General features: G+C 65.7%; 53 protein-coding genes, 1 tRNA gene and 2 pseudogenes (2 of these 56 running past the window's edge). 37 read left to right on the forward strand and 19 right to left on the reverse strand.

The genetic code is table 11. The features are described from left to right. Positions 1-237, reverse strand: partial view of a lytic murein transglycosylase B gene (gene mltB, locus ACLB1G_RS22220; RefSeq protein ID WP_491629427.1) — the beginning only. 927 nt of this gene lie to the left of the window's left edge; the window shows 237 of its 1,164 coding nt (coding positions 1-237); its start codon is at positions 235-237; its stop codon lies beyond the left edge, outside the window. 209 nt (positions 238-446) lie between these two features. On the opposite strand from mltB, the gene ACLB1G_RS22225 reads away from it, so the two are divergent. Continuing rightward, positions 447-1,373 (forward strand): histone deacetylase family protein, encoded by a 927-nt coding sequence (locus ACLB1G_RS22225; RefSeq protein ID WP_491629428.1) that lies wholly within the window; start codon positions 447-449, stop codon positions 1,371-1,373. Here ACLB1G_RS22225 and ACLB1G_RS22230 read toward each other — a convergent pair. Then, a complete protein-coding gene (locus tag ACLB1G_RS22230; protein WP_491629429.1) occupies positions 1,351-3,354 on the reverse strand; it encodes an alpha/beta hydrolase family protein in 2,004 nt (667 codons plus the stop codon). The two genes, ACLB1G_RS22225 and ACLB1G_RS22230, sit on opposite strands and share 23 nt — an antisense overlap. Before the next feature lie 58 nt (positions 3,355-3,412). Continuing rightward, a complete protein-coding gene (locus tag ACLB1G_RS22235; protein WP_491629430.1) occupies positions 3,413-5,398 on the reverse strand; it encodes an OPT family oligopeptide transporter in 1,986 nt (661 codons plus the stop codon). A 140-nt stretch (positions 5,399-5,538) separates the two neighbouring features. Between ACLB1G_RS22235 and ylqF the strand changes: the two genes are divergently transcribed. After that, positions 5,539-6,462 carry a ribosome biogenesis GTPase YlqF gene (gene ylqF, locus ACLB1G_RS22240; RefSeq protein WP_491629571.1) on the forward strand — a complete coding sequence of 308 codons (924 nt, stop codon included), beginning with the start codon at positions 5,539-5,541 and terminating at the stop codon, positions 6,460-6,462. 15 nt (positions 6,463-6,477) lie between these two features. Here the strand turns inward: ylqF and ACLB1G_RS22245 are convergent, their stop codons facing one another. Further along, the gene (locus ACLB1G_RS22245) at positions 6,478-7,281 is read right to left on the reverse strand and encodes a DODA-type extradiol aromatic ring-opening family dioxygenase (RefSeq protein ID WP_491629431.1); all 804 of its coding nucleotides are present in this window, start codon (positions 7,279-7,281) and stop codon (positions 6,478-6,480) included. A gap of 115 nt (positions 7,282-7,396) precedes the next feature. Here ACLB1G_RS22245 and ACLB1G_RS22250 point away from each other — a divergent pair, with 115 nt between their 5' ends. From ACLB1G_RS22250 to ACLB1G_RS22290, 9 genes are all read left to right on the forward strand, one after another. Beyond that, positions 7,397-8,464, forward strand: a complete 1,068-nt coding sequence (locus ACLB1G_RS22250; protein ID WP_491629432.1) for a TonB-dependent receptor — start codon at positions 7,397-7,399, stop codon at positions 8,462-8,464. Positions 8,465-8,479: 15 nt separating this feature from the next. Next, the gene (locus tag ACLB1G_RS22255) at positions 8,480-9,373 is read left to right on the forward strand and encodes a TonB-dependent receptor domain-containing protein (RefSeq protein ID WP_491629433.1); all 894 of its coding nucleotides are present in this window, start codon (positions 8,480-8,482) and stop codon (positions 9,371-9,373) included. Then, positions 9,373-10,251 (forward strand): cobalamin-binding protein, encoded by an 879-nt coding sequence (locus ACLB1G_RS22260; RefSeq protein ID WP_491629434.1) that lies wholly within the window; start codon positions 9,373-9,375, stop codon positions 10,249-10,251. The genes ACLB1G_RS22255 and ACLB1G_RS22260 overlap by 1 nt, the downstream gene beginning before the upstream one ends. Before the next feature lie 80 nt (positions 10,252-10,331). Further along, positions 10,332-10,985 (forward strand): thiol:disulfide interchange protein DsbA/DsbL, encoded by a 654-nt coding sequence (locus tag ACLB1G_RS22265; RefSeq protein ID WP_491629435.1) that lies wholly within the window; start codon positions 10,332-10,334, stop codon positions 10,983-10,985. Position 10,986: 1 nt separating this feature from the next. Continuing rightward, a complete protein-coding gene (locus ACLB1G_RS22270) occupies positions 10,987-11,313 on the forward strand; it encodes a hypothetical protein (protein WP_491629436.1) in 327 nt (108 codons plus the stop codon). Positions 11,314-11,359: 46 nt separating this feature from the next. Continuing rightward, entirely contained in the window at positions 11,360-12,106 is a 747-nt protein-coding gene (locus tag ACLB1G_RS22275) for an SDR family oxidoreductase (RefSeq protein WP_491629437.1), read from the forward strand. Between the two features lie 111 nt (positions 12,107-12,217). Beyond that, positions 12,218-12,736, forward strand: a complete 519-nt coding sequence (locus tag ACLB1G_RS22280) for an ester cyclase (protein WP_491629438.1) — start codon at positions 12,218-12,220, stop codon at positions 12,734-12,736. 81 nt (positions 12,737-12,817) lie between these two features. Next, complete coding sequence (locus tag ACLB1G_RS22285; protein WP_491629439.1) at positions 12,818-13,366, forward strand: hypothetical protein; 549 nt, start codon at positions 12,818-12,820, stop codon at positions 13,364-13,366. Positions 13,367-13,375: 9 nt separating this feature from the next. Then, positions 13,376-13,600 carry a helix-turn-helix domain-containing protein gene (locus ACLB1G_RS22290; protein WP_491629440.1) on the forward strand — a complete coding sequence of 75 codons (225 nt, stop codon included), beginning with the start codon at positions 13,376-13,378 and terminating at the stop codon, positions 13,598-13,600. A gap of 25 nt (positions 13,601-13,625) precedes the next feature. Here ACLB1G_RS22290 and ACLB1G_RS22295 read toward each other — a convergent pair whose 3' ends face one another. The 6 genes from ACLB1G_RS22295 to ACLB1G_RS22320 form a co-directional block, all read right to left on the reverse strand. Continuing rightward, entirely contained in the window at positions 13,626-14,504 is an 879-nt protein-coding gene (locus ACLB1G_RS22295; protein ID WP_491629441.1) for an HlyD family secretion protein, read from the reverse strand. 20 nt (positions 14,505-14,524) lie between these two features. Further along, entirely contained in the window at positions 14,525-14,725 is a 201-nt protein-coding gene (locus ACLB1G_RS22300; RefSeq protein ID WP_491629442.1) for a DUF1656 domain-containing protein, read from the reverse strand. Further along, positions 14,715-16,877, reverse strand: a complete 2,163-nt coding sequence (locus ACLB1G_RS22305; protein ID WP_491629443.1) for an FUSC family protein — start codon at positions 16,875-16,877, stop codon at positions 14,715-14,717. The genes ACLB1G_RS22300 and ACLB1G_RS22305 overlap by 11 nt, the downstream gene beginning before the upstream one ends. A 7-nt stretch (positions 16,878-16,884) precedes the next feature. Beyond that, on the reverse strand, positions 16,885-17,388 hold the full coding sequence (locus ACLB1G_RS22310; RefSeq protein WP_491629444.1) for a MarR family winged helix-turn-helix transcriptional regulator: 504 nt from the start codon (positions 17,386-17,388) through the stop codon (positions 16,885-16,887). 14 nt (positions 17,389-17,402) lie between these two features. Further along, positions 17,403-18,872, reverse strand: coding sequence for an efflux transporter outer membrane subunit (locus ACLB1G_RS22315; RefSeq protein ID WP_491629445.1), 1,470 nt, complete (start codon positions 18,870-18,872; stop codon positions 17,403-17,405). Positions 18,873-19,037: 165 nt separating this feature from the next. After that, entirely contained in the window at positions 19,038-19,343 is a 306-nt protein-coding gene (locus tag ACLB1G_RS22320; RefSeq protein WP_491629446.1) for a DUF4148 domain-containing protein, read from the reverse strand. Positions 19,344-19,521: 178 nt separating this feature from the next. Here ACLB1G_RS22320 and ACLB1G_RS22325 point away from each other — a divergent pair, with 178 nt between their 5' ends. Next, positions 19,522-20,013, forward strand: coding sequence for a hypothetical protein (locus ACLB1G_RS22325; protein ID WP_491629447.1), 492 nt, complete (start codon positions 19,522-19,524; stop codon positions 20,011-20,013). 8 nt (positions 20,014-20,021) lie between these two features. On the opposite strand, the gene ACLB1G_RS22330 is transcribed toward ACLB1G_RS22325, so the two are convergent. The 3 genes from ACLB1G_RS22330 to ACLB1G_RS22340 form a co-directional block, all read right to left on the reverse strand. Then, positions 20,022-20,918 (reverse strand): LysR family transcriptional regulator, encoded by an 897-nt coding sequence (locus ACLB1G_RS22330; RefSeq protein WP_491629448.1) that lies wholly within the window; start codon positions 20,916-20,918, stop codon positions 20,022-20,024. A 150-nt stretch (positions 20,919-21,068) separates the two neighbouring features. Continuing rightward, entirely contained in the window at positions 21,069-21,647 is a 579-nt protein-coding gene (sodB, locus tag ACLB1G_RS22335) for a superoxide dismutase [Fe] (RefSeq protein WP_491629449.1), read from the reverse strand. 157 nt (positions 21,648-21,804) lie between these two features. Continuing rightward, entirely contained in the window at positions 21,805-22,815 is a 1,011-nt protein-coding gene (locus ACLB1G_RS22340; RefSeq protein WP_491629450.1) for a LacI family DNA-binding transcriptional regulator, read from the reverse strand. A 167-nt stretch (positions 22,816-22,982) separates the two neighbouring features. Here ACLB1G_RS22340 and glk point away from each other — a divergent pair, with 167 nt between their 5' ends. Continuing rightward, positions 22,983-23,978 carry a glucokinase gene (glk, locus tag ACLB1G_RS22345; RefSeq protein WP_491629451.1) on the forward strand — a complete coding sequence of 332 codons (996 nt, stop codon included), beginning with the start codon at positions 22,983-22,985 and terminating at the stop codon, positions 23,976-23,978. A gap of 42 nt (positions 23,979-24,020) precedes the next feature. Here glk and xseA read toward each other — a convergent pair whose 3' ends face one another. Continuing rightward, positions 24,021-25,367, reverse strand: a complete 1,347-nt coding sequence (gene xseA / locus ACLB1G_RS22350; protein ID WP_491629452.1) for an exodeoxyribonuclease VII large subunit — start codon at positions 25,365-25,367, stop codon at positions 24,021-24,023. 310 nt (positions 25,368-25,677) lie between these two features. Between xseA and ACLB1G_RS22355 the strand changes: the two genes are divergently transcribed. The 20 genes from ACLB1G_RS22355 to ACLB1G_RS22450 all read left to right on the forward strand — a co-directional run bounded on the left by ACLB1G_RS22355 (position 25,678) and on the right by ACLB1G_RS22450 (position 47,690). Beyond that, the gene (locus ACLB1G_RS22355; RefSeq protein ID WP_491629453.1) at positions 25,678-25,965 is read left to right on the forward strand and encodes a hypothetical protein; all 288 of its coding nucleotides are present in this window, start codon (positions 25,678-25,680) and stop codon (positions 25,963-25,965) included. A 351-nt stretch (positions 25,966-26,316) separates the two neighbouring features. Then, a complete protein-coding gene (locus tag ACLB1G_RS22360; protein WP_491629454.1) occupies positions 26,317-26,922 on the forward strand; it encodes a MotA/TolQ/ExbB proton channel family protein in 606 nt (201 codons plus the stop codon). Positions 26,923-26,931: 9 nt separating this feature from the next. After that, a complete protein-coding gene (locus tag ACLB1G_RS22365; RefSeq protein ID WP_491629455.1) occupies positions 26,932-27,369 on the forward strand; it encodes an ExbD/TolR family protein in 438 nt (145 codons plus the stop codon). After that, positions 27,366-28,469 carry a tetraacyldisaccharide 4'-kinase gene (gene lpxK, locus ACLB1G_RS22370; protein ID WP_491629456.1) on the forward strand — a complete coding sequence of 368 codons (1,104 nt, stop codon included), beginning with the start codon at positions 27,366-27,368 and terminating at the stop codon, positions 28,467-28,469. The genes ACLB1G_RS22365 and lpxK overlap by 4 nt, the downstream gene beginning before the upstream one ends. Continuing rightward, on the forward strand, positions 28,450-28,638 hold the full coding sequence (locus ACLB1G_RS22375; protein WP_491629457.1) for a Trm112 family protein: 189 nt from the start codon (positions 28,450-28,452) through the stop codon (positions 28,636-28,638). The genes lpxK and ACLB1G_RS22375 overlap by 20 nt, the downstream gene beginning before the upstream one ends. Positions 28,639-28,640: 2 nt before the next feature. Beyond that, positions 28,641-29,387 carry a 3-deoxy-manno-octulosonate cytidylyltransferase gene (gene kdsB / locus ACLB1G_RS22380; protein ID WP_491629458.1) on the forward strand — a complete coding sequence of 249 codons (747 nt, stop codon included), beginning with the start codon at positions 28,641-28,643 and terminating at the stop codon, positions 29,385-29,387. A 220-nt stretch (positions 29,388-29,607) separates the two neighbouring features. Beyond that, positions 29,608-30,264 (forward strand): adenylate kinase, encoded by a 657-nt coding sequence (gene adk, locus ACLB1G_RS22385; protein ID WP_491629459.1) that lies wholly within the window; start codon positions 29,608-29,610, stop codon positions 30,262-30,264. 137 nt (positions 30,265-30,401) lie between these two features. Continuing rightward, a complete protein-coding gene (locus ACLB1G_RS22390; protein WP_491629460.1) occupies positions 30,402-32,723 on the forward strand; it encodes a sodium-translocating pyrophosphatase in 2,322 nt (773 codons plus the stop codon). Between the two features lie 74 nt (positions 32,724-32,797). After that, on the forward strand, positions 32,798-33,319 hold the full coding sequence (locus tag ACLB1G_RS22395) for a hypothetical protein (RefSeq protein WP_491629461.1): 522 nt from the start codon (positions 32,798-32,800) through the stop codon (positions 33,317-33,319). A gap of 89 nt (positions 33,320-33,408) precedes the next feature. Then, on the forward strand, positions 33,409-34,167 hold the full coding sequence (locus ACLB1G_RS22400) for an SDR family NAD(P)-dependent oxidoreductase (RefSeq protein ID WP_491629462.1): 759 nt from the start codon (positions 33,409-33,411) through the stop codon (positions 34,165-34,167). A 99-nt stretch (positions 34,168-34,266) separates the two neighbouring features. Beyond that, positions 34,267-36,186: an ATP-binding cassette domain-containing protein gene (locus ACLB1G_RS22405; protein WP_491629463.1), complete on the forward strand. Its 1,920-nt coding sequence runs from the start codon at positions 34,267-34,269 to the stop codon at positions 36,184-36,186. A 72-nt stretch (positions 36,187-36,258) separates the two neighbouring features. Next, a complete protein-coding gene (gene ggt / locus ACLB1G_RS22410; protein WP_491629464.1) occupies positions 36,259-38,046 on the forward strand; it encodes a gamma-glutamyltransferase in 1,788 nt (595 codons plus the stop codon). A gap of 38 nt (positions 38,047-38,084) precedes the next feature. After that, on the forward strand, positions 38,085-39,260 hold the full coding sequence (locus tag ACLB1G_RS22415; protein WP_491629465.1) for a patatin-like phospholipase family protein: 1,176 nt from the start codon (positions 38,085-38,087) through the stop codon (positions 39,258-39,260). Positions 39,261-39,350: 90 nt separating this feature from the next. Then, the gene (locus ACLB1G_RS22420) at positions 39,351-40,079 is read left to right on the forward strand and encodes a response regulator (protein ID WP_491629466.1); all 729 of its coding nucleotides are present in this window, start codon (positions 39,351-39,353) and stop codon (positions 40,077-40,079) included. 27 nt (positions 40,080-40,106) lie between these two features. Next, positions 40,107-41,726 carry an AMP-binding protein gene (locus ACLB1G_RS22425; protein WP_491629467.1) on the forward strand — a complete coding sequence of 540 codons (1,620 nt, stop codon included), beginning with the start codon at positions 40,107-40,109 and terminating at the stop codon, positions 41,724-41,726. Next, positions 41,723-44,080 carry a bifunctional salicylyl-CoA 5-hydroxylase/oxidoreductase gene (locus ACLB1G_RS22430; protein WP_491629468.1) on the forward strand — a complete coding sequence of 786 codons (2,358 nt, stop codon included), beginning with the start codon at positions 41,723-41,725 and terminating at the stop codon, positions 44,078-44,080. Before ACLB1G_RS22425 ends, ACLB1G_RS22430 begins: the two co-directional genes overlap by 4 nt. 33 nt (positions 44,081-44,113) lie before the next feature. Next, positions 44,114-44,968: an enoyl-CoA hydratase family protein gene (locus ACLB1G_RS22435; protein WP_491629469.1), complete on the forward strand. Its 855-nt coding sequence runs from the start codon at positions 44,114-44,116 to the stop codon at positions 44,966-44,968. A 1-nt stretch (position 44,969) separates the two neighbouring features. Then, positions 44,970-46,142, forward strand: a complete 1,173-nt coding sequence (locus tag ACLB1G_RS22440) for an acyl-CoA dehydrogenase family protein (protein ID WP_491629470.1) — start codon at positions 44,970-44,972, stop codon at positions 46,140-46,142. Continuing rightward, a complete protein-coding gene (locus ACLB1G_RS22445; RefSeq protein ID WP_491629471.1) occupies positions 46,142-46,561 on the forward strand; it encodes a RidA family protein in 420 nt (139 codons plus the stop codon). Before ACLB1G_RS22440 ends, ACLB1G_RS22445 begins: the two co-directional genes overlap by 1 nt. Positions 46,562-46,628: 67 nt before the next feature. Continuing rightward, positions 46,629-47,690, forward strand: a complete 1,062-nt coding sequence (locus ACLB1G_RS22450; RefSeq protein WP_491629472.1) for an acyltransferase family protein — start codon at positions 46,629-46,631, stop codon at positions 47,688-47,690. Between the two features lie 595 nt (positions 47,691-48,285). Here ACLB1G_RS22450 and ACLB1G_RS22455 read toward each other — a convergent pair. Continuing rightward, positions 48,286-49,326: an acyltransferase family protein gene (locus tag ACLB1G_RS22455; protein ID WP_491629473.1), complete on the reverse strand. Its 1,041-nt coding sequence runs from the start codon at positions 49,324-49,326 to the stop codon at positions 48,286-48,288. Positions 49,327-49,527: 201 nt separating this feature from the next. Here ACLB1G_RS22455 and ACLB1G_RS22460 point away from each other — a divergent pair. Continuing rightward, positions 49,528-49,683 (forward strand): annotated as a pseudogene (locus tag ACLB1G_RS22460) (IS3 family transposase); the annotation flags it as partial. Next, positions 49,678-49,809, forward strand: a pseudogene (locus tag ACLB1G_RS22465) (IS3 family transposase); the annotation flags it as partial. The pseudogenes ACLB1G_RS22460 and ACLB1G_RS22465, both read left to right, overlap by 6 nt. 51 nt (positions 49,810-49,860) lie before the next feature. Here ACLB1G_RS22465 and ACLB1G_RS22470 read toward each other — a convergent pair. After that, a complete protein-coding gene (locus ACLB1G_RS22470) occupies positions 49,861-51,057 on the reverse strand; it encodes an acyltransferase family protein (RefSeq protein WP_491629474.1) in 1,197 nt (398 codons plus the stop codon). A gap of 198 nt (positions 51,058-51,255) precedes the next feature. On the opposite strand from ACLB1G_RS22470, the gene ACLB1G_RS22475 reads away from it, so the two are divergent. After that, a complete protein-coding gene (locus tag ACLB1G_RS22475; RefSeq protein ID WP_491629475.1) occupies positions 51,256-52,215 on the forward strand; it encodes a glycosyltransferase family 8 protein in 960 nt (319 codons plus the stop codon). 15 nt (positions 52,216-52,230) lie between these two features. Here ACLB1G_RS22475 and ACLB1G_RS22480 read toward each other — a convergent pair. From ACLB1G_RS22480 to ACLB1G_RS22490, 3 genes are all read right to left on the reverse strand, one after another. After that, positions 52,231-52,305, reverse strand: a tRNA-Arg gene (locus ACLB1G_RS22480). A gap of 44 nt (positions 52,306-52,349) precedes the next feature. Then, positions 52,350-53,795, reverse strand: a complete 1,446-nt coding sequence (locus ACLB1G_RS22485; protein ID WP_491629572.1) for a UbiA family prenyltransferase — start codon at positions 53,793-53,795, stop codon at positions 52,350-52,352. 13 nt (positions 53,796-53,808) lie between these two features. Then, positions 53,809-55,296 carry a hypothetical protein gene (locus tag ACLB1G_RS22490; protein WP_491629476.1) on the reverse strand — a complete coding sequence of 496 codons (1,488 nt, stop codon included), beginning with the start codon at positions 55,294-55,296 and terminating at the stop codon, positions 53,809-53,811. 502 nt (positions 55,297-55,798) lie between these two features. On the opposite strand from ACLB1G_RS22490, the gene epsL reads away from it, so the two are divergent. Continuing rightward, positions 55,799-56,687, forward strand: the 5' portion of a protein-coding gene (epsL, locus tag ACLB1G_RS22495; RefSeq protein ID WP_491629477.1) for an XrtB/PEP-CTERM-associated polysaccharide biosynthesis outer membrane protein EpsL. It continues 356 nt past the right edge of the window; the window shows 889 of its 1,245 coding nt (coding positions 1-889); it begins with the start codon at positions 55,799-55,801; its stop codon lies beyond the right edge, outside the window.

Raw genomic sequence — 56,687 nt, forward strand, 5'->3', positions numbered from 1 at the left:
CACCTCCTTCCATTCGCCGAAGTTGACGAATTCACCCACGTAGTCGACGCTGGGCGCCGGCTTCTTCTTGGGCTCGGCCTTTTTTTTCTTGGCCTTGCCGGCGCCCGGCAGGGTGTAGCCATACGGGTCCACCTTCTGGGCCGCCTGCGCGGGGAAGGCGGCCAGCAGCAGGGCGCCCAGGCCAAGGGCGGCGGCGCGGCGCGCGGTGGGGGAGAATAGTTGCAGCAAAGAAGTCATCGGCAAATCATCAGCAAGTAGTCAGCACAAGGCGGGCGGGGCGGGATGTAGCGCAGGCTGGAGGCAGCCTGTCTGGATTGTAATCCAGGATCCATTGATTCCAAGCACTATTCATCCTGGACGGTGCGGCGCAGGCGGCGCCGCAACCGGGGCGGGCGCGCCCGTGGTAGATTAGCGCCTACCCGGCATTTATACCAGAACCACACCCCATGACCACCGCCATATACAGCCATCCCGATTGCGAACGCCACGACATGGGCGACTGGCATCCGGAATCGCCGGCCCGGCTGCGCGCCATCGCCGACCAGCTGATCGGCTCCCACATCAGCGACTTGCTGGAGCACCGCGAGGCGCCGCTGGTGGCGTTGTCCGACCTGGAGCGCAACCACAGCCGCAACGCCATCGGCATCGTGCGCGACAACGTGCCGGCCGAGGGCGAGACCTATCCCATCGACGGCGATACCTCGCTCAACGCCTGGAGCTGGAGGGCGGCCCAGCGCGCCGCCGGCGCGGCCGTGGCGGCCACCGACGCCGTGCTGGACGGCGAGATCGCCAACGCCTTCTGCGCCATCCGCCCGCCCGGCCACCATGCGCGGCCGGTGGAACCGATGGGCTTCTGCCTGTTCAACAACGTGGCGGTGGCGGCCAAGCATGCGCTGGACGTGCGCGGGCTGGAGCGGGTGGCGGTGGTGGATTTCGACGTCCACCACGGCAATGGCACCGAGGAAGCCCTGCGCGGCGAGCCGCGCGCGCTGATGGTGAGCTTTTTCCAGCATCCCTTCTATCCCTACTCGGAGCCGCCGCCGATCACGGCCAACAGCGTGAACGTGCCGGTGCCGGCCCACACCCGGGGCGACGCGGTGCGCCAGCTGGTGACGGAGCAATGGCTGCCGGCGCTGCACGCCTTCCGTCCGCAGATGATCTTCATCTCGGCCGGCTTCGACGCCCACCGCGAGGACGACATCGGCGGCATGGGCCTGGTGGAAGCCGACTATGCCTGGATCACGGAGCAGATCATGGCGGTGGCCCGCCTGTACGCCCAGGGCCGCATCGTCAGCTGCCTGGAGGGCGGCTACAACCTGTCCGCCCTGGGCCGCAGCGTGGTGGCCCACGTCAAGGCGCTGGCGGAGCTGTAGGCTTCAGGTTACGGTCCAGGAAGGCTTCGACCCGGGTCCAGAAGTCGATGTTGTTGTCATCGTGGCGCCAGCCGTGGCCCTCGTTGTTGTAAATGATGGCGGTGACGGCGGGATTGGCGGCCTTGACGGCGTCGCGCAGGCGGGTTGCGTGTTCCAGCGGAACGCGGCGGTCCTCGGCGCCGTGCGCCATCAGCAGCGGCTGGCGGATCTCGGCCGCGCGCAGCAGCGGCGAGGTGCGCCGGAACTGGGCGGCGTCGCGTTCCGGATCGCCGATCAGGGTGCGGGCGCCGTAGTTCAGGTATTCCTCCGGCGCATCCGAGCCCACCACCGTGAATTTCAGGCCGATGTCGGTCACCCCGGCCCACTCCACGCCGCAGCGGAACAGTTCCGGATTGTTGATCAGTCCCATCAGGGTGGCGTAGCCGCCATAGCTGGCGCCCATGATGGCGACGCGCCTGGGATCGGCCCAGCCCTGGGCGATGGCCCAGCGCGCGGCGTCGGCCAGGTCGTCCTGCATGGCCAGGCCCCATTGCTTCCAGCCGGCCCGGAAGTGCTCGGCGCCAAAGCCGGTGCCGCCGCGGAATTCGGGCTGGATCACCAGGTAGCCGCGCGAGGCCAGGAACTGGGCTTCGGCCTCCCATTCCCAGGAGCCGCCGCGCAGCCAGGGGCCGCCGTGTACCAGCACCACGGCCGGCAGCGGCCCGGCCGGCGCGTCGGCCGGACGGGTGAGGTAAGCCGGTATCTGGCGTCCGTCACGCGCCTGGTAGCGCAGGAACTCGCGCTTGCCCATGGCGGCCGGCTGGATGGCCGGGTGGCTGCCGCCCAGCCCCACCAGCTTGCCGCTGGCGCGGTAGTACAGGATGTACTGCAGCGGCTGGCGGTCGGAAGACGATTCCACCAGCAGCACCGGGGCATCCTTGCAGTTGGCGGGGCAGTGGATCAGGTTGTTGGTGCCGGGCAGCAGGGCGTCCAGCCTGGACTGTATCTCCTTCATGCTGGGATAGAACCAGGCCGTGGTGCGGGCGTCCGTGACCAGGTGCAGGCCCAGCACCCGCTCGCTGCCGTAGTCGATCACCGGGCTGCCCTGGAAGTCGAAGCCGGGAATGTCCACATAGGGTTCGGCTTCCATGCGCATGGTCTTGAGGTTGTAGCGGAACAGGGCGCTGCGGCCCTGGTAGGAAGCGCTGACGAACAGCTGCTCGGCGCCGTCGAAGAACAGCGGCGCGTAGCGGCGGTCCAGGTAGCAGTCGGAGTTGGCGATTTCCTGCCAGCTGTCTGCCTCCGGCGCGCGGTAGGACACGATGCAGCGGCCCTTGCGCTCGATGGTGACGATGCGCGGCACGTCGCTGGCGTCGGTCAGCCAGTCCAGGCTGGCCGGCGGCTGCGCGCCTTCCATGGCGGGGCGCAGGGTGCGGGTGCGCGTGTCCAGGCGGTACAAACGGCTGTGCTCGGGCGCCAGGTCGACCGCGTTCCAGCCGAATTTCTGCACCAGGATATCGTCCGAGCCGTCATGCGTGGGCGAGTAATAGGCGTAGTCGGAAGTCAGGATGCGGCTGCCGATCAGGCTGCCCGTGCTTTGCTGGCGGTGCCGCCAGTTGCCGGAGATGAGGTGGACCACGTTGGCGCCGTCGCGGTCGGCGGCAAATTCGTCCAGGTTGCCTTCGAATTCGTTGCGCAGGTCCTTGATGGTGAAGCCGATGCGCTGCTCGTTGACCCAGTGGACCGCGCTGAAGCGCTCCAGTTCGCCCGCGGTGGTGATCACGGTGGCTTGCTCCGGCGCCGCCGTGCTGCGCACCACCAGGCCCTGTTTGCCGTCCGCCGTGCGTATCACCATGGCCACGTAGCCGCCCTTGGGGGACAGTTCCACCATGCTGGTGGCGGGACTGAGGAAGAAGCTCTGGACCGGGGGCGGCGCGGCGGTGGCCGGGGATGCCGCCAGCGCGGCGGCCAGCAGCAGGGACTTGAACACAGGGTGTTGCATGCCAGCTCCCATCATTACCGAAAAGGCAATGATAGAGCCGGCTTATCTATTTGTCCATTCAGGCCGCGACCTGTTGCGCGCTGCGCGCCGACCAGCGGTACAAGCCGCCGACGATGGCGGCGCCGATCGCCAGCGCCACCAGCATGCCCTGGCCTTCGCTCAGGCCGTTGGCGATGGCCAGCGGCTCGCCGTTGCCGGAAGCGACGATCAAGCCGGCGATGGCGACGTTGAACAGGCTCTCGCCGACGATGAAGCCGGACATCACCAGCACGCCCAGGCGCTTGGCGGTCTCGCCGCCGGCCTTGCGCTCGACCGCGCGCTCGAACAGCCAGCCGGTAACGGCGCCCACCACCACCGGCGCCGTGACGGCGCTGGGCAGGTAGATGGCCAGGCCCACGCCCAGCGGCGGCAGGCTGTATTTACCGTTGCTGGCTTTCTTCAGCACGAAGTTGACCAGCACCAGGCCCAGGCCGATCAGGGCGCCGTAGCCCAGGTAGTTCCACGGCAGGTTGCCGCCGATGACGCCCTTGGCCAGGGTCGAGATCAGGCCGGCCTGGGGCGCGGCCAGCGGCTGGTCGGAAATGGCGTCCAGGTTGGGAGCGCCGGCGAAGCCGTTGGCGTGGTTCAGCAGTTCCAGCACCGGCGGCACCACGCAGGAACCGGCCACCACGCCGACCAGCAGGCCAACCTGCTGCTTCCACGGGGTGGCGTCCACCAGCTGGCCGGTCTTCAGGTCCTGCAGGTTGTCGTTGCCGATCACGGCCACGGCCAGCACCACGGTGGTGACGAACAGCGAGAACGCCACCAGCGCGTGCGCCACGTCCGGTCCCATCACGTGGCGGCCCACCGCGCCCACGCTCAGGGCGGCGCCCAGGATGGTCAGGATGGCGATGCCGGACACCGGCGAATTGGAGGAGCCGATCAGGCCCGCCATGTAGCCGCACACGGCGGCGGCGAACATGCCGGCGATCAGGATATAGCCGATGCCGACCGCCACCAGCGGCACGCTCAGGCCGGCCAGGATGCCGCCCTGCAGGAAGCTGGCCAGCAGCCAGCCGGCCGGCACCATGGAAATGATGGTCACCAGGCCGACAATGAAGATGGGCAGGTCCTGCTCGGTGCGGTCCAGCACCGCGCCCTGCTGTTTGGCGCGGCGCGCCGTTTCCATGGCCGACTTCAGGCCGCCGATCACAGGCTGGGCCAGGCCGGCCAGGGTCACCAGGGCGGCCGCGCCGATCACGCCGGCGCCCATCATGCGCACGTCCGACTTCCACACCGACAGCGCGTGGTCGGCCACCGACATGCCTTCCGCCGCCGGGGTGAAAGAGGTCATGAGCGGCACCAGCACGCCCCAGGCGATGGCCAGGCCGGCCAGCATGGCGATGCCGACCGTGATGCCCATCAGGTGGCCGGCGCCGATCAGGGCCAGCGAGCTGGAAGCGCCGATGCCGGTGGCGCCGGCGCCGGTCTTGAAGTACACCGAGACTTCGGCCGCCAGCAGCTTGGCGGCGGCGCCGGCCGCGAACAGGGCCGACGTGACGCTGCCCCAGACCACGGCCAGCAGGCCGGCCTTGCCTTCGGCCGCGCCCTGGCGCGAAGCCATGCCGACCTTGAGAACCTCGGCCGCCGCCACGCCTTCCGGATAGGGCAGGTCGGATTGCGACACCAGGGCGCGCCGCAGCGGCATGGTGTACATCACGCCCAGCACGCCGCCGATGGCGCAGGCGCCGAAGGTGGGCCAGAACGGCACGTGGGTCCACCAGCCTATCATCAGGAGGCCGGGCAGCACGAAGATCACCGAGGCCAGGGTGCCGGCCGCCGAGGCGATGGTCTGGACGATGTTATTTTCCTGGATGGTGGCGTCCTTGAAGGCGCTCAGCAGGGCCATCGAGATCACGGCGGCGGGGATGGAGGTGGCGAAGGTCAGGCCCACCTTCAGACCCAGGTAAACTTGTGCGGCAGTGAAGATCAGGGTGATCAGTATCCCCAGGATCACGCCTCGTAGGGTGATTTCCTTGGGATTGGCGGGTACTGCAATGCTCATGTCAAGCACTCCGGATAGGGGTTGGTTGGGTTGGAAGCGCCCCATGATATCCGACTCGGCTGGGCTCAGGAGGTAAAATAGTGGATTGACTGACCGATTTTGAGAGCATAAGCATGTCTATCCAATGGTACCCGGGCCACATGAACGCCGCCAAGAAGAAGGCGGCCGAGCAGATGGAGAACACCGACCTGGTGATCGAGGTGGTGGACGCGCGCCTGCCCGAGGCCAGCTGCAACCCGATGGTGGAGGAGCTGCGCAAGTTCCGCCAGCGTCCCTGCCTGAAGATCCTGAACAAGACCGACCTGGCCGATCCGGCCGCCACCGCCGCCTGGGCCGCCTATTACAACGCCCAGGAGGGCGTGACGGCCTACGCCATGACCACCAAGAAGCCGGCCGAGGTGGCGCGCATCCTGGACCTGTCCAAGGCGCTGGCGCCGCACCGTGGCGTGCCGACCAAGCCGCTGCGCATCATGATCATGGGCATACCCAACGTCGGCAAGTCGACCCTGATGAACGCGCTCTTGAAAAAGCGCGTGGCCAAGGTGGGCGACGAGCCGGCCGTGACCAAGCAGCAGCAGAAGCTCTACCTGGACAAGAACACGGTGCTGGTGGACACGCCCGGCATGCTGTGGCCCAAGATCGAGCTGCCCAGCGACGGCCTGATGCTGGCCGCCAGCCACGCCATCGGCTCCAACGCGCTGATCGAGGAGGAAGTGGCCGAATTCCTGGCCGGCCTGCTGCTGCAGGACTATCCGCAACTGCTGGTGGCGCGCTACGGCTTCAAGGAGCTGGACAAGATGGATGCGATCGGCGTGGTGGAGGGCGTGGGCCTGAAGCGCGGCTTCCGCCAGAAGGGTGGCGACCTCGATTATGAAAAGGCGGCCCACACCTTCCTGGGCGACTACCGCAGCGGCGCCCTGGGCCGCATCTCGCTGGAGACCCCGGCCAGCCGCCAGCTGCGCCTGGAGCAGCACGCGGCCGACATGGCCGTGAAAGCGGCCGAAAAAGCCGCCAAGGACGCCGAGCGCGCGGCCCGCGCCGCCAACGGCAAGCGCGGTACCTGACCCCGTCTTACCGTCTCAGTTGCCGAAGCGGAAACTGCTGACGGCCAGGGCGCCCATGAAGGCATCCTCGTGGTAGGGCACGGCGGCCGGCTCGTTCTCGGCGGCGCCCAGCGCCACCATCAGCGGCAGCAGGTGTTCCTCGCGCGGATGGGCCATGCGCGCCGCCGGAGCCGATTCCCATTGCAGCAGGCGTTCGCTGCGTTCGGTTGGCGTCAGCGCCATGGTGTCGCGCAGCCAGGCGTCGAAGGCGTGCGAGGCGGCCGCGCCCTGGGCGTTGAAGGCGCGCAGGTTGTGGTAGCTCAGGCCACTGCCGATGATCAGCACGCCGTCGTCCCGCAGCGGCGCCAGCAGCCGGCCCGCCTGCAGGTGGGTGAGCGGGTCCAGCCCGGCCTTGAGCGACAGCTGCACGATGGGCACCTCCGCCTGCGGATAGACCGGATACAGGGCGCTGAAGGTGCCGTGATCGAAGCCGCGCTGCGCATCCAGCACGGAGGTCACGCCGCCATCCGCCAGCAGCTGCTGCACGCGCGCCGCCAGTTCGGGCGAGCCGGGCGCCGGGTACTGCACCTGGTAGGTGTGTGGCGGGAAGCCGCCGTAGTCGTAGATCATGGGCGGCCGCGGCGAGGACGAGAGCAGGAATTCGCGTCCTTCCCAGTGCGCGGTGACGGCCAGGATGGCGCGCGGCGTGGCGCCCAGCTGGCGCGGGATGTCGCGCAGGGCCGCATCCAGCTTGCCGTACAGGTGGCCGACCTGGTCCATCATGAAGGGCCACGGGCCGCCGCCGTGGGACAGGAAATAAGTGGGTAAGGTAGTGTTCATGGATGCCATCTTAGGCCTGCGCAGGCTGGCGATCAATGCCGCAAACATGCATGGACCGTTCCTGATTTGTTAATGATCAGGCGTATAATGCCCGCCATCCTAGGAAAGACCCGCCATGATCATCACCGACCGCCCCTGCTTCATGTCCGCGCCGCTGGCGCTGGCCGTCTCGCTGTGCTGCGCCGCCCCCGCGCTGGCCCAGAGCGTGGAAAGCGCCGTGCTGGCGCCCGTCGTCATCACCGGCTCGCGCTTCGACAGCGACCCCGCCCTGCTGCCTATAGGCGCCACCATCATCACGGCCGACGAGATCCGCCGCGCCGGCCTGTCCGACGTCAATTCCGCCATCCGCAAGATCGGCGGCGTGGCCGGCCGCCAGAGCCTGGACGGCAGCCCGGACTTCACCCTGGACCTGCGCGGCTTCGGCACCAACAGCAGCCAGAATATCGTGATCGTGGTCGATGGCGTGCGCCTGTCGGAAAATGAATTGAGCAACGCGGTGCTGTCCACCATCCCCATCGATAGCGTGGACCACATCGACATCACGCGCGGCGGCAGCAGCGTGCTGTATGGCGACGGCGCCACCGGCGGCGTGATCAACATCGTGACCAAACGCGCTGCCGACAACACGCGTGGCGGCAGCCTGTACGTCGAGGGCGGCCAGTTCCATGAAGGCCAGCTGCGCCTGTCCGGCCACCAGTCCTGGGACGGCTTTGCGGCCGACGCTACCATCGGACACAGCCGCACCGACAACTACCGCGACAACAACGACTTCAAATTGAGCAATTTCAGCGGCGGCCTGCAGTGGTTTTCGCCGCTCGGCCGCCTCGCCCTGCGCTATGAAGGCGCGCGCCAGGACAACGGCTTGCCCGGCGCGCTGACCGCAGCCCAGTTCCAGGCCAACCCGCGCCAGGCTGCCACGCCGCGCGACCACGGCGCGCTGGACAGCGACCGCCTGACCCTGTCCGGCAATACCCGACTGGCCGGATGGGAGCTGGCGGCCGAGCTGTCGCACCGCGAAAAGACCACGGATGCCGTGTATTTCGACTACGGCGGCTCGGTGTCCACCTACACCGTCAAGCAGGACCAGTTCTCGCCGCGCCTGCGCCAGGTGCGCGAGATCGGCGGCGTGCTCAACGAGCTGGTGGCCGGTATCGACCTCGCACACTGGACCCGCAAGGCGTAAGGCACGTATTCGAATGTGGAGGCCGGCCAGCGTTCCAAGGCCGTCTACCTGCGCGACGAGCTGAAATTCGACCCTGCCAACAACGGCCGCCTGGCGGCCGGCGTGCGCCGCGAGCTGTTCGACCAGGATGCGCGCAACACGGCGCCTGCTTCCGCCATCTTCAGCGACAGCCTGGGCCTGAACGCCTGGGACCTGCAGGCCAGCTACACCGTGCTGCCCAGCGTGGACGCCTACGTGAAACTGGGGCAGAGCTACCGGGTCGCCAATGCCGATGAAAACGGCTACACGGCGAGTGGTGCGCCACTGAAGCCGCAAACCTCGCACGACCTGGAACTGGGCGTGAGCCACGCCTATCGCGGCTACACGCTGGCCGCGCGCGTGTTCCGCCACCAGCTGAGCAATGAAATTTTCTTCGATCCCACGCTCAATGGCGGCAACGGCGCCAACACCAACCTGGACCCGACCAAGCGCCAGGGCCTTGAGCTGGATGCGGCAGCCCCGCTGGCCCCGGACTGGAAACTCAGCGCCCATTACCAGCACGTCAACGCCACCTTCCGCGCCGGCCCCAACAGCGGCAAGCAGATCGTGCTGGTGCCGAACAACGTGCTGAGTGCGCGCCTGAGCTGGATACCGGCCCGTGGCCAGACGGCCGACATCGGCGCCCAGTGGGTGGACAGCCAGCGCTACGGCGACGATTTCGCCAACAGCTGTACCGCGCGCATCCCCGGCTACGCCACGCTGGACGCGCGTTACGCCCGCCAGTTCGGCCAGTGGGAATGGGCGCTGGCGGGCAGCAACCTGACGGACAAGCGCTACTACTCGCAAGCCTACACCTGCAAGGGCGGGGTGCAGGGCATCTACCCGAGCGACGGCCGCCAGCTCAAGCTGTCGGCCCGCTACGACTTCTGATGCGGCCCCTGGTCCACGCCGGGGCGGCGCTGCTGGCGCTGGCCTGCTCCACGGCGCAGGCCATCACGGTGCGCGACGACGCCGGCAACGCCGTCACCCTGGCGCAGCCGGCCCGGCGCGTGATCTCGACCGCGCCCCACGTCACCGAACTCCTGTTCGCGGCCGGCGGCGGCGACAAGGTGGTGGGCGCCGTCAACTACAGCGACTATCCGGAGGCGGCCAGGCGCATCCCGGTGGTCGGCAGCAACCAGCTGATCGACATGGAACGCATCGCCGCACTGCGGCCCGACCTGCTGGTGGTGTGGAAAAGCGGGAATACGGCGCGCCAGCTGGAGCAGCTGAGCAGCCTGGGCGTGCCGATTTTTTACAGCGAGCCGCACAAGCTGGACGAGGTGGCCACCAGCCTGACCCGTTTGGGCCAGCTGCTGGGCACCGAGGCCGCGGCGCAGACAGCGGCCGCCGATTACCGCGCCAGGATCGCGGCGCTGGCGGCCCGCTACGCGGCGCGGCCGCCGGTGCGGGTGTTCTACCAGATATGGGAAAAACCCATCTTCACCCTCAACGGAGAGCACATCATCAGCGACGTCATCCGCCTGTGCGGCGGGCAGAACGTGTTTGCCGGGCTCAAGGTGCTGGCGCCCACGGTCGGGGTGGAAGCGGTGCTGCAGGAGAGTCCGGAAGCCATCCTGGGCGGCCGCCAGCACGACGGCCAGCAGGGCATCGCCATCTGGAAGCCCTACGGCGCGCTGCTGGCGGTCCAGCGCGGCAACCTGTACACGCTGGACGGCGACCTGCTGAGCCGCGCCACGCCCCGCATCGCCGACGGCGCCGCCGACCTGTGCGGCAAGCTGGAACAGGCGCGCGCCAAGCGTCCTTAAAACCGGCTTAATGTAAGGCGCGGCGTCCGAAAAAGTGGTAATCTCGCGGCGTTTGCCACCTACACTGATGAAGGATAGTTATGCGTTTCATGCGTTTGTTCCTGGCCTCGTTCGCCTTCGTGGCGGCTTCCGTCGGCGCCCAGGCCGCCGAACTGCAAAACGGTGTCGATTACATCACGCTGGACGGCGTGGCCCGTCCGGACACCGGCAAGAAGGTCGAGGTGGTGGAAGTGTTCATGTACCACTGCCCGCACTGCTACGCGCTGGAAGGCGGCCTGAATGAGTGGGTCAAGAAAAACGCCGACAAGATCGTGTTCCGCCGCATGCACCTGGGCGACGATCCGCAATCGCACGCCTTCACCACGCTGGAAACCATGAACGCGCTCACGCCCGAGCTGCACGCCAAGATCCTGCGCGCCATCCACGTCGACCGCAACCGGCTGAACACCGACGCCAGCCTGCAGGAATTCCTGTTCAAGAATGGCGTGGACAAGGCCAAGTACATGGAAATGTTCAATTCCTTCGGCGTGCAGACCAAGATGAAGCGCTCGGCCCAGCTGCTGACCCAGTACAAGGTCGACAGCACTCCCTCGGTCGTCATCGATGGCCATTACAACACCTCGCCCTCGCTGGCGGGCCATGGCTTGAATACCGTTCCGGAAGCGCACCGCGCGCTGTTCCAGGTGATGGACGCCCTGGTCGCCAAGTCGGCAGCGGAACGCAGCAAGAAATAACATGGACGACAAGCGGCAGGACGTCGAGAGCGGCGTCATGAAGATGTACCGGGAATCCTCGCCGGACGAAAAACGCCTGTTCGACGTCAGCAACGTCAACCACCTGGCGTGGAGCCTGGTGCTGATCCTGCTGGCGGTGGTGTTCTGGCTGGTGCTGGCGCTGCAGAACGCGGAAAACCAGCGCTACGCCCTGCTCACCAAACAGTGCGCCGATCCCATGTTCAAGGGCGAGATCGACCAGGCCTGCCTGCTCAAGGTGGAGGCGCGCGAGCACTGGTGGGACAACGTCTGGTACGCCATCACCCACATCAAGCCGGAGCGCGGCTGATTTTTACACGAGCCCGCAAGCCGCGGGCTTTTTTACGAGTGGACCGATGAAACAGGTAGCCATCATCACCGGCAGCGGCCGGGGCATAGGGGCGGCGGCGGCGCTGCTGGCGGCCCGGCGCGGCTATGCCGTGTGCATCAACTATCACAGCGACACGGCGGCCGCCGAAGCGCTGCGCGCGCGTATCGTGGACCAGGGCGGACTGGCCATCGCGGTGCAGGCCGACGTCAGCCAGGAGGCGGACGTGCTGCGCCTGTTTACCGCCACCGAGGCCGCACTGGGCCCGGTCACGGCGCTGGTCAACAACGTTGGCGTGCTGGAGCGCCAGTGCAAGCTGGGCGAAATGAGCGCCGAGCGCTTCGAGCGCATCTTCAAGGTCAACGTGGTCAGCTACTTCCTGTGCTGCCGCGAGGCGGTGCGGCGCATGTCCACCGCCAGCGGCGGGCAGGGCGGGGCCATCGTCAACGTGTCCTCGGGCGCGGCGCGCATGGGCGGGGCCCATTCCTATATCGATTATGCCGCGTCCAAGGGCGCGATAGACACCCTGACCGTGGGACTGGCGCGCGAGGTGGGCGCCGAGGGCATACGGGTGAACGGCGTGCGGCCCGGCCTGATCTACACCGATATCCACGCCAGCGGCGGCGAGCCGGGACGGGTGGACCGCCTGGCCGCCACCGTGCCCCTGCAGCGCGGCGGCCAGCCGGAGGAGGTGGCGGAAGCCATCCTGTGGCTGCTCAGCCCCGCCGCGTCCTACGTCAGCGGCGCCATCATCGACGCCGCCGGGGGGCGCTGATGTTCAAGCGGGATTTTCAAGCCTGAACAGCAGCTGATTCAAGCGCAGGGCCAATTATCAATTGCGTGCCGTGGCGTGACAATGGGTCTTTCATCACCCAGGAAACCCACCATGAAAACCGCCTTGCTCGGCGCCGTCCTAGCGCTGTCCGCCTCCGCTCATGCAGCCGATACCGCGCTGCCCGTCCCGCAGCATCTGTATGCCGGCCCCGCCACGCCCCAGCAGGATGCCGTGGTCCTGGCCGCGCGCCGCTATGCCGCGTTCTGGAATACCGGCGATCCTTCATTTGCCCAGCTGGCGCTGGCGCCGGACTTCATGGACCGCACCCTGCCCGAGGGCCGCCCGCAAGGCGTGGAGGGGCCGCTGCTGGCCTCGCGCACTTTCCGCGCCGCCGTGCCCGACCTGACAGTGGAGGTGACCGACATGGTGACGGCCGGCGACCGCGTGTCGCTGCGCCTGCACTTCAGCGGCCACTTCACCGGCAGCTTTGGCGGCGTGCAGGGACAGGGGCAAGCCATCGCTTTCCAGGCCTTTGACCTCTACCGCGTGGCCGGCGGCCGCATCGCCGAGAACTGGCACCTGGAGGACAATCTCACCCTGCTACAGCAGCTGGGTGTTGTAAAGCAGTAGATTTTTATCGATAAACGATAAAAATTACATGTGCAATGATACCATGAGGGCTCCCGTCCACACCTGCCCAGGAGACCCCCCATGAACCTCATGCGACATGACCGGATCGAACAGATCAAGAAACTCAGCGCCACCATGCGCGGGCTGCTCACTGCCGTGAACTGGCTGGTGTGGATACTCCTGCCGCTGGTGGTGGCGGGGATCGTGCTCGTTCCCGCCCATGGCACCGTAAAAATTTCGGACGAGTGGCGCATCCCCGTCGGCCAGCTGCCGCTGCTGCAGCGGATACTGCTGGCCGCCGTGGTGGGCGCGGCGCTGCTGGTCACGCAGCGCGTGGTCCATCACAGCCGCGACGTGCTGGCGCATTTCAGCCAGGGCGATATCTTCAACCATGCGACCCTGGCCAGTGCGCGGCGCGCCATCAGGTACGGCATCGTGCTGGTGGCCACCGATGTGCTGCGCGAAGCCTGCCTGGCCGGGCACCAGGCGCTGTCGGCCGGGGTGTGGAACATCTCCGCAGTGATTTCCACCATGCTCAATGGCTTCCTGTTCTTCGGCCTCATGTACCTGGTGCTGTGGACCCTGGAGATAGGCCGCGACCTGAATGAAGAATCCGAGCTGACGATATAAGGAAGCGCCATGCCCATCATCGTCAACCTGGACGTGGTCCTGGCGCAGCGCAAGATGCGCCTCAACACCCTGGCGGAGCTGGTCGGCATCACGGCCCAGAACCTGTCCGTCCTGAAAACCGGCCGCGCCAAGGCGATCCGCTTCGACACCCTGGAAAAGATCTGCGAAGTGCTGGCCTGCCAGCCCGGCGACATCCTGGCGTATTCGGACCTGGAGCAGCCCGGGCAGGATTGATCCCAGCGTCGGAGTGCTCCGTGCCTCAGGCGGCCGGCGGGCGCCTGTTCTCGATCACCACGCTGCAGGTGGTCCCGGCCACCAGTTCCAGCCCCGGCGGCAGCTGGTCGATGTGGATACGCACCGGCACCCGCTGCGCTAGCCGCACCCAGTTGAAGGTGGGGTTGACGTCGGCCAGCAGTTCGCGCCCGGTGGCCGCGTCGCGGTCGGTGATGCCGTGCGCGATGCTGTCGATGTGGCCCTGCAGGCGCGTCTCGCCGCTCATCAGGCGCACCTCCACCTTGTCGTTCAGCTTGAGCAGCGGCAGCTTGGTTTCCTCGAAATAGCCGACCACGTAGAAGGAGGCGGCGTCGATCACGGCCAGCTTGGCCGCGCCGACGGCGGCGAAGTCGCCCACGTGCACATTCAGGTTGGTCACATACCCGGTCACTGGCGCCCGCACCACGGTGCGCTCCAGGTTCAGCTGCGCCAGCTTGCGCGCCGCCACCGCGGCCTGCAGCTGGGTAGCCGCGCTTTCGGCGGCGGAGAGGGCGGTCTCGCGGCTCTCGTCCGAGACGATGGCGGCGTCCAGGCCGGCGCGCCGCCTGGCCTCGCTGGCGCGGCGTTCGCGCTCCACCTGCTGGCCGCTGACCTGGGCATTGGCCTGCGCCAGCGCGCTTTCATAGCGCGCCTGGTCGACCACGAACAGGACCTCGCCCTGCCTGACTAGCTGGTTGTCCTTGACACGCACCTCGGTCACCGTGCCCGCCACGTCGGCGCTGATGTTGATCACCTCCGCCTTGACGCGTCCATCGCGCGTCCAGGCCGATTCCATGTAGCGGTCCCAGGAGGAACGGCCGACCCAGGCCGCCACGCCCAGCAACAACAAGGTGATAAAAAAGCGAAAAATCTTGGATGCGCTCACGATAGTCTTCCAGCTAAGGTTCATGGGTAAAAGATGGCGATCAGGGCCCCGAAGATGCAGACCAGCAGGCAGAAACGGACCAGCGCCGGATGCCAGGCGCGCCGGTACAGGCCGGCGTGGCCCAGCGCCCAGTCGAGCGCCGCCTGCAGCAGCAGGCTGAGTAAGAACAGGGGCAGGATGGAGGGCAGCAGCACGCCGAACACGGCTATCTCACGCGGCATTGGTTTTCCTTGAACTGTTGGAGAGGGGCGGCATGCTGGCCAGCTGGTCCAGCAGCGAGGTGTACATGGAATGCAGGTCGGCCAGCGCCGTCTGCAGGCGCTGGCGGTGGGCTTCATCAGCGCCCGTCAGGTCGGCGCGCACCGCGCTACCGGCGTCCAGGATGGCTAGTAGCACGGCCTCGCCATGGGCGCGCGATGGTGCGCCGAAGTAGGCGGCCAGGCGTTGCACGCACAGCTGCAGCGCGCTGCGGGCCGGACCGGGCGCGGACAGCGCCACCAGCTGGCGCAGCTCGATCACGGCGTGGCCCAGTTCCAGCAAGGTCAGGCCCTGGCGCACCACCTGGCGCGCTTCCTTGCCGGGATGCGGGCCGGAGGCCGCGTTGAGCTGGTTGAGCAGGTCGCGCACGCGGTTGTCGAAGCGGTGCTTGAGGCGGAACAGGCGCGAACGGCAGGCGCCCAGGGCCTCGCGCCACAGCGCTGCCGCTACGTGCTGGCGGTGGCCCATGGTGAGGTCCGGCAGCACGGTGGCGAAGATCAGCCAGGCCAGCAGCACGCCGGCCGGCAGCGCCAGCTCGTTGCTGAGGAAGCTCTCCGGATCGTAGTGCATCAGGTTGAGCGGCGCCACCAGCTGGGCCGCGAACAAGCTCATGCCCACGCCCATGCCACCGCGCCTGGGGTCGGTGATCAGGTAACAGGCAAAGGCAAACAGGGGCAGGGCGGCCAGCACCAGCATGGCATAGTTGGAAGCGTGGATCACCGCGTAGTATTCGGTGGCGAACGCCAGCGGGATGCCGGCCAGGAAGCCGGCCAGCACCTGCCGTATCATGGCCGTGGGGCGCGGCGAGGACGAGGCCAGCGCACAGAAGATGGTGGTCATGATGATGGCGGTGGCCGCGTATGGCCAGGCCAGCCAGTACCAGCAGGCCGCGCCGGCCAGCACCGCCACCCCGGCGCGCACGCCGCTGGCCAGCACGATGGCGGGCGGGGTCCTGGGGCTGTAGGCCACCGGATCGCTGACCTGCTGGCGCTTCTGCTCCGTCAAGCCCTGGTACAGCGCGAGAAAGGATGCCAGGTCGCGTCCGAAGCGCTCCAGCAATTCCACCGCCGTGTCGAAATCAATGCGTTGCGGCCGTTCCAGCTCGCCCAGTTCTGTACGCGCCTGGCTGATGCGGCGCGCCAGCTCCGCTTGCACCTGGCTCCATTGCGCCGCCAGCTGCGCGGCCGGCAGCGTGAGCGCCTGCGCCAGCAGCGCCTGCAGCGGCGCCACCGCCGCCTGCACGGCGGCCGATGCGCCATCGCGCCGCAAGCGGTGCGTCAGCCGGTGCAGGGTGTAGAAGGTGGTCAGCGCCGACATGAAGGCGTTGTTGAAGGCGTGCAGCTGGCGCGTGTGCGAGCGCGCATGCGCGGCCTCGAAAAAGGCGGCGGCGCGGCCCGATTCCAGTGCGGCGATGTCGGCCGCGAAGCGCAGGTGGTGCAGCTCCACCTCGGCGGGCGTCAGGTGCTGCTCCAGCACATGCTGGCAAAAGCCGATGAACTTGTCGTAGCGCGCCTGCACCGTGCGCATCACCTGGCGCGTAACGGGGCGCGGCAGCAGCGTGTCGTGCACCACGGCGGCGCAGATGATGCCCAGCCCGACCTCGGTCACGCGCGTGACGGCCAACGCGAACACTGCTGCCGGATGCTCGATGGCGGGAATCGCGATCATGCAGGCCGTGTACCCGGCCAGCACGAAGCTGTAGGACTGCTGGTTGCGGTACATGGCGGCGCCGCAGGTGCACAGCCCCACCCACAGCGCCAGCGCGCCGAACAGCGGCCACGGCTGTTGCGGGAACACGGCCAGCATGAGCAGCGCCGCCGAGCATCCCACCACGGTGCCGAGCAGGCGGTAGAAGGCTTTTTCCAGCACCATGCCGCTGCCGGGCAGGGCCAGGATGAAGGTGGTGGTCATGGCGGTGCCGGGCGAATCCAGGCCCAGGCGGAAGGCCAGCCACAGCGCGCCGAAGGCGGCCAGCATGCAGCGCGCCACGAACAGCCAGCGCTCGCCCTCGGACTTGCCCCAGGCGCGCAGTTCGGCCGCCATCCAGGCCAGTCCCGCCGCCATCGCGTTCCGGTTCGGGGGGAGGGGGGCGGTGGTGGCGGGATCGGGTGTCATGGATGGATCAGGGTGGTGTCAGTGTGTCGTAGTTGTCGAGCTGGCGGCTGAACAGGGCTTCCAGTTGCTTGATTTCGTCCGCGCTGTAGCCGTCGTAGGCGCGGGTGGTCGATTTCCATACCTCCGGCATGGCGCGCGCGATCAGGTCGCGGCCGGCGTCGGTCAGCGAGATCATCACGCAGCGCCGGTCGCCGGGACGGTTGCCGCGCACGATCAGGCCCTGCTGCTCCAGGTCGTTGCAGACCCGGGTCAGGTTGGCCGGCTTTTCCATGCAGGCTTCGCCCAGGGTGGTCGCGGTCGAGGTCTCGTCCTCGGAACCGTACAGCACCGCCAGCACCATGTAGCTGGCGTCCACCAGATCGTAGGGACGCAGCGCGGCGTTGGTCAAATCCTTCATCCGCTTCTGGATGTGGTAAGTCATGCGCATCAGGCGCATCTGGTCTTCGGGGAAGTCCGGCATGCGGGCATGGATGTTTTTCAGTCGCTTTCTAGTGGCTGTAAAACTGCTCATTGCCTGCTCCTCTGTTAATCCAAAGTCTTGATTGTACTATCCCCGTTCCGGCTCAAATTCAGTTTCGCGCCGCCGCCCAGGGCCGCCACCAGGACCGCATAATTGTCCAGCTGGCGGCTGGCTACCTGCGCCGCCTGCTGCTCTTCGCCCAGCAGCGCCAGTTCGGTATGGATCACCTCCAGCGCATCCGTCATGCCGGCGCGGTAGGCGCGTTCGGCCAGCGCGTGGGCGCGCCGCGCCGATTCCAGCGCGCTGGCGCTGAGCTGCTCCTGCTCGCGCGCCGAGGCGATGCGGCTCACGGCGTTGGCCACGTCCGACAGGGCTTGCAGCACGGCGCCATTGTATTGTTCCACCGCCACGTCCGCCCCGGCGGCCTGGGCGCCCAGCTGGCTGCGCAGGCGGCCGCCGTCGAAGATGGGCAGGCTGATCGCAGGCGCCACGCCGCGCATGGCCGATCCGGATTCCAGGAAATGGCCCCAACCCAGCGACTGCTGGCCGGCGAAGGCGGTCAGGTTGATATTCGGGTAGAACTCGGCCCTGGCCTGCCGTACCCGCGCGCCGGCCGCTTCCACCCGCCAGCGCAGGGCCGCCACGTCGGGGCGGTGTCCCAGCAGCTCGGCCGGAAGATTGGCCGGCAGGGCCTGGTCCAGCCTTGTGGGCAGGACCAGGGTCGGCCGGGCGATATGGTCTCCATCGCCCGGCCCCTTGCCGATCAGGGCTGCCAGCTGATTGCGCAGCAGGGCGATCGACTCTCCGATCTGCTCATGCTCGCGGCGCCCGGCTGGCAGCGTGGTTTCTATGCTGGTCACGTCGATGTCGCTGGATAGCCCGGCGGCGCGGCGCTGGCGCGTGATCTCCAGGATGCGGCCGCGCTGCGCCAGGCTGGCGGCCACCTTGTCCTGCAGCGCGTAGTCCAGCGCCAGCTGGATGTAGCTGCGCACCACGGCCGTTTCCAGCGTCAGGCGCGCCATCTGCGCCTCGGCCGACGCCACCTGCACCTCGTCCAGGGCGGCGGCCACGGCCTCGCGGTGGCGGCCCCACAGGTCCAGGTCGTAGGAACCGGACAAGGTGGCGGTATTTTTCCACGCGTAGTTGCCGGCCAGCGGAGCGGGTACGGTGCTGTGGGCCGAATACAGTTCGCGGTCGGACACGGCGGAGGCGTCCACGCGCGGGCCGGCTGCGGCCTGGGCGCCGCCGGCCAGGGCGCCGGCCTGGCGCACGCGCGCCTCGGCCGCGCGCAGGGTCGGGCTGCCGGACAGGGCGGCCTCCACCAGGCGGTTCAGCTGCGGGTCGCCCAGGCTTTCCCACCAACTCTCCGTGGGCCATTCGGCGTCGGCCCGGATACGGGCGGCGATGGCGGCGCCCGCGTCCAGCGTGGAAGGCTTCAGCATGGCGGCCGGCCGGGGCTGCACACCCATCTGCGCGCAGCCGGCCAGCACCAGCAAGGTGATGGCGGGCAACAGACGTAAGGGATGGCGGCTCATGCGGGGTGTCGTGTCCAGTGACTCAATATGGACTCCCGCCTGCGCAGGAGTGACGTGCTGGCGCCGAGGCCGTCATTCCCGCACAGGCGGGAATCCATGCTGAGCATGCGGTCCTGCGGCTTGAATAAATCCGCTCGCCGTGTGCGCACAGCGAGCGGGATGAACTTACTTGGCCTTGCGCTGGTTCAGGTTGGCGGCGTCGAAGTCGGCCTCGGTTTCCAGCAGAGTGCCGTTCTTGCGGGCTTCGGCCAGTTCCGCGCGCACTTGCTCGCGGGTCAGGCCTTCCGTTTTCTCCGCCTTGCTGGCGGCGACGGCGGCGGCGCCGGTGGCGACAGCGGCCTTGGCGGCGGTCGAGGTTGCAGTCGTGGCCGTGGTCTGGGCAAACGCGCTGGCCACGGTGGTGGCGGTGGCGGCAATGGCGAAGGCGGCGGTCGCCAGGGCGTTCAGGACGGTTTTGGTGGTGGCGGACATGTCATCTCTCCTTGTGTGCGTTGCGTATGGGTGTACTATAGGGATGAATAATACATTTGTAAAGTAAAAGATTCCTATTGGCATCATAGCTTTGCTGCATGGCCGCTAAGCGAGGCGTCGCACCGACCCTTTACGGTCCGCATGGTCGAATGAGGCATAGATAGCAAAGGAGAGCACCATGTCTGAAAGCACTTTGGATCCCGATAACATCCCCCTCGGCAATGACCGCATCCTGGGACGCGGCCACGGCACCGGCGCCCTGGGGCCCAGCGATACGTCGGACAGCGGCAGCGACGTGGCCGGCGGCACCAGCCTGGCGCGCGACGACGATGACTTCGTGCTCGAGCAGGGCACCAGCGAAGACGGCGGCAGCGTTCCCGGCGCGATCGGCTCCGGCCCCGACCTGGGCGACGCCGACCTGGATAGCGACACCGACGCCACCGGCACAGGCGAACGCGGCGCGGCCGGGCGCGACAACGCCGCGCTGGGCGCCGACATCGGCTTCGACCATATCGAGACCATGCCCATCGTGGACGAGGGCTTCAAGGAAGGGGAGGTGGAGCGCGCCTGGCAGGATGGCGCCGGGGACGGCAATGCGCGCGACGCCGATGGCGCCGACCCCGAGGAATACGAGGACGAGGAAAGCCGCGACGCCGCGCGCGGCGCCTGAGCCGCCGGCTAGGCGGCGGCCGACATGACGTCGCTGAGCCAGTCCACGAAAGCGCGCACCCGCGGCGACAGCTGGCGCTGCTGCGGGTAGAGCACCGACACCGGCATGGGCGCCGGCCGCCACTGTGCCAGCACCTCGCGCAGGCTGCCGTCGGCCAGCTGGCGCAGCGCGTGGTAGCGCGGCATCTGCACCAGCCCCATGTGCTGTTCGCAGCAAGCCATGTAGGCTTCCGCGCTGTTGACCGAGACCTTGCCGGGCAGGTTGATGCTATGCAGTTCGCCATCGACCAGGAAGTCGAAGGGGAACATCTTGCCGCTGGACTGGGAAAAGAAGTTCACCGCCTGGTGGCGGCGCAAATCCTCCAGTGTTTCAGGCACGCCATGGCGCTCCAGGTAGACGGCGCTGGCGCAGGTGACCTGCTCCAGCAGCGCCACGCGGCGCGCCACCATGCTGGAGTCGCGCAGCTCGCCGCTGCGCAGCACGCAGTCGACGCCGTCGCGCACCAGGTCCACCAGACGGTCGCCCATGCCGATGTCCAGCTCCATGTCCGGATAGCGGGCAAAGAATTCGGACAGGCGCGGCAGCACGAAATGCATGGCGATGGTGCCCTGCAAGTCCACCCGCAGCTTGCCGCGCGGCGCCACGCCGCTGTTGCCGAAGCCGGCCTCGGTTTCCTCGACATCGGCCAGGATGCGCACGCAGCGCTGGTAATAGGCCTGGCCGTCCAGCGTGGTGCTGACGTGGCGCGTGGTTCGCTGCAGCAGGCGCACGCCCAGATGCGCCTCCAGCTGCTTGATGGTGTAGGTGGCGGTGGCGGCCGGGATCTGCATGTCCTCGGCGGCCTTGCTGAAGCTGCCCAGCTCCACGATACGCGTGAAGATGCGCATGGCGTTGAAACGGTCCACAGACACTCCGGTGATTGGTCCAGCCTGCATGATAAGCCACGCTCGCGCCGTGCGATGTCTGGCACTGCGCTCCACTGGCGCCTGCATGAAAAAAGCCGGCCGTCCTGGCGGACGCCGGCTTGGTGTTCAGCGCACCGGAGTGCGCCGGATTCAGGCGAAGTTGGCGGCTGCGAAGTCCCAGTTGGCCAGCTTCCAGAAGGTTTCCACGTACTTGGCGCGGGCGTTGCGGTAGTCGACGTAGTAGGCGTGCTCCCATACGTCCACGGTCAGCAGGGCCTTGTCGGCGGTGGTCAGCGGGGTGGCGGCGTTCGAGGTGTTGACGATGTCCACGGTGCCGTCGGTTTTCTTCACCAGCCAGGTCCAGCCCGAACCGAAGTTGCCCAGCGAGGACTTGGTGAATTCTTCCTTGAACTTGTCGAAGGAACCCCATTTGGCGTTGATGGCGTCGGCCAGCGCGCCGCTCGGAGCGCCGCTGCCGTTCGGGGTCAGGCTGTTCCAGTAGAAAGTGTGGTTCCACACCTGGGCGGCGTTGTTGAAGATGCCGCCCGACGATTTCTTGGTGATCTCTTCCAGCGACAGGTTCTCGAACTCGGTGCCCTTGATCAGGTTGTTCAGGTTGGTCACATAGGTCTGGTGGTGCTTGCCGTAGTGGTATTCCAGGGTCTCTTGCGAGATGTGCGGCGCCAGGGCGTCGATGGCATACGGCAGGGGTGGCAGAGTGTGTTCCATTGTTATTCCTTGTGAGGGGTGGTTGATGTCGGAAGATGATTTTTGCCGAAACGACCACCATTGTAAAGCGGATGCCGTTAGCCTGCTTGCTTTGTCGCGCGCGCAAAACCCTGCTGCTGCAAGGGTTTAACGCGGGTTTAACGGGATTTGAGACGTTTTAACGGAGGCGCCGCGTGGTCTCGCGCACCACCAGTTCCAGCGGCGGAATCTCGGGCTGCACCAGTTCGCCGTTGATGATGCGCAGCAGCGCGTGGGTGGCGATGCGGCCGATGTCGTACAGCGGCTGGCGGATGGTGGTCAGCGGCGGCGTGGTGTAAGACGATCCCGGCAAATCGTCGAAACCCACCAGCGAGATATCGTCCGGCACCCGTATGCCTTTGCGGTACAGGGCCAGGCGCGCGCCATAGGCGCTCAGGTCGTTGGCCGCGAACACGGCGGTAAACACCTGATGGGTGTCGAACAGGCGGTTCATGGCCAGCATGCCGCTCGATTCGTGGTAATTGCCTTCCACGATGAGGTTGGGATCGAGGGGGATCTGGGCCTCGGCCAGGGCGCGCTGGTAGCCGGCCAGGCGCTCGGCGGCGTCGATGTTGTTGGCGGGGCCGGAAATGAAGGCGATGTTGCGGTGGCCCAGTTCGATCAGGTGGTGCACCGCCAGGTAGGCGCCGTATTCATTGTCCAGCTTGAAGCCGAGCGCGCTGCCGGTGCGCAGCGCGCGGCCGGTGGAGACGATGGGGCGCTGGGCCGAGAAACTGAGCACGGTGGCGTCCGACATGCGGCCCGAGAGCAGGATGATGCCGTCCACCTTGCGCGCCAGCAGCAGGCGGATGCGGTCGGCTTCCTCGTCCGCGTTCCAGTGGCCGGACACGATCACCGACGCATAGCCCGTGCCTTTCAGGCCATCGTCCACCCCGCGCAGGGTTTCGTCGAAGAAGGGCGAGGAAATATCCTGCACCACGATGCCGATGGTCATGGAGCGACCTTTTTTCAAGCCCTGCGCCATCTGGTTGGGCGCGTAGTTCATGCTTGAGATGGCGCTCAGCACGGCCTGGCGCTTGTCGTCCGAGACGCGCGCCGTGCCATTGAGGATGCGGGAAACCGTGCTGGGCGAGACGCCGGCCGCGCGGGCCACGTCCATCAGGGTGGAGGGGGAGCTGGTATCGGCCATGTCGTGGTCGGTGTGAAAACCTTTTCTTGTGTAAGGAAGAAAGATACCACATCACCCACATTGACTTGAAGGCCCTGGGGGTATTTAATGAAGACATGGTGTGAAAACGATTTCACCCTGGGTCGGGGGTAGAATCACCAGGCCAGACTATAAGAAGGATACGAGACATGAAACGCGAATCGTTTGCGCAGTACGGCCACGGCCCGCGCCTGCTGGCCGACATCGGCGGCAGCAGCGCCAGCTTCGGCCTGGAGACGGCGCCGGGCCAGATCGAGGCGCTGTGGGTGTGCGACTGCGCCGATTTCCCCACCCTGGGGGCGGCCATCGTGCGCTACCTGGCGCAGCCGGCCAGTGTGGCGGCCGGCGGCTACCAGGCGCGCTACGCCGGCATCGCCATTGCCAATCCCATCGACGGCGACTGGGTCACCATGACCAACCACCACTGGTCCTTTTCGGTGGAAGCGGTGTGCTCGCAATTCAGCCTGAAATCGCTGGTGGTGGTGAACGACTTCAAGGCCCTGGCCAGCGCCCTGCCTTACCTGGCGCCGGAGCACAAGCGCCAGATCGGCGGCGGCGCGGCGCGGCCGGACGCTACCATCGGCCTGGTGGGGGCGGACGCCGGGCTGGGGGTGTCGGCCCTGGTGCCGGCCGGCGAGCGCTGGATCGCCATCGACAGCGAAGGCGGCCACAGTACCTTCGCCCCCATGAACGAGCGCGAGATCGACATCCTGCGCTATGCGCGCCGCCACCACGAGCATGTGTCCAGTGAACGGCTGGTGTCCGGCATCGGCATGGTGCTGGTGTACCGCGCCCTGGCCGAGCGCGCCGGCGCCGTGGCCCAGGACCTGGGCACGGCCGCCATCGTGCAGCGCGGCAGGGAAGGGAGTTGTCCGGTGTGCGTGGAGACGCTGGAGGCGTTCTGCGAGATGCTGGGCACCGTGGCCGGCAACGTGGCGCTGACCCTGGGCGCCAAGGGCGGCATCTACATCGGCGGGCGGGTGGTGCCGCCCATGTGCGACGTGGTGGAGCGCTCCGGCTTCCGGGCCCGCTTTGAGCAGAAGGGCCGGTTGTCGGACTACCTGGCGCACGTCCCGACCTTTGTCATCACCGAGCCCTATCCGGCGCTGGTGGGCATGTCGGCCATGCTGGGCAGCGCCGCGTAAAGGACAAAGGGCAGCCCATGCTGCGCATCAGCCGTGCGCGGCTTATAACTCGGGCTGCACCGACTCGACGCCGATCTGCGCCGTGCCCTCGGCCAGCCGCAAGGTCAGCGCGCTGTGCGGCTGCAGCTGTGCCGGGGCGCGCACGATGGCGCCCCGGGCGTCGGTGACGATGGCGTAGCCGCGTTCCAGCGTGCGCTGGGGATTGAGCAGTTCCAGCTGGGCCGCCAGCGCCGCCAGCGCATCGCGCCGCTGGCCCAGCTGCTGCGCCACGGCGCGTGCGCCGCGATGGCGCAAGTCCTGCACGCGGGCGCGCAGGGGAGCGGCGTCCGGGCGGCGCGCCGCCAGCCTGTGTCCCAGCCGGTCCAGCTCATGGCGCGAGCGCGTCAGCGGCGCGCGGGTGGCGTGCATCATGGCGGTCGACAGGGCCAACAGCTTGAGGCGCTGCTGGCGGATTTGCGCGCCCGGATTGAGCAGGCGGCGCGCGTGGCTGTCCAGGGTCTGCGCCGCTTCGTCCAGGCTGCGCCGCATGGCGCGCCGCAAATCGGTGGCGTCGGCGCGCAAGGAACCCAGCCAGTCGGCGCGCGGGGTGGCCGCCAGTTCCGCCGCCGCCGTGGGCGTGGCGGCGCGCAGGTCGGCCGCGAAATCACAGATGGTGAAATCGGTCTCGTGGCCCACGCCGGAAATCACCGGCATGCGGCAGTTAGCGATGGCGTAGGCCACGCCCTCGTCATTGAAGCTCCATAGATCCTCGATGCTGCCGCCGCCCCGGCACACGATCAGCACATCGCACTCATTGCGCACGGACGCGATATCGATGGCGGCGGCGATGCGCTCGGGCGCCTGCTGGCCCTGCACCGGGGTCGGGTACAGGACCACCGCCACATGCGGCGCGCGCCGCCGCAGCGCCGTCAGCACATCGCGCAGGGCGGCCGCCTGCGGGCTGGTGACGATGCCTATGGTGCGCGGGAACATGGGCAGGGCGCGTTTGCGCTCCTGGTCGAACAGCCCGGCGGCGCCCAGCTTTTCCTTGAGCCGTAAAAACGCCTCGTACAGCGCGCCCACGCCGGCGCGGCGTATCGCCTCCACATTGATCTGGTAGTCGCCGCGCGCGCCGTACAGCGTGACCAGGGCGCGCACCTCGACCTTGTCGCCCTCGCGCGGCACGAAGCCGGCGTACTGGGCGCGGCCACGGAACATCACGGCGCGCACCTGGGCCGCATCATCCTTGAGCGTGAAGTACCAGTGGCCGGACGCGGCGCGGGTGAAGTTGGATACTTCGCCCGCAATCCAGCTGAGCGGAAAGGAGCGTTCCAGCAGGCGGGCGACAGCCTGGTTGAGGGCGCTGACCGTCATCACGGCGGGTTGTACCAGGGTGGTTTCGGGATTCATCAGGGTTTCAAAAAGGGAAAGTATCCACAGTGGGCGGACGCGGTCATGCTTATGTCACACATCAGGCGCTGTGGCAAGCCTTAGCGCCAGATGGTTGATTTTAAACGGTAATTGACGCTGCCGCATTTACGTGCACGGTGAAAATATCCTTATGGATCAAGCACTTTAGCCTGGGCCACGGCGGTTACGCACAAAGTTATCCACAAAAGATGTGTGAAACTTGGGTGAGCGATAGCGTTTTGCCGCATGCAGCTTGCCATGCTTAAATTTTACGCATGGAAATTAATTCATGACAAATCAATGACTTAGTATGGAATCCGGCCGATTGCGCACATTTTTATCCACAGAATATGTGCAGAACCTCGAACTTGCCCACATGGACCAGGAGGGGCGGGACGGCTTAGGCGGGGCGCCGCTGTGCATAAAAAACGCCTGCCTGTTTTTCGTGCAGATTAAATTTTTTATTTTAATTCAATGGCTTGCAACGCCGCTGCCACCCTTGCGCACAATCTTATCCACACAAAATGTGCAGAACTGCGGGCTGGCGCTCGATAGCCTGTGTGTATCGTTGGCGCCGCGTGGCAAAGTGGTGTTTTGATATCGAAAAACCTGTTCAGAACCCTGCTGCCAACTTTTTACGCATGGCAAAAAAAACCTTGCGAATCAATGGTGTTAGCTGTTAACAAGTTCCTTGCTCACAATCTTATCCACACTAAATGTGCAGAAGTCCGCCTGCCTGTGGGCTTTTGATGGTGCCTGAAATTTAACCAGGAAAACTTAATCCTTAAAAATCAATCACTTGGATGCCGGTTTACTTGCTTGCGCACAATCTTATCAACAGAATATGTGCAGAAGTGTGCGGAACTCCCGTGCAGGCCGCTACTTGCCCCGGGCCGCCCAACACGCTACATTGCTGCGGCACGCCGATTTATTCACACAGGAGTTTGTTTTGCTCGCCATACTACAAGCCGCAGGCTGGCCTATCTGGCTGCTGCTGATCGCTTCCATCGTCGCCACCGCGCTGATCATCGAGCGCCTGCTGTACCTGCGCCGCGGCAAGCTGCTGCCCAAGCGGCTGCTGGACGAGGTGGTGCAGGTTTACCGCAGCGGCAACATCACGCCCGACATCATCGACAAGCTGGAAAGCAGCTCGCCGCTGGGCGTGGTGCTGTCGGCCGCGCTGCGCAACATCGATTCGCCGCGCGAAGTCATGAAGGAATCCATCGAGGAAGCCGGAAGCGGGGTGGCCCACATGCTGGAGCGCTTCCTGACCACCCTGGGCACCATCGCCACCCTGGCTCCGCTGATGGGCCTGTTCGGCACCGTGGTCGGCATGATAGAAATCTTCGGCTCGCAGAACGGGGCCGGCTCCAATCCTGCCCAGCTGGCGCACGGCATCTCGGTGGCCCTGTACAACACCGGCTTCGGACTGGCCATCGCCATGCCCACCCTGGTGTTCTATCGCCATTTCCGCGCCCTGGTGGACAGCTTCGTGATCGATATGGAGCAGCAGGCCGTCAAGTTCGTCGACATCGTGCATAGCAAACGCAAATAAGGGCGCCGCATGAACTTCCGCAAAGGCCAGCGCCGCGAGGATCCGGAAATCAACCTGATCCCCTTCATTGACGTGCTGCTGGTGATTTTGATCTTCCTGATGGTGTCCACCACCTACAGCAAGTTCACCGAACTGCAGATTACCCTGCCCACGGCGGACGCCGACAAGGCGCAGGACAAGCCCTTCGAACTGAACGTGACGGTGGACGCCAAGGGCAGCTACACCATCAACGGCGAGCCGGTCTCGTTCCGCGACCCGGCCGGCCTGGCCGCCAGCCTGAAGGCCGCCGCGGCCGCCCAGCCCGGCCAGGCCGGCAAGACCCCGGTGGTGATCGTCAACGCCGACCAGTTCGCCATGCACCAGATGGTGGTCAACGTGATGGAGGCGGCCCGCATCGCCGGCTACGACAAGCTCACCTTCGCCGCCCAGACCGGCGCCGCCAAGTGAGTTCCGCCCCTGCCGCGCCGCCAGGCCATGGCGGCGCGCCCGCCCGTGCTTCCTCCCAGCCGTCCGCGCTGGAACGCATCCTTACCCGCAGCTGGCAGCGGCGCGGCCCGCTGGCCTGCGCCCTGTGGCCGCTGTCGCTGCTGTTCCGCGCCCTGTCGGCCGTGCGCGCCGCGCTGTACCGGCTGGGCGTCTATCGCTCGGCGCGGCTGCCGGTGCCGGTGGTGGTGGTGGGCAATATCTACATCGGCGGCACCGGCAAGACCCCGCTCACCATCTGGCTGGTGCAGGCCCTGCGCGCGGCAGGGTTGCGCCCGGGCGTGGTCTCGCGCGGCTTTGGCGGCCAGGGTGGGGCGGCGACGGAGGTGATGGATGGCTCGGCCGCGCGGCAAGTGGGCGACGAGCCGCTGCTGATACGCCAGCGCACCGGCTGTCCGGTGGTGGTGGGGCGCGACCGCGCCGCCGCCGGCCGCGCGCTGCTGGCGGCCCATCCCGAGGTCGATGTGCTGGTCACCGACGACGGTTTGCAGCACTACGCCCTGGCGCGCGACGTGGAAATCATCCTGTTCGACGGCCGTGGTGCCGGCAATGGCTGGCTGCTGCCGGCCGGTCCGCTGCGCGAGCCGCGTTCTCGGCGGCGCGACTACACCGTGGTCAACACGCCCGAGCTGACGCCGCAGCTGGCCGCCGCCGTGGCCGGCCCCGGCCCGGCCCCATTCCAGATGATGCTGGCCGGCGGCCACGCCGAACAGCTGTGCGACCGCGTCCGCCGCTTGCCGCTGGCGGACCTGGCCGGTCCCGGGTTGCGCATCGTGGCGGCCGCCGGGATAGGCAATCCGGGCCGTTTCTTCAGCATGCTGCGGGCGGCCGGACTGGCATTCGAGGAGCTGCCACTGCCCGACCATCACGACTTCCTGGACCGCCCGTTTGCCCATGTGCGCGCCGACTTGATCTTGATGACGGAGAAGGATGCAGTAAAATGTGCGCAAATTGAAGAAATCAGCAACGATCCGCGCTTGTGGGTCGTGCCGGTCGAGGCGCAGCTCGATGCCGCCCTGGCCGCCCAAATTGTGGAGAAATGTCGTGGATACCCGCCTGCTTGATATCCTGGTTTGCCCGGTCTGCAAAGGCCCCCTGGAATACGATAAGAAAGCCCAGGAAATGATCTGCAAGGCCGACCGCCTCGCCTATCCCATCCGCGACGGCATCCCCATCATGTGGGCCGACGAAGCGCGCACCCTGAGCGACGGGGCGGCGGCGATGGCGGAATAAGCGTGTCTTTCACCGTCATCATCCCGGCCCGCCTGGCCTCGACCCGGCTGCCCAACAAGCCGCTGGCCGACCTGGGCGGCAAGCCCATGGTGGTGCGGGTGGCCGAGCGCGCCGCGCTGGCGGGCGCAGCCCGCGTCATCGTCGCCACCGATCATGCCGACATCCTGGCCGCCTGCGCCGCGCACGGCGTGCAAGCCATGCTGACGCGCGCCGACCATCCGTCCGGCACCGACCGCATCGCCGAGGTGGCGCGCGCGCTGGACTTGCCGCCGCAGGCCGTGGTGGTCAACCTCCAGGGCGACGAGCCGCTGATCGATCCCGCGCTGCTGGCCGCATCCGCCGCCCTGATCGGTCCCGAGGTTCCGATGTCCACCTGCGCCCATCCGCTGCACGAGGTGGCGGACGCCTTCAACCCCAACGTGGTGAAGGTGGTGCTGGACAAGCACGGGCGCGCACTGTATTTCTCGCGCGCCACCATCCCCTGGCACCGCGACGGCTACGCCAAGTCGCGCGAGGCCTTTCCCTCCGGCTACGTACCGCTGCGCCACATCGGACTGTACGCCTACCGCAACGATTTCCTGCAAGCTTACCCGCAACTGGAAGTGTCGCCGCTGGAGACCATAGAGGCGCTGGAGCAGCTGCGCGTGCTGTGGCACGGCCATGCCATCGCCGTCCATGTGACGGACTCGGCGCCCGCCGCCGGGGTCGATACCCCGGAAGACCTGGAGCGCGTCCGCAATCATTTTTAGGATTGTTTGCGCCCGATCAACCACGAGGTCAGCTACCCGTAAGTAAAACGCGATATAACAATTACAAATAGTGTGATATTCATACGGAATATCTCTGCGGGGCGCCATTTCGGCGGGCTCAGCCCTTCCAGATTGGCGTAAAGGCTATGTTTTGTGGTAAGTTCCGTACCAGGATAGTCCCCACTTTCACCAAGATCCCAATCTAGTTTTAGGAAATTTCATGCGTCTCATTCTGTTAGGAGCACCAGGAGCCGGCAAGGGCACCCAGGCTAATTTCATCAAGGAAAAGTACAACATCCCGCAAATTTCCACAGGTGACATGCTGCGCGCCGCCATCAAGGCCGGCACGGAACTGGGCCTGGCCGCCAAGAAAGTGATGGACGCCGGCGCCCTGGTGTCGGACGACATCATCATCGGCCTGGTGAAGGACCGCCTGACCCAGCCCGACTGCGCCAACGGCTACCTGTTCGACGGCTTCCCGCGCACCATCGCCCAGGCCGACGCCATGAAGGATGCCGGCGTGGGCGTGGACTATGTGCTGGAAATTGCCGTGCCCGACGAATCCATCATCGAGCGCCTGGACGGCCGCCGCAGCCACCCGGCCTCGGGCCGCGTCTACCACGTCAAGTTCAATCCGCCCAAGGTGGAAGGCAAGGACGACGTAACCGGCGAAGACCTGGTGCAGCGCGACGACGACAAGGCCGAGACCGTCAAAAAGCGCCTGGATGTCTACCACAACCAGACCGAAGTCCTGCTGGGCTACTACAACGACTGGGCCCAGTCCGGCCAGCCGGGAGCGCCCAAATACCGGCGCATCGAGGGCGTCGGCCCGGTCGACCAGATCCGCGAGAGCGTGTTTGCAGCACTGTCGCAATAAGCTGTAAAGTAAGCGGACCAAGCGTCCGCTTTTTTTATCCCCGTTTGGTGTTGTAAGTCAGTGCAGTTCGCAGGTGGACGGCTTTGCCGTCCGATTGTGGTTCGTGGCTTTGATCTTATAAGAACTAAGGGGACTTTATGGCAGCCTATCTGTGGTTTATCGTCGCATGCGGCGTGATCGCCGTTGTCTATGGCCTGTGGGCGCGCAGCTGGATCTTGCGCCAGGATGCGGGCAACCCTCGTATGCAGGAAATCGCGCTGGCCATCCAGCAGGGCGCAGGCGCCTACCTGGCGCGCCAGTACCGCACCATCGCCCTGGTCGGCGTGGTGCTGCTGGTGCTGATCTTCGCCGGCCTCGGCATGCCGACCGCGCTCGGCTTCCTGATTGGCGCCGTGCTGTCCGGCGCCTGCGGCTTCATCGGCATGAATGTCTCGGTGCGCGCCAATGTGCGCACCGCCCAGGCCGCAACGAAGGGCATGAACCAGGCGCTGGACGTGGCCTTCAGGGGCGGCGCCATCACCGGCATGCTGGTGGTGGGGCTGGGCCTCCTGGGCGTGGCGCTGTTCTATGTGCTGCTGGGCTGGTTCGCCTCCGGCGCCTATCCGAATCCCTCCCTTAGTCCCCACGACGTCATCAAGCCGCTGATCGGGCTGGCCTTCGGCGCCTCGCTGATTTCCATTTTCGCGCGCCTGGGCGGCGGCATCTTCACCAAGGGCGCCGACGTGGGCGCCGACCTGGTTGGCAAGGTCGAAGCCGGCATCCCGGAAGACGATCCGCGCAACCCGGCCGTGATTGCCGACAACGTGGGCGACAACGTGGGGGACTGCGCCGGCATGGCGGCCGACCTGTTCGAGACCTATGTGGTGACCCTGATCGCCACCATGCTGCTAGGCGCGCTGCTGGTGACGGCCGCGCCCACCACGGCCATCATTTATCCGCTGCTGCTGGGGGCGGTGTCCATCCTGGCTTCCATTGTCGGCTGCTCCATGGTCAAGGCCAAACCGGGCAAGAAGATCATGTCGGCCCTGTACACCGGGCTGTGGTGGGCGGCCGGACTCTCGATGCTGGGCTTTGCCGTGGTCACCTGGCTGCTGTGGCAGGACGCCGTGCGCTGGCAGATGATGGGCTGCGCCGTGGTCGGCATCGTGCTGACCGGGCTGATGGTCTACATCACCGAATACTACACCGGCACCGACTTCGGCCCGGTCAAGCACATTGCCGAAGCCTCCACCACCGGCCATGGCACCAACATCATTGCCGGGCTGGGGGTGTCGATGAAGTCCACCGCCTGGCCGGTGCTGGCGGTATGCGCGGCCATCCTGGTGTCCTACCAGCTGGGCCAGCTGTACGGCATCGCCATAGCCGCCACCTCCATGCTGTCCATGGCCGGCATCGTGGTGGCGCTGGACGCCTATGGCCCGATTACCGACAATGCCGGCGGCATTGCCGAGATGTCCGGCATGCCGGACTCGGTGCGCGCCATCACCGATCCGCTGGACGCGGTGGGCAACACCACCAAGGCTGTCACCAAGGGCTATGCGATCGGCTCGGCCGGGCTGGCGGCGCTGGTGCTGTTTGCCGACTATACCCACGCGCTGGAGTCGGTGGGGCGCAGCATCACCTTCGACCTGTCCAATCCCATGGTGATCGTGGGCCTGATCGTGGGCGGGCTGGTGCCCTACCTGTTCGGCGCCATGGCCATGGAGGCGGTGGGGCGGGCGGCGGGCGCCGTGGTGGTCGAGGTGCGGCGCCAGTTCCGCGACATCAAGGGCATCATGGACGGCAGCGGCAAGCCGGAATACGACAAGGCGGTCGACATGCTGACCGCGTCCGCCATCCGCGAAATGATCTTGCCCTCGCTGCTGCCGGTGGTGGTGCCGGTGCTGGTCGGCATGCTGCTGGGTCCGGCCGCGCTGGGCGGCATGCTGATGGGGACCATCATCACCGGGCTGTTCGTGGCCATCTCCATGACCACCGGCGGCGGCGCCTGGGACAACGCCAAGAAGTACATCGAGGATGGGCACCACGGCGGCAAGGGCTCGGACGCCCACAAGGCGGCCGTCACCGGCGACACCGTGGGCGACCCCTACAAGGACACGGCCGGCCCGGCCGTCAACCCGCTGATCAAGATCATCAACATCGTGGCCCTGCTGCTGGTGCCGCTGCTGCCGGCGACGGGGTGGCTGTCGGTGACGGCGCCGGGGCCGATGGCCGTGCACACGCAAGCGCCCATGCCGGCGCCGGCCATGTCGGCGGCAGGCGCGCCGCCGCTGGACAGCGCGCCTGCCGCCCAGGCGTATGCCGGCTGGACGGCGCCGGGCGCGGCGGTCGAGGTGGTGACCCCCAGCGCCCCGGCAGCATCCACGCCTGCGGCCACGGCTGCGCCGGCCGCGTCCTCGGAATATGCGGTGCCCGGCATCACCGCTCCCGTGCAGTCTGCGGAACAAAGCGCCCGCTAGCCCGGGCGTTACCAATTGTTACGGCGCCTGTTCCCGCAATCGTGCATGGCCAATAATGGAAGCGGGAGGATGCCATGAACCGTACAGCCTTGTTCGTGATGGGAATGCTGGCGCTGCGCACTGCGGCCGCCGCCACGGTGGGCGCCGCTACGGCGGCTGTCCCTGCGGCGCGCGCCGATACGCCGGACCAGCTGCGCGCGTATGCCCGGCTGCCGGTCTGCACCCTGGGCGCGGATGGTAAGAGCCTGGCCGTTGAGCCTTGCCGCACCGCGCCGCCGCGCCAGCCCATGCCGCGCCGCCCGGTGCCGCAGATCATGGACAGCGCGCCCGCGCCGGAGACGCCGCGCACCGCCACCGCGCCTGTGGCCACGCTGCCCGCGCCCGGCGCGAAGGGCGCCGCTGCTCCCGGCGCTCCGCTGGGCGCTCCCTTGCCCGGCTACACACTGCCGCGCGGCGCGCCATTGCCGACTGCCGGCTGCGATGCCACCGGCTGCCTGGGTGCAGACGGCCGCCGCTACAATGGCGCCGGTTCCGGCACGGTGATCGGTCCCGGCGGCCGCGTGTGCAGCCGCAATGGCGCGGTCGTGCAATGCTGACCGGCCGGGCATACCGCTAAAAAACGCATCGCCGCCTCAAACGCGCTACAATGATTGACGTTTACGTAAACGTCACAATGGAGACAGGCATGCAGATCAAGGACCACGTATTCATCATCACCGGCGGCGCCTCGGGGCTGGGCGCGGCCACGGCGCGCATGATCGCGGCGGCCGGAGGCAAGCCGGTGCTCGCCGACCTGCAGGCCGAGGCCGGACAGGCGCTGGCGGCCGAACTGGGCGGCGTGTTCGTGCGCTGTGACGTGACTTCCGAGGCCGACGCGCGGGCCGTGGTGGCGGCCGCCGTGGGGCAGGGCAGCCTGCGCGGCCTGGTCAACTGCGCCGGCGTGGCGCCGGCCGCCAAGACCGTGGGCAAGGATGGCCCGCACGCGCTGGACCTGTTCCAGAGCGTGGTCGGCATCAACCTGGTGGGCACCTTCAACATGGCGCGCCTGGCGGCCGAGGCCATCGCCAGGGAAGCGCCGCTGGAGCACGGCGAGCGCGGCGTGATCATCAATACGGCCTCGGTGGCCGCCTACGACGGCCAGGTGGGGCAGGCCGCCTACGCCGCCTCCAAGGCCGGGGTGGCGGGGCTCACGCTGCCCATGGCGCGCGACCTGTCGCGCAGCAGCATCCGCGTGATGACCATCGCCCCCGGCATCTTCGAAACCCCCATGCTGCTGGGTATGCCGCAGGAAGTGCAGGATGCGCTGGGCGCCATGGTGCCGTTCCCGCCGCGCCTGGGCAAGCCGGACGAGTACGCCCAGCTGGCGCGCGCCGTCATCGAGAACGTGATGCTGAACGGTGAAACCATACGCCTGGATGGCGCCATCCGCATGCAGCCGAAGTAGGGCCGAATTTTGCAGGACAGCGCCGGACCGTCCGCCAGCCGTTACAATACTGCCTTTATCTCATTCCAGGACGGCCGCCGCGCGGCCGCCGCTACCACCATGGCAGTCATATCCCTCACTTCGGCCCAACTGGCCTTCGGCCACGTGGCCTTGCTCGACCACGCGGAATTCTCGCTGGAGACGGGCGAACGGGTCGGCCTGATTGGCCGCAACGGCACCGGCAAGTCGTCCCTGCTGAAAATCATTTCGGGCCGTTTCAAGCTGGACGACGGCCTGCTGGTCATGCAGCAGGGCCTGAAGATCGCCTACGTCGAGCAGGAGCCTGTGTTCGATCCGGAGATGACGGTACACGACGCGGTCGCCTCCGGCCTGGGCGAGCTGCAGGCGCTGCTCAAGGAATACGATGCGCTTACCGGCCAGTTCGGCCAGGGCAACGACGACGCCGTCATGGAGCGCATGCACGACATCCAGGTCAAGCTGGACGCGGCCGACGCCTGGAGCCTGCCCAACAAGGTCGAAACCGTGCTGGACCGCCTCAACCTGAGCGGCGACATGCTGATGAAGACCCTGTCCGGCGGCATGCAGAAGCGGGTGGCCCTGGCGCGGGCGCTGGTGTCGGCGCCCGACGTGCTGCTGCTGGACGAACCCACCAACCACCTGGACTTCAGCTCCATCCTGTGGCTGGAAGGCTTGCTGCGCGACTTCAAGGGCAGCGTGCTGTTCATTACCCACGACCGCTCCTTCCTGGACAACGTGGCCACCCGCATCATCGAACTGGACCGCGGCAAGCTGCTGTCCTTCCCCGGCAATTTCAGCGCCTACCAGGTGCGCAAGGCCGAGCAGCTGGCCATCGAGGAGGTGGAAAACGCCAAGTTCGACAAGGTGCTGGCCCAGGAGGAAATCTGGATACGCAAGGGCGTCAAGGCGCGCCGCGTGCGCGACGAGGGCCGGGTGCGCCGGCTGGAAGCGCTGCGCCTGCAGCGCGCCGCGCGCCGCGAGCAGCAGGGCCAGGTCAAGCTGGAAGTGTCGTCCGGCGAACGCTCCGGCAAGATCGTGGCCGAGCTGGAAAACATCAGCAAGCGCTTCGGGGAGCGCACCATCGTGCGCGATTTCACCGGCACCATCCTGCGCGGCGACAAGGTCGGCCTGATCGGCGCCAACGGCGCCGGCAAGACCACGCTGCTGAAAATGATACTGGGCGAACTGGCGCCGGACAGCGGCGTGGCCAAGCTGGGCACCAAGCTGCAGGTGGCGTACTTCGACCAGATGCGCACCCAGCTCAACGAGGAAGCCAGCCTGGCCGACACCATCTCCCCCGGCAGTGACTGGGTCGAGATCAACGGCCAGAAAAAGCACGTGATGAGCTACCTGGGCGACTTCCTGTTCGCCCCCGAGCGCGCCCGTTCGCCGGTCAAGTCGCTGTCCGGCGGCGAACGCAACCGCCTGCTGCTGGCGCGGCTGTTCGCCAAGCCGGCCAACTGCCTGGTGCTGGACGAACCCACCAACGACCTCGACATCGACACCCTGGAGCTGCTGGAGGAACTGCTGGAAGAGTACAGCGGCACCGTATTCCTGGTCAGCCACGACCGCACCTTCCTGGACAATGTGGTGACCCAGGTCATCGTGGCTGAGGGCGATGGCCAGTGGCGCGAATTCGTGGGCGGCTACAGCGATTGGGAACGGGTGCGCGACACCGTAGCTACGCCGGCCAAGGCGGCCAAGCCGGCCGGGAAGGGCGAGACCAAGGCCGAGCCCGCGCCTGCGCCGGCGACTCCACCGGCCGCCAAGCCGAAAAAGCTCAGCTTCAAGGAGCAGCGCGAGCTGGACGAGCTGCCGGCCCGCATCGCCCAGCTGGAAAACGAGCAGACCGCGCTGACCCTGCAGCTGTCCGAACCGGACTTCTACAAGCGCACCCCGGCCGAGGCCAAGCGCGTCAATGCGCGCATTGCCGAGATCGAGGAAGAGCTGCTGGCGGCCCTGGAACGGTGGGAGCAGATCGAATCCGGTAATAAAGCCTGATCGGCCGGCGCGCCGCCTGCGGGCCAGCGCGCCATGCTGTACTATCTCCGGGTACCTTATCCTGGAGAGTCCATGTTACGCTTGAAGACGCTGGCCTACAGCCTGGCCTTGCTGGGTGCGCTGTCCGCGCCCCTCGTTCCCGTTCATGCCCAGCGCGCCACCCCGGACGCGGCGCCCGAAATCGCCACTGGCTACGCCGAGAAATCCGCCATCACGGCCAGGAAGTACATGATGGCGGCCGCCAATCCGCTGGCCAGCGACGCCGGCTACCAGATGCTCAAGCGCGGCGGCGCCGCCATCGACGCCGCCATCGCCACCCAGCTGGTGCTGACCCTGGTGGAGCCGCAATCGTCCGGCATAGGCGGCGGCGCCTTCCTGCTGTACTTCGACGGCAAGCAGGTGCACGCCTACGACGGCCGCGAAACGGCGCCCGCCAGCGCCGACGAGCATTTGTTCCAGGACGCCAGCGGCAAGCCGGTGTCGCGCGAGGTGGGCGTGATCGGCGGCCGCTCGGTGGGCGCGCCGGGCGTGCTGCGCATGCTGGAGCTGGCCCACAAGCAGCACGGCAAGCTGCCCTGGAAAACCCTGTTCGAACCGGCCATCCAGCTGGCCGAGAATGGCTTCGCGGTCAGCCCGCGCCTGAACGCGTTGCTCAAGTACGACCGCTACCTGGCGCGCGACCCGGTGGCGCGCGCCTACTTCTTCGACGCCGAAGGCCAGCCCTGGCAGGTCGGGCACATCCTGAAAAATCCCGAGCTGGCACGCACCCTGCGCGAGATCGCCGCCGGCGGCGCCGACGCCTTCTACAACGGCCGCATCGCGCGCGACATCGCCGCCAAGGTGGCCGGCCACGCCACCAATCCGGGCAAGCTGACGGCGGCCGACATTGCCGGCTACCGCGCCAAGGAGCGCGATCCGGTGTGCAGCGATTACAAGAAGTGGACCGTGTGCGGCATGCCGCCGCCATCCTCGGGCGGCATTGCCATCGCCCAGATGCTGGGCATCCTGGAAGTGAAGGACATCAGCCCCTACAAGCCGGTCAAAGGCGTGCCGGGCGTGGATGCGGTGCACCTGTTCAGCGAGGCCGGCCGCCTGGCCTACGCCGACCGCAACCGCTATGTGGCCGACACCGATTTCGTACCGCTGCCGGGCAGGGGCATCGCCTCCCTGCTGGACAAGGGCTATCTGGCGCAGCGCGCGGCCCTGATCACGGAGCGTTCGCTGGGCCGCGCCCCGTACGGCGTCCCGCAGGGCATGCAGGTGGCCTGGGGCGCCGACACCGCCATCGACAAGCCGTCCACCTCGCACCTGGTGGCGGTGGACGGCTTTGGCGGCGGGCTGTCCATGACCACTTCGGTGGAAGACGCCTTCGGCTCGCGCCAGATGGTGGACGGTTTCCTCCTGAATAACCAGCTGACCGATTTCTCCTTCGACTCGGTGGACCAGGACGGCCCCATCGCCAACCGGGTCCAGGCCGGCAAGCGGCCGCGCAGCGCCATGTCGCCCACCCTGGTGTTCGACAAGGCCAGCCGCGAGTTGGTGCTGGCCACCGGTTCGCCGGGAGGTTCTGCCATCATCAACTACGTGGCCAAGGTGCTGGTCGGCACCCTGGACTGGAACCTGGACGTGCAGCAGGCCATCAGCCTGCCCAACCTGGGCAGCCGCAACGGTCCCACCGAGCTGGAGGCGGGCCGCTTCCCGGCCGAGGAGGTGGCGCAGCTCAAGGCGCGCGGCCACGACGTGAAGGAATTCGACCAGAACTCCGGCCTGCAGGGCATACAGCGCGTGCGCGTGGGCGGCCAGCCGGTGTGGCTGGGCGGCGCCGATCCGCGCCGCGAGGGCGCCGTGCGCGGCGATTGACCTTCCCCCCGCCGGCCGACCCTGTTACCCTAGGCGGAATGGGAATACAGAAGAAAACCGGCTTGATACTGACCGGCGGAGGAGCGCGCGCCGCCTACCAGGTGGGGGTGCTGCAGGCAATCTCGCAGATCCTGTGGGAAGAGGGCTGGCCGCCGGCCCGTAATCCCTTTGAGATCATTTGCGGCACCTCGGCCGGCGCCATCAACGCCACCGCGCTGGCTTGCCGCGCTGATAACTTCGGCGAGGGCGTGCAAAAACTGCTGGACGTGTGGCAGCACATCGAAGTCGGGCAGGTCTACCGCGCCGACTCGCTGGGCGTGCTGCGCTCGGGCGCGCGCTGGCTGTCGCTGCTGTCGTTCGGCTGGCTGCTGCGCAAATGGCGCGCCGCGCCGCCCACCTCGCTGCTCGACAATACCCCGCTGGTGGGCCTGCTGCACCGCATGCTGGACCTGCCGCGCCTGGACATGGCGCTGTCCGAGGGACTGCTGCATGCGCTGGCCGTGACCGCCTCCTCCTACACCAACGGCGAGCACCTGACCTTTTACCAGACCCTGGCCGACATCCAGCCCTGGGTGCGCACCCAGCGCCTGGCCCTGGCCGACCAGATCGGGGTCGAGCACCTGCTGGCTTCCTCGGCCATCCCCTTCATCTTCCCGGCCACGCCCCTGTACCTGGGCGGCCACCGCGAATACTGCGGCGACGGCTCCATGCGCCAGCTGGCGCCGATCTCGCCCGCCATCCACCTGGGCGCGGACAAGGTGCTGGTGGTGGGGGCGGGCCGCCTGACCGAGCCGGCGCGCAGCGCCAGCGACCGCGCGGCGGCGCGCTATCCCAGCCTGGCGCAGATCGCCGGCCATGCGCTGTCGTCCATCTTCCTGGACGGCCTGGCGGTGGACATCGAGCGCCTGGAGCGTATCAACCGGACCTTGTCCATGCTGCCGCCGGAATACCTGCGCCAGACCCCGCTCAAGCCCATACAACTGCTGGTGATCGCCCCGTCCGAGCGGCTGGACGACATAGCCAGCCGCCATATCGCCAGCCTGCCGGCGCCCATCCGCACCATGCTGTCGGGCATAGGCGCGACCGAGGCGCGCGGCGCCGCGCTGGCGTCCTACCTGCTGTTCGAGTCCACCTACACCTGCGAACTGATACGCCTGGGGCAGCGCGATACCCAGGCCCGGCGCGCCGACGTGCTGGCCTTTTTCTCCTCGTGAGGCGCGGGGCGGCCGCCGGCTCCTGCGGATATGCGGTAAGATGAAGCCGGTGCCGTCTTGACATGGGGTCAATGGGCACTGGAGAGAGGCATGAAAGTTTTGGTGGTGGATGACGACGTGGTCTCGCGCATGGTGCTGATGCACCTGATCGACGGCTGCGGCAAATTCGATATCGTGGAAGCGGAGGATGGCGCCGACGCCTGGCGGCAGCTGGAGGGCGGCTTGCGTCCGGCAATCTGCTTTTGCGACCTGCGCATGCCGCATTTGTCCGGCATGGAGCTGCTGCAGCGCGTCAAGGCCGACCCCGAACTGGCCGGCGCGCCTTTCGTGCTGGTGACCTCGGCCAACGACCAGGACACGGTGGACGCGGCCATTGCCGCCGGCGCTGCCGGCTACGTGGTCAAGCCCTTCCAGGCGCCGCAGGTGCGCGAGCAGCTGGCCGCCCTGCTGGACGCGCCGCCCGCCCTATCGCTGGCGGGCCCCACGCCGGAGGCGGAAACGCCGCAGGCGACCCTGGCGCGGCTGGGGATCAAGCCGGACCGCCTGCTGGTCTACCTGAACGGCTTCCACAACCAGCTGGACGCGGCGGCGGCCGACCTGGCCGCCATGCTGGCGGCGAACCAGCAGCCCGAGGCCCAGGCCCGCCTGGAGCGCCTGTACACTGGCTGCATCACCCTGGGCCTGCACGGCGCTGCCGATGCCCTGCGCGGTCTGGCCCCGGCTGCGCTGTCGGCCGGCGCCGTGCAGCTGGTGCTGGACGGCGTGCGGCGCGCCGTGCAGCACCAGGCGGAACTGGTACGCCAGGGCGGCGCCGCCTGAGTGGGTCCTTCCTTGCCAGTACCTTCTGTGGCCAGCACGAACCGGGCAAGCGCCCACACCGACGGCTTTGCGCGCGAGCGCCTGCCGCCCGCCGCGCTGTGGCCCGAGCTGTGTTTCGACCTGCCCGAACTGCACTATCCGCAGCGCCTGAACTGCGCCGCCGCGCTGCTGGACGCCGCCGTGGCGCGCGGGCAGGGCGATCGCATTGCCATCCGTGGCCAGGGCGTGGCCTGGAGCTACGCCGAACTGCAGCGCCAGGTGGACCGCATCGCCCATGTGCTGCGCGGGCCGCTGGCGCTGGAGAGCGGCAACCGGGTGCTGCTGCGCGGCGCCAATTCGCCCATGATGGCGGCCTGCCTCCTGGCCGTGTTGAAGGCCGGGCTGATCGCAGTACCGACCATGCCGCTGCTGCGCGCGGGCGAGCTGGGCGCCATCATGGAGCGCGCGCGCGTCAACGCCGTGCTGTGCGAGCACGGCCTGCGCGGCGAGCTGGAGGCGGCGCCCGGCGTGCCGCCCAAGCTCCTGTGGTTCGGCGGCGCCGGGCCGGGCATCGATACGCTGGAATACTGGAGCGCGCGCCAGCCGGACCGCTATGACGCGGTGGACACGGCGCTGGACGATATCTGCCTGATCAGTTTTACCTCCGGCACCACCGGCGTCCCCAAGGGAACCATGCACTTCCACCGCGACCTGATGGCGATCTGCGACTGCTTCCCGCGCTCGGTGCTCAAGACGCAGGCCGACGACGTGTTTGCCGGCACGCCGCCGCTGGCCTTTACCTTCGGCCTGGGCGGCCTGCTGCTGTTTCCGCTGCGGGTGGGCGGCTGCGCCGTGCTGGAACAGCTCACCCCGGAAACCCTGCTGCAGGCGGTGCAGGACTACCGCGCCACCATCACCTTCACGGCCCCCACCGCCTACCGGCAAATGGCGGCGCTGGCGCCGCGCTACGACCTGTCCAGCCTGCGCAAGTCGGTGTCGGCCGGCGAAGCGCTGCCGGTGGCCACGCGCGACGCCTGGCGCCACGCCACCGGCATCGAACTGATAGACGGCATAGGCGCCACCGAGCTGCTGCACATCTTCATTGCGGCGGCCGACGGCCAGGTGCGGCCCGGCGCGACCGGCAAGCCGGTGCCGGGCTACCAGGCCTGTGTGCTTGATGGCGAGGGCAGGCCGGTGGGGCCGGGCGTGGTCGGCCGGCTGGCCGTCAAGGGCCCGACCGGCTGCCGCTACCTGGACGATGCGCGCCAGCGCGACTACGTGCTGGACGGCTGGAACCTGACCGGCGACGCCTACGAGATGGATGCGGACGGCTATTTCTACTATCGTGCGCGCACCGACGACATGATCGTCTCGGCCGGCTACAACATCGCCGGACCCGAGGTGGAGGACGCGCTGCTGGGTCATCCGGCGGTGGCCGAATGCGGCGTGACCGGCGTGCCGGACCAGGAACGCGGCCAGCTGGTGCAGGCCCACGTGGTGCTGCGCACCGGCTTCCAGCCCTCGGCCGCGCTGGTGCGCGAGCTGCAGGACTTCGTCAAGCGCCGCATCGCGCCCTACAAGTATCCGCGCTCGCTGCGCTTCGTGGCGGCCCTGCCGCGCACCGAGACCGGCAAGCTGCAGCGCTTCCGGCTGCGGAGCGGCGCATGAACATCGTGTGCCTGGGCGGCGGTCCGGCCGGCCTGTATTTCGCGCTGCTGATGAAACAGCAAGACCGCGCCCACCGCGTCACGGTCGTGGAGCGCAACCAGCCCGACGCCGCCTACGGCTGGGGCGTGGTGTTTTCCGACCAGGCCCTGGAGCGCCTGCTGCAGGCCGATCCGCCCAGCGCGCAGGCGATCCAGGCCGCCTTGCACCACTGGGACGATATCGAGATCCACTTCAAGGGGGAATGCGTGCGCTCAGGCGGCCACGGTTTCAGCGGCATAGGCCGGCGCCGCCTGCTGCAAATCCTGCAGGCCCGCTGCCGCGAGCTGGGAGTGGAACTGGTGTACGGCAGCGAGGGCGACGATCGCGAACTGGCCGCGCGCCACCAGGCCCATCTAGTGGTCGCAGCCGACGGCCTGCACAGCCGCACCCGCGCGCGCTACGCCGACAGCTACCAGCCGCGCATCGAAAGCCGCCACTGCCGCTACATCTGGCTGGGCACGCGCCGGCGCTTCGACGCCTTCACCTTTGCCTTCCGCCAGACCGCCTACGGCTGGTTCCAGGCCCATATCTACCAGTTCGACGGAGATACCTCGACCTTCATTGTCGAGACGCCGGAAACGGTATGGCGCGCGGCCGGCCTGGACCGCATGGAGCCGGCCCAGGCCATCGCCTTTTGCGAACGGCTGTACGCCGACCTGCTGGACGGCCATGCGCTGCTGGCCAACGGCCCACCGCAGTGGAGCACCTTCACGCAGCTGGTGTGCGGCCGGTGGGTGCACTGGAACGGCGCCGTCCCGGTGGTGCTGATGGGCGACGCCGCCCATTCGGCGCATTATTCGATAGGCTCGGGCACCCGGCTGGCGCTGGAGGATGCGATAGCATTGGCGGACTGCCTGCAGCACATGGATGACGGCGCCCAGGACGCGGCGCAGGGCGGCCTGCGCGGCGCGCTGGACGCCTACCAGGCAGCGCGCGCCGTGGAAGTGCTCAAGCTGCAGAGCGCCGCCCGCAATTCCATGGAATGGTTCGAGAACGTCGAACGCTATGGAAGTCTGGAGGCGCCGCAGTTCGCCTACTCCATGCTGGCGCGCAGCCAGCGCCTGTCGCACGAGAACCTGCGCCTGCGCGACGCCCGCTACGTGGCCGGTTACGAGGCCTGGCTGGCGCGGCGCGCCTTCGAACACGCCGGCCTGCCGATGCCGTCCGCTCCCGCGCCGGAAGGCTTGCCCATCCCGCCCATGTTCACGCCGTTCCGTGCGCGCGGGGTGCTGCTCAGGAACCGCATCGCAGTCGCGCCCATGGCGCAGTACAGCGCGGTGGACGGCGTGGTGGGCGACTACCACCTGGCGCACCTGGGCGCGCGCGCGCTGGGCGGGGCCGGCCTGGTGTTCACGGAAATGACCGGCGTCTCGGCCGAGGCGCGCATCACGCCCGGCTGCCCCGGCATGTATGCGCCCGCGCATACGCTGGCGTGGAAGCGCATCGTCGACTTCGTCCATGCGCACAGCGACGCCAAGATCGCCCTGCAGCTGGGCCATGCGGGCGCCAAGGGTTCCACCCGGCCCATGTGGGAAGGCATGGACCAGCCGCTGGCGCGCGATAACTGGCCGCTGGTGTCGGCCTCGCCGCAGCAATACCTGGAAGGCGTGTCGCAATGGGCGCGCGAGCTGGACGAGGCAGGCATGGCGCGCATCGTGGACGATTTCGTGCGCGCCACCCTGGCGGCGCAGGAAGCGGGCTTCGACTGGCTGGAGCTGCACTGCGCGCATGGCTACCTGCTGTCGTCCTTCATTTCGCCGCTGACCAACCGGCGCACCGACGCTTATGGCGGCAGCCTGGAGCTGCGCTGCCGCTTCCCGCTGTGGGTGTTCGCCGCCGTGCGCGCCGCCTGGCCCCAGGACAAGCCGATCAGCGTGCGCATCTCGGCCCACGACTGGGTCGAAGGCGGCATCACGCCGGACGATGCGGTGGCCGTCGCGCGCCTGTTCCAGCAGGGCGGGGCCGACCTGATCGACTGCTCTTCCGGCCAGGTCAGCAAGCGCGAGCAGCCGCGTTATGGCCGCATGTACCAGGCCCCGTTCGCCGACCGCATCCGCAACGAGGCCGGCATCGCCACCATCGCGGTGGGCGCCATCACCTCCGCCGACCAGGCCAACGGCATTATCGCGGCCGGCCGCGCCGACCTATGCGCGGTGGGCCGGCCGCACCTGGGCAATCCGGCCTGGACCCTGCTGGAAGCGGCTACAATCGGCTATGCCGGCGCGCGCTGGCCGCTGCCGTACTTGCCCGGCAAGCAGCAGTTGGAGCGTGCGCGCCGCGCCGGCAACGACATCAATGGCCCATCCCCCGATTGAGCGGGCGGGCCAGCAACCACCAAGGACAGTCCCATGCGTTACCTGACAGGGGAGTCCGGCCAGCTGCCGGGCACCCGCACTGCGCTGGCCGGATACCGGGCCAGCCATTTCCTGTTCGAGGCCAGTGATGGCGTCGCCACCGTGACCCTGAACCGCCCCGAGCGCAAGAACCCGCTCACCTTCGATTCCTACGCCGAATTGCGCGACCTGTTCCGCGCCCTGGCGCGCGCCGACGACATCCACGCCGTGGTGCTGACCGGCGCCGGCGACAACTTCTGCTCCGGCGGCGACGTGCACGACATCATCGGCCCGCTGACCAGGCTGGACATGCCCGGCCTGCTGGCCTTCACCCGCCTGACCGGCGACGTGGTGAAGGCCATGCTGGCCTGCCCGCAGCCCATCGTGGCGGCGGTGGACGGCGTGTGCGTGGGCGCCGGCGCCATGCTGGCGCTGGGTTCCGACCTGCGCCTGGGCACGGCGCGCAGCAAGACCGCCTTCCTGTTCACCCGGGTCGGCCTGGCGGGCTGCGACATGGGCGCCTGCGCGCTGCTGCCGCGCGTGATCGGCCAGGGCCGCGCCGCCGAGCTGCTGTACACAGGACGTTCCATGTCCGGCGAGGAGGGTGAACGCTGGGGCTTCTTCAACAGCCTGCACGCGCCGGACGCGCTGCCGGCCGCGGCCCAGGCGCTGGCGCGCAGCCTGGCGGACGGCCCCACTTTCGCCCACGGCATGACCAAGACCATGCTGCAGCAGGAATGGAGCATGGACGTGTCCCGCGCCATCGAGGCCGAGGCCCAGGCCCAGGCCATCTGCATGGCCACCAATGATTTCCACCGCGCCTACCACGCCTTCGTGGCGAAACAGAAGCCGGTGTTCGAGGGCGATTGACATGAGCGACAAGACTTACCTGGACTGGCCGTTCTTTGAAGCGCGCCATGCGGTGCTGGAGCGGGAGCTCGATGCGTGGGCCGGGGCGCAGCTGGCGCAGCACCATGACGACGTGGACGCCGCCTGCCGCCGCCTGGTGCGCCAGCTGGGCGACGCCGGCTGGCTGCGCCACGCAGTGGCCGGCGTGCGGCATGGCGGCAGCGCCGAGGCCATCGACACGCGCGCCATCTGCCTGCTGCGCGAAACGCTGGCGCGGCACGACGGCCTGGCCGATTTCGCCTTCGCCATGCAGGGCCTGGGCGCAGGCGCCATCAGCCTGTTCGGCGATGCGGCGCAGCGCGCGCGCTACCTGCCGGCAGTGGCGCGCGGCGAGGCCATCGCGGCGTTCGCCCTGTCCGAACCGGAAGCCGGATCCGATGTGGCTGCCATGCGCTGCGCCGCCGTGCGCGACGGCGACGGCTATGTGATCGATGGCGAAAAGACCTGGATTTCCAACGGCGGCATCGCCGATTTCTACACCGTGTTCGTGCGCACCGGGGAGCAGCCCGGCGCGCGCGGCATCAGCGCCTTCATTGTCGATGCGGATACCCCGGGGCTGGAGATTGCCGAACGCATTGCCGTCATGGCGCCGCACCCGCTGGCGCGCCTGCGCTTCCGTGGCTGCCGGGTGCCGGCCAGCCAGCGCATCGGCGAGGCCGGGCAGGGCTTCAAGGTGGCCATGGCCACGCTGGATGTGTTCCGTACCTCGGTGGCCGCCGCCGCGCTGGGTTTTGCGCGGCGCGCCCTGGACGAAGGCATGGCGCGGGCCGCCTCGCGTCCCATGTTCGGCCAGCTGCTGTCGGACTTCCAGCTGACCCAGGCCAAACTGGCTCAGATGGCCACCGGCATCGACGGCGCTGCCCTGCTGACCTACCGCGCCGCCTGGCTGCGCGACCAGGGACGCAATGTGACGAAAGAGGCGGCCATGGCCAAGCTGAGTGCCACCGAGACTGCCCAGCAGGTGATCGACGCCGCCCTGCAGCTGTTCGGCGGCCAGGGCGTGGTCAGCGGCCACGTGGTGGAGCGCCTGTACCGCGAGATCCGCGCGCTGCGCATCTACGAGGGCGCCAGCGAGGTGCAGCAACTGATCATCGCGCGCGAGCTGTTGCGCGGGCTGCAGTCCGGGGAGGGATAATGGAGATTTTGCAACCGCCGGGCTGGGCCCGGCCGCGCGGCTATTCCAACGGGGTGGCGGCCAGCGGCCGCATGGTGTTCGTCAGCGGCATGGTGGGCTGGGACGGGCAGGGCGTGTTCCACAGCGATGATTTTGCCGCCCAGACCCGTCAGGCCCTGCTCAATATCGTGGCCGTGCTGGCCGAAGCCGGGGCCCGTCCCGAGCACATCGTACGCATGACCTGGTACGTTTTGGACAAGGAAGAATACGTAGCGGCATACCGCGTTATTGGCGAGGCCTACCGGGAGATTATCGGTCGGCATTACCCAGCCATGACGGCAGTGCAGGTTTCAGGGCTGATCGAAGCACGGGCGCGGGTTGAAATCGAAGCCGTCGCAATAATACCTCCTGCTTATAAAAACCGACAGCTAAACTGTTGACTTTTTTGCAAAAAAATGATATACAACAACGCTAGGGTATCTACATCAACTTTGCTCGGAATAAAGAATGAAAAAATATTATGGCGTCCAAATTTTAAGATTTATCGCCGCGACACTAGTCGTAATTGATCATTTTGTAGGAAATATACTTCAGAATTGGAAAAATTCTGAAAGCTATTATGAACCGTACTTCGGCGCTGTGGGAGTGATGGTTTTTTTTGCCATTAGCGGCTTTGTAATGGTTAAGAGTCAATATAATACATTTGGCTCAATTGGGTCTGCGGGTGATTTTTTCATTCGCCGATTAATAAGAATACTTCCCTTGTACGCGATTGCAACCACGTTGCAGTATATTAATAAAATCAACGGTGGGCCCGATTTTCGGTTTTTAAACTTTCTCAAATCAATATTTTTTATTCCTTTTCAAATGTCTGGAGGGCAATATAGACCTATATTGGGTCAGGGATGGACTTTGAATTTGGAAATGTTTTTCTACCTCGTATTTGCCGCATCCTTGTGTCTTCCGAGAATAAAAGGATTGTTACTCAGTGTTCTGACTTTTTTGATACTGGCGCTCTGTAGTTTTCATGCTGAAAAGTTAAATGTTATCTTCCGTTTCTATGCGTCGACCATTTTGTTGTTTTTTGTCTGTGGAATGCTGGTAGCACTACTTCCTGTAAATGCGTTGCGCCCAAAAAAATCGGGAATGAGTACACTAGGAGTGGCCGTTATTATAATAATTTTCATGACATCGATATCTCATTCATTCGATTATCAGGTGTGGCTCTGTATAATGTTGCCTTTAGTTTGTGTGGTGCTCTACTTGGCTTTAGCTTATCAACCTGTGTCACAAGGGTGGTGGGTGAGGATAATGTCAAAACTTGGCGATGCTTCATATAGCACTTATCTCTTCCATACTTTTGTGTTAGGCGGCATGAAAATTCTCTCAAATTCTGTAACAGAGGGCCAATATGGCAACTTGGTTGCCCTGACGTTGCTTTGTTGTGTTGCTGCTAACCTTCTTGGGCTTGTGGTCTATCGTTTTATTGAAATGCCATTGACCAACACGGTCAAGGATATGGCATTAAGTTGGATCGACCGATGGATGGGAGTCAAACCTTCGGCCTGAGTTGGTGCTGGTATCGATGGTTCCACAAATCCCGCTGTAAAAGCCGGATTTTACTACTCTAAGATCACTGGAATAATTAGTGCTTGCGCCTTATCATCGTAAGTGTAAAGCCAGCGCCGTCTTGAGCCGAGGGACGAATTGATTGATGATGGCATCACACCGCTGGGAAGCGGCGTGTTTTTTAAGCCAAGGGAAGCTGCGCTGCGCAGTTCGAGGGCAGGAAGTCATCGACCCGGTTGACGGGATGCTCGGCGATGTTGGCCAGCGCATGTCGTAGCCAGGCTTCCGGATCGCGAGCACCGCGATGTTTAAGGCCGATCGCGGCCGCCAGATCCGCTCTGGCCGGCACCAGTCTATGCCTTCGAGCAGCATCGACAGCTGCGCCTGGGTCAGCGCCACGGTGCCGTCAGCAGCCTAGGGCCAGACGAAGCGGCCGCGCTCAAGGCGTTTGGCGAGTGAGCACATGCTGTCGCCACTCCACTTTTGCATCCCAAATTCAATCATGGCGACGTGCTGCACTCAATTAAAGACGGTGTTGTTGAGACGCTTACTTATCATCTTGCGGTCCGTCTCCATCCCCGCTACCGATGCAAACTCATCGGGTCGGGCTTCGCGCAGATTTTTTTTTGAGCAGATTTTCCAAGGAAAATCTGGGCGAAGGTTCCAGCATCCTTTCGATCCCCAAGGGACGTAGAAAGTGATACGCCAACAGCGGGATCGTGATCCCTGCGAAGGTTCCCAAGCTGATATGCATAGGGTAGTTCTGAACATGCAGAAACGATTTCAGAACGATACGGATGCCGCTCGCCACCAGCGTGTGCATCACATAAATTACCATCGACGACGTGCCAAGAAATGCAAGCCATTTCATCTCGTATCGGCTTTTAGAGAGAGCCATGCAGCAGAGGCATATGGCAAATATACAAAGCAAGGCAATTGCAATTTCGACGGGGCCGCGCGTAGCCCAACTCATGCGATAAACGAATGTATAAAGGTATTGTGCGAGTATGGCGATACAGGCGGCGGGCCAGAGGAGTTTTTTATGATGGCGCCATATCAAGGCCTCGATTTCTTTGAAATATACGCCTACCGCAAAGTAGATGAAGTAGTACATCACAAAGTCAATAGCCTTGATGGCTGTATAGGGAGCGCCTATCAGCATTGGAATTGAGCTGGCGCCAGCAATCCAGATGTAGGTCCGCGGGTTGGCATGGCGGTAGATGGGCACCGCAGTCAGCATGATGAAAAACATCGCATACAGGAACCAAAATTGCGCCCGTGGCAACCATAATACAGATAAGACCTGGCTCGGCGTCACATGCCCGTTTGTCCACCGACTCATGGTGACTTCGACAAATCCCTGCAGCAAGGACCATATCAAATAAGGATATACAATGTTATCTAGCTTATTTGCAATAAATTGCATGCTTCCACGCCGATCCAGAGACGCCTTGAAGAAGAGACCGGATAAAAAGAAGAACAACGGCATGTGGAAGGAGTAGATGACATTGTCGATTAAAGTGTATGTTTCAGCATCCATAGGTATGCGGGCATTGAACAATCCATTCGCAACATGGCCGTACACCACCAAGCAGATGCCAACTCCCTTGGCATAGTCCACCCACAAATTTCGCATGCAAAATCCTTGTCGAGAAGCGTAGAGCGCCCACCGTAGTGCGGGTGCCACCCATTATAAGTTGAAAACTTGTCACTTGGTAAGCGACATTGTACGCATCCTACCCTGACCGTCCCTGAATCGCTCCGGATTTGAAGGAGGCTCCGACTTTTGAGAAAATGGAACCACCATGAGAAATCAGTCCGAGATTTCCCCAAAGTGATGGAGCGCGCCCTGCGCATCGTCTAAGAGGCCGGCAGCGAGTACGAGTCACAGTGGACAGCCAACATGTCCATCGCAGCCAAAATAGGCTGTACAGCCGAAACCCTGCGCCGCTGGGTACGCCAGCGAGAGATCGGGAACACAGGCCAGCGTGAAGCCGTCGAGCTGGCGACGCTGGCGTGGATTACTTGGTTCAATCATCATCGCTTACTCGAACCACTGGACTATATACCGCCGGCCGAATCTGAGGCAAACTACTATCGACGACTTCCCGAGCAGGCTAAGTCGGCTGACTCACAGTGCCCTCTCAGGGTGCTCGGATCGAAGCGGTTTTCAATTCCTTGCTTTCCGCACCGGACAGCGTGCCTGCTTGATTCTCCGATAAATTTCGTGAGTCTGGTTTATCCCAGGGGTTTCAATAAACCGGTGCGTGAGATAGCACAGAGCTATCAACAGGGGAGTTAATGCCCAGACCAGCAGCCAATGTGCTGAAGGCGCTAATTCTCTGGCCCGCTCAGGGCCCATCCATAGATTAAAAGAAATGTACAAAAGTATTCCATGCAGTAAATAGATGCTGTATGCCATGTCTCCCAGTACGCGTGAACTGGGCGTGGTCAGAGCGCCAAACAATGTGTTGCCGGAGCTGATGATGGAGAACGTGATGGTCAGCAGTACAATGGAAATTACTTGGTCCGGAAAATGCGAGTAGATGACCGTGGCGACCACGCAAAGTACTGCGATTACGGACGCAACCGGCGTCCCAGCCCAGTGTTTGAACCAGCTTTGGCGATATAGCAGAGATGCTATCAATCCCCCCAAAAAATAAAGATAGGGAAAGGGAAAATAGTGGCTATGGAGCGCATTTGCTACGATAAATAGCAATGCAAGGAGGCTGAACACAATATAGCTCAAGGGCACCGTACGACGGGTCAAGGCGGCAAGCAGGGGGAGCAAGAAATAAAACCCCCACTCATAAGGTAAAGACCATGTCACCCCCGCAGTAATCAGATACGTATCGCGTATCCCATTCAGGTCAGGCATGCGTAGCGCAGTGAAGGCCAACCAATGGATGAGGGCTGCCATGTTGGTGCGAAAAGAGCTGTTTTGCTGCCCTTGGGACAGCGTCGCAACTATGATGCACATGACTGCCACTGCGAACAAGTACAGCGGCGTGATCCGCATGAAACGGGACAGATATAGTCGGGACCAATCGATGGGGCGGTCTGCGGAGTCTAAAACCTTGTTAAAGAACAAGAATGCCGTGAGCATGAAGAAGAGTGCCACGCTGCTCTTCCCCATGTGGGTGTAGACATGCGATTCCGAAGCGACCCAATGGCCGTTCAGAAGGTAAAAGCGCCAATAGCTGGCGTGGTGGATGAAGACAAAGAAGGCAAGATATCCGCGTAGCCCATCAAGGGAGCTCGTGCCTCCGTGATCAGGCGGAGCGCTACCCCAACGGGCTATGCAATAGCCGCTCAGTACGGCAAGCATGATGGCTACTATGGCGGGGATGATGCTCAGGGTATCCATGCAGTTCGCTCAAGAAATAAGCTTCTCTAAACCGGTAATCCCGGACGAGGCAAAACTGCAAAGTTATCGCAACATTAATGATTGTGGCGCGCGCTTGGCTGGCTCAAGGCTGCCCTCCGCATCATGTTCATAGTACAATTATTTATAAACCCTTAACTTGTCAAAAAGGAACTGCGCGTGGATAGATTAGTGGTATTTGTGACCGACATCGGCTTTCTTGTGCCGTCCTTGGTAGCTGCACGGCAACTGGTGAAGCAGGGCATACACGCGATTGCAGATATCGTCATCTACACGGTCAATATCGAGCCAGAGTTGATCGAATACTTGGTGCTGCAGCCTGGCAACGCCCACATCAAGTTCGAGTCGCTGCCCTATGAGCTGTTCGCGCCGCCGGAAAACATCAGCTTCCACAAGAACCATGTCCCGGTCACGTCGCTGGCGCGGCTATCGTTGCATGAAGTGATCGATGCGCGCTATGAGAACATCATATATATCGATGGTGACGTGCAGGTCGTGGGCGATGTCAGCGGGCTGGTGAAATATACCGTACCTGAGCACATGATCATGGCTGGCCGAGGAAGCGCATGGCTGGATCTTGATGACGGCAGTACTAATATCACGCCAGACGACTATCTGCGCAATCTGGGGGGCTTGACGTCCGAGACTTACTTCAATGCCGGAGTGCTGGCATTCAGGCGCAGTACGTGGGTGGAAGCCGCGCCGCGGGCACTGAAGTTCTTCTTTGATAATTCCGAAATTTGCATCCGGCACGACCAAAGCGCGCTGAATGCGACCTTCAAGGATAAGGTGCTCAGTTTCGCACCCCGTTACAATTTCCACTCGGTGTATGCCGATCTGCACGTGCAGCGGGATTATCCGCCGGCAATCATACACTTTACCGGGCCTAAGAAGCCCTGGGGCGCCGCGCTGGCGCCGTGGGGCGCGCGCTTCAAGCCATCCTATGAAGAAATCATGCGTGAGCAGCCCAAGTTGCAGCCTTATCTGAAAGTGGTGGAGCGCAGCAGTCTGCGTGCGCATCTGCGCCTGGCGAAGTCGTGGCTGCAGGAGTGGCGCCGGCTGAGTCGCGATCGCGCCGCGATCTCATCCCAGCGGAGCAAGTTTTTCGATTATGTCCGGGGTGCAAGCTTCCCGTTTTAGCCGCTGCCGCAGTGATGGTCCCCCCGACTGGAATCGAACCAGTATCCCACGCTTAGGAGGCATGTGCACTATCCATTGTGCTACGGGGAGGGGGCAGCCGAGCCGCATTATAGCGGAGAGCGGCCGCCGTGGTGTCAAAACTGTAGCGTGGCTAGCAGAGCGACCCCGCCGATGGTAAGGCCAATCAGGAGGCTCTGCCAGTCCTTGGCCGCGAACACCACCGGGTCGTCGTGCATCTCGCCGCGGTGCGTCTTGAGCCAGATGCGGGCGATCCAGTACGCCATCACCGGCATGATCAGCCACAGCAGTTGCGGTTGGCGGTACAGCGCGCGGACCTCGGGGCTGTTGAGATACAGCGCCAGTACCTGGATCGCGCTGAAGCCGCTGGCGGCGCCCAGCGCCAGCAGCACCGGCAGGTCGTCAGCGGTGTAGCCACGTCCCGAGGCCTTGCCGACGGTCAACCGCAGCTCGGCGTAGCGCTTCACCAGCGCCAGGCTGAGGAAGATGAAGATGGAAAACGCCAGCAGCCAGAACGACGGGGTGATGCCGGTGGCGGCGGCGCCGGCCAGAATCCGGATGGTGTACAAGCCTGACAGCATCATGATGTCAACCACCACTTGCCGCTTCAGCCGGAACGAATAGGCCAGCGTGCTGGCGTAGTAGATCGCCATGATCAGCCCGAACAGCGGCGGCAGCAGCGCCAGCAGCGTCACCGCTAGGCCTAGGGTCAGCAGTAGCAGCAGCACGCCGGCCGGTATCGGCAGCGCGCCGCTGGCGAACGGCCGGTGTTTCTTGCGGTGGTGAGCACGGTCGGCGTCGATGTCGAGCAGGTCGTTGAGGACGTACACGCTGGACGCGCACAGACCGAAGCACAGGAAGGCCAGTAACGCCTGTCCCAGCCGGGCGCTGTCGCCGAGCGCGTGCGCCATCACCAGCGGCACGAAAATGAGCAGGTTCTTCAGCCACTGGTGCGGCCGCAGTGATTTTACGGCGGCGCGCGCCAGCTTGTGCGGCGCGCGCGCCACTTCCTGCGCCGGACCCAGCGCGCGGGCGCCGCGCAGCACGGCGGCGGGGGCGTTAGCCACGGCGATCTGGCCGGCGTCGCGCCAGACCGGCAGGTCGTCGCGGCTATTGCCCACGTACTCGTAGCCGCCGCGTCCGAACAGGCGGTTCAGTTCGCTAGCCTTGCCCTCGCCCGACAGGTTGCGGTGGTCGGCCGGGTTGGTGGCCAGTACCTGGTCGAACACGCCAAGGTGGGCGGCGATGGCGTCTGCGTAGCGCTGGGCACTGGCGGTGGCCAGCACGACGTGGCGGCCGGCGGCGCGGCCGCGCGCGATGTAGTCCAGTACCTCGCGGCTGTAAGGCAGCAGGCTGGCGTCGATCTCGACCAGCGCGGCTATCCGCAGCTTGGTGCCGGCCTTCCCATACTTGATGAACCAGAACGGCACGCGCAGCGCTTGCCAGAAGTGGGCCTTGAGCAGCAACAGGAAGGACTCGAACAGCAGGTCGGTGTGGATCAACGTGCCGTCGCAGTCGACGCACAGCGGCAGGGCCTGGGGGATGGGGGTCTCGGATTGCATCACGGTCGGCCTCTTACGGCATGGTTCGATAGGCGCGGCCCGGTGGCAGCGGTGTCTTGTCGTAGCGGCTCATGGTGCCGGTTTGGACGTAGATCGGGTAGTCGGCCACCTCGGGCATGGCGAGCATCACGGCCAGTGCGTCTCCCGGCCACTGGAAGCGCTTGTCGACCAGGTATAGCTGGCGCTTGCCTGCGCTGAGCAACCAGGCATCAAAGGTGCCGAGCTTGACCGTGCGCAGGCGCAGCGCCGGGTCGGCCGCCAGCAGGGCGGTCACCACATATTCCTTGGTGTCGCCCATGAAGACCAGGCGCTCGGGGGCACTGGCGGCCAGCCGCCGCGCTTCCTCGTGGAAGCGCTGCTGGGTGGTCCAGTTTGCGCGCTGGTCCAGTGGGAACAGGCCCATCGGCACTTGCTGGGTGGCGCGGCGGATGCCGCCGCTGTCGTAGGCCCACTGGTAGCGCGACACGATCAGCGGGCGCGTAGCCTCGGCCAGCAACTGGTTGGCCAGCACCAGCAGCACCGCCAGGCCGAGCGCGCGCCGCATGGTGCGCAGCTGGTCGGCCCACAGCAGGCCGATCAGGATAAACAGCGCCAGCAGCGGGAACAGGAAGTGGCGGGCCGGCTGCGGGTTGGGCAGCCAGAACAGGAATGACGGCAGGAACAGCGCCGCCAGCGCACACAGCAGCGGCGCCGCCGGCACCGCAGTGCGCTTGCGCGCCAGGCGTGCGGCGCCTGCCAGCAGGCCGGCGATCGTGCCCAGGCCCAGCACCATCACGAACACCACCACGCCGCGGCCCACGCGGTCGAGCGCGACAAATTTATTCACAAAGCCCATCAGCGAACCGCCGGCGCCGCCGTGCGTGCTCACATAGGGATGCTGCAGCAGCAGGAACGCGCCGAACGCGAGCACGGGCACCAGGGCGACCAGGATCACTTGCCGCCAGCAGTCGCGCAACGGGCGCTGCCGCACTGCCCACCAGGTCGCCGGGACAAAGGGCAGCGCCAGCGCGATGTCCCCGCGCAGCGTCATGCTGGCCACCAGCGCGGACAACGCCAGTGCACCGAGGCCCAGCGCGCGCGCCGGCGACGGCGCGTCCGCTGTCAGCAGCAACAGCCAGGTGCCGAGGAACAGCAGGCCGCAGGCGCCGATGAAGGGGTGGCCCGAGGCCAGGAACGGCATGGCCAGCGGCGAGAACAGGAAGGCAATGCTGACGAACAGCGCGACCGGGCGCGCCAGCACGCGGCCCAGCAACAGGGCCAGGCTCACCGCGAACAGCAGCGAAAACGCGAGGCCGACAAGATTGATGACCTGTGTGACGTGGTCGGGCGAGCGCAGAAGGTCAAGCGGGATCAGCGCATACAGCAACTGGTAGAAACCGAAGCTGAAGGACAAGCCATACTGCCAATCCACCGCGTGCGGGTCGCCGCTGACCGCGCCGTAGACGATGCCGGTCACCATGCTGCCCATGTCGGGCTCGCCGAAGGTGAGGCGATAGCCCATGAGGGCAGTCAGCCCGGTGGACAGTAGCGCGACGGCCGCGATCCACAATAAATTGTTTTTCTTCAACTTGAACCTCGGGGAATAAAGGGGAAAGCCGTGCCGGGCACGGTGCTGGCCGAGCGGCATCATTGGTATATTACTATCGAATACTGCAAGAATGATAGCGAAATTTTGCAATTATGCTTCACTGCAGCATGCCGGACGCGTTCATGCGGTGGTAGATGTACTGGAGCTGCAGGACCAGCACCAGGGCTTCGAATTGGGCGTCCCGTGCAGGTTTGCACTTCTATGATATCGTGCTGCTTTGCAGCATGAAGTGCTCTCCGACGGCGAGATGTAACTTAAAATTCAGGCGGTACTATTGTTGAGGTGATATTATTCTGCTTTAGTTGTTACACTATGGCTGGCGTGCATGCTGGCGCTTTTGACGTTGCGTCCCGTGCACTAGCCAGGATCCGCCTCCTCTTCATCGAAGATAAGAATAATGCTCAGTACTGTGCACGTGTTTCCTCCCCTGCGATTGTCATCTCGTTCATCCCGAGCCATGGTCCGCGCCGGTAACGGTAAGCGTTCTTTACGTCCGCTGGCTGCCATAGTGTTGAGTCTGGTGGCTGGAGGCGCCTGGGCGCAAAGCGAAGACACGCTGCAACCGTATGCCGGGTTGGCTTATTCATACGAGGATAACCTGCTGCGGGTCCAGAATACAGCTGCCGTCGCGGAGCCTTCCGACCTGCTGCGCAGCGTGTTTGCCGGCCTGCGCGTGCAAGGGCAGCTGGGGCGGCAGTCCCTGTCCGCCAGTGCCAGGGTGACCAGAGTGAATTTTGACAATCATCCTGAATACAACTACAACGGCAAAACCGCAGACTTGAATTGGGGGTGGGTGCTGGGTAACCACCTAAGCGGGGCGGCCAGCGCCAGCTATGTGCAGACGCTGATGCCATTTACAGACCTGCGTACCACGGAGCGCAATTTGCGGAGCCAGACTGGCGCCGGCTTTGACGGAGGTTGGACCTTTTATCCCAGCTGGCGCGTGCGCGCCGGCGTTCGACGGGATAAATACGATTATGAGCAGGCTTCTCAGAAAAATCTGAACCGCGATGTCGATGCCGGCGTCCTAGGATTGGATTACACCCCCACTACGGGCAGCAGCATCGGTTTGCAGTTGCGCCGTGAGCAAGGCAAGTATGACGTGTTGCAATACTCTGGCAATGTCCCATACCGCCAGGATTACACCCAGGATGAGGTCAAGCTCAAGCTGCTATGGCAAGTGTCAGGCTTGACCCGGCTGGAATTCCTGGGTGGTCGTGCGTCGCGCAAGCATGATGAGTTCGCCATAAGCGATGCCAGCGGTTTTAATGCTCGCGGTAAGGCCACTTGGCAAGCCACGCGTA

The organism is Duganella kummerowiae, from assembly GCF_053572355.1.

Coding starts and splice junctions, on each gene's coding strand:
- ACLB1G_RS22390 (WP_491629460.1), top strand. CDS start 30,402: ATGGCAGCCTATCTGTGGTTTATCGTCGCATGCGGCGTGATCGCCGTT.
- ACLB1G_RS22275 (WP_491629437.1), top strand. CDS start 11,360: ATGAAACAGGTAGCCATCATCACCGGCAGCGGCCGGGGCATAGGGGCG.
- ACLB1G_RS22320 (WP_491629446.1), bottom strand. CDS start 19,343: ATGTCCGCCACCACCAAAACCGTCCTGAACGCCCTGGCGACCGCCGCC.
- sodB (WP_491629449.1), bottom strand. CDS start 21,647: ATGGAACACACTCTGCCACCCCTGCCGTATGCCATCGACGCCCTGGCG.
- ACLB1G_RS22355 (WP_491629453.1), top strand. CDS start 25,678: ATGGAATCCGGCCGATTGCGCACATTTTTATCCACAGAATATGTGCAG.
- ACLB1G_RS22405 (WP_491629463.1), top strand. CDS start 34,267: ATGGCAGTCATATCCCTCACTTCGGCCCAACTGGCCTTCGGCCACGTG.
- ACLB1G_RS22305 (WP_491629443.1), bottom strand. CDS start 16,877: ATGACACCCGATCCCGCCACCACCGCCCCCCTCCCCCCGAACCGGAAC.
- ACLB1G_RS22230 (WP_491629429.1), bottom strand. CDS start 3,354: ATGCAACACCCTGTGTTCAAGTCCCTGCTGCTGGCCGCCGCGCTGGCG.
- ACLB1G_RS22430 (WP_491629468.1), top strand. CDS start 41,723: ATGAACATCGTGTGCCTGGGCGGCGGTCCGGCCGGCCTGTATTTCGCG.
- ACLB1G_RS22235 (WP_491629430.1), bottom strand. CDS start 5,398: ATGAGCATTGCAGTACCCGCCAATCCCAAGGAAATCACCCTACGAGGC.
- ACLB1G_RS22260 (WP_491629434.1), top strand. CDS start 9,373: ATGCGGCCCCTGGTCCACGCCGGGGCGGCGCTGCTGGCGCTGGCCTGC.
- ggt (WP_491629464.1), top strand. CDS start 36,259: ATGTTACGCTTGAAGACGCTGGCCTACAGCCTGGCCTTGCTGGGTGCG.
- ACLB1G_RS22440 (WP_491629470.1), top strand. CDS start 44,970: ATGAGCGACAAGACTTACCTGGACTGGCCGTTCTTTGAAGCGCGCCAT.
- ylqF (WP_491629571.1), top strand. CDS start 5,539: ATGAACGCCGCCAAGAAGAAGGCGGCCGAGCAGATGGAGAACACCGAC.
- ACLB1G_RS22225 (WP_491629428.1), top strand. CDS start 447: ATGACCACCGCCATATACAGCCATCCCGATTGCGAACGCCACGACATG.
- ACLB1G_RS22290 (WP_491629440.1), top strand. CDS start 13,376: ATGCCCATCATCGTCAACCTGGACGTGGTCCTGGCGCAGCGCAAGATG.
- ACLB1G_RS22265 (WP_491629435.1), top strand. CDS start 10,332: ATGCGTTTCATGCGTTTGTTCCTGGCCTCGTTCGCCTTCGTGGCGGCT.
- ACLB1G_RS22470 (WP_491629474.1), bottom strand. CDS start 51,057: ATGGATACCCTGAGCATCATCCCCGCCATAGTAGCCATCATGCTTGCC.
- ACLB1G_RS22245 (WP_491629431.1), bottom strand. CDS start 7,281: ATGAACACTACCTTACCCACTTATTTCCTGTCCCACGGCGGCGGCCCG.
- ACLB1G_RS22420 (WP_491629466.1), top strand. CDS start 39,351: ATGAAAGTTTTGGTGGTGGATGACGACGTGGTCTCGCGCATGGTGCTG.
- ACLB1G_RS22445 (WP_491629471.1), top strand. CDS start 46,142: ATGGAGATTTTGCAACCGCCGGGCTGGGCCCGGCCGCGCGGCTATTCC.
- ACLB1G_RS22325 (WP_491629447.1), top strand. CDS start 19,522: ATGTCTGAAAGCACTTTGGATCCCGATAACATCCCCCTCGGCAATGAC.
- ACLB1G_RS22395 (WP_491629461.1), top strand. CDS start 32,798: ATGAACCGTACAGCCTTGTTCGTGATGGGAATGCTGGCGCTGCGCACT.
- ACLB1G_RS22250 (WP_491629432.1), top strand. CDS start 7,397: ATGATCATCACCGACCGCCCCTGCTTCATGTCCGCGCCGCTGGCGCTG.
- ACLB1G_RS22365 (WP_491629455.1), top strand. CDS start 26,932: ATGAACTTCCGCAAAGGCCAGCGCCGCGAGGATCCGGAAATCAACCTG.
- ACLB1G_RS22315 (WP_491629445.1), bottom strand. CDS start 18,872: ATGAGCCGCCATCCCTTACGTCTGTTGCCCGCCATCACCTTGCTGGTG.
- ACLB1G_RS22400 (WP_491629462.1), top strand. CDS start 33,409: ATGCAGATCAAGGACCACGTATTCATCATCACCGGCGGCGCCTCGGGG.
- ACLB1G_RS22415 (WP_491629465.1), top strand. CDS start 38,085: ATGGGAATACAGAAGAAAACCGGCTTGATACTGACCGGCGGAGGAGCG.
- adk (WP_491629459.1), top strand. CDS start 29,608: ATGCGTCTCATTCTGTTAGGAGCACCAGGAGCCGGCAAGGGCACCCAG.
- ACLB1G_RS22270 (WP_491629436.1), top strand. CDS start 10,987: ATGGACGACAAGCGGCAGGACGTCGAGAGCGGCGTCATGAAGATGTAC.
- ACLB1G_RS22280 (WP_491629438.1), top strand. CDS start 12,218: ATGAAAACCGCCTTGCTCGGCGCCGTCCTAGCGCTGTCCGCCTCCGCT.
- ACLB1G_RS22490 (WP_491629476.1), bottom strand. CDS start 55,296: ATGGGCTATCGCCTCACCTTCGGCGAGCCCGACATGGGCAGCATGGTG.
- ACLB1G_RS22485 (WP_491629572.1), bottom strand. CDS start 53,795: ATGCAATCCGAGACCCCCATCCCCCAGGCCCTGCCGCTGTGCGTCGAC.
- ACLB1G_RS22310 (WP_491629444.1), bottom strand. CDS start 17,388: ATGAGCAGTTTTACAGCCACTAGAAAGCGACTGAAAAACATCCATGCC.
- ACLB1G_RS22455 (WP_491629473.1), bottom strand. CDS start 49,326: ATGCGAAATTTGTGGGTGGACTATGCCAAGGGAGTTGGCATCTGCTTG.
- ACLB1G_RS22300 (WP_491629442.1), bottom strand. CDS start 14,725: ATGCCGCGTGAGATAGCCGTGTTCGGCGTGCTGCTGCCCTCCATCCTG.
- ACLB1G_RS22435 (WP_491629469.1), top strand. CDS start 44,114: ATGCGTTACCTGACAGGGGAGTCCGGCCAGCTGCCGGGCACCCGCACT.
- xseA (WP_491629452.1), bottom strand. CDS start 25,367: ATGAATCCCGAAACCACCCTGGTACAACCCGCCGTGATGACGGTCAGC.
- ACLB1G_RS22340 (WP_491629450.1), bottom strand. CDS start 22,815: ATGGCCGATACCAGCTCCCCCTCCACCCTGATGGACGTGGCCCGCGCG.
- glk (WP_491629451.1), top strand. CDS start 22,983: ATGAAACGCGAATCGTTTGCGCAGTACGGCCACGGCCCGCGCCTGCTG.
- ACLB1G_RS22450 (WP_491629472.1), top strand. CDS start 46,629: ATGAAAAAATATTATGGCGTCCAAATTTTAAGATTTATCGCCGCGACA.
- ACLB1G_RS22285 (WP_491629439.1), top strand. CDS start 12,818: ATGAACCTCATGCGACATGACCGGATCGAACAGATCAAGAAACTCAGC.